The organism is Microbacterium sp. ARD31 (genome assembly GCF_031844425.1).
The window spans coordinates 111,089-166,247 of the sequence record NZ_JAUZVE010000006.1; the positions used below are offsets into that span (position 1 = coordinate 111,089).

Annotated in this window: 57 protein-coding genes, 1 tRNA gene and 3 pseudogenes (1 of these 61 only partly in view); 29 read left to right on the forward strand and 32 right to left on the reverse strand. The window is 70.3% G+C overall.

The features are described from left to right. Positions 1-211: 211 nt before the first annotated feature. Together Q9S36_RS17715 and Q9S36_RS17720 are read left to right on the forward strand one after the other, a co-directional pair. Positions 212-1,483, forward strand: a complete 1,272-nt coding sequence (locus Q9S36_RS17715; RefSeq protein ID WP_311286263.1) for an Nramp family divalent metal transporter — start codon at positions 212-214, stop codon at positions 1,481-1,483. Between the two features lie 10 nt (positions 1,484-1,493). Continuing rightward, positions 1,494-2,138: a metal-dependent transcriptional regulator gene (locus Q9S36_RS17720; protein WP_253035813.1), complete on the forward strand. Its 645-nt coding sequence runs from the start codon at positions 1,494-1,496 to the stop codon at positions 2,136-2,138. Positions 2,139-2,269: 131 nt separating this feature from the next. Here Q9S36_RS17720 and Q9S36_RS17725 read toward each other — a convergent pair whose 3' ends face one another. Next, positions 2,270-3,223 carry an SDR family NAD(P)-dependent oxidoreductase gene (locus tag Q9S36_RS17725; protein ID WP_253035812.1) on the reverse strand — a complete coding sequence of 318 codons (954 nt, stop codon included), beginning with the start codon at positions 3,221-3,223 and terminating at the stop codon, positions 2,270-2,272. 184 nt (positions 3,224-3,407) lie between these two features. On the opposite strand from Q9S36_RS17725, the gene Q9S36_RS17730 reads away from it, so the two are divergent. Continuing rightward, positions 3,408-3,554, forward strand: coding sequence for a hypothetical protein (locus Q9S36_RS17730; protein ID WP_311286264.1), 147 nt, complete (start codon positions 3,408-3,410; stop codon positions 3,552-3,554). 17 nt (positions 3,555-3,571) lie between these two features. Here Q9S36_RS17730 and pyrE read toward each other — a convergent pair whose 3' ends face one another. Continuing rightward, entirely contained in the window at positions 3,572-4,150 is a 579-nt protein-coding gene (gene pyrE, locus Q9S36_RS17735; protein WP_253035811.1) for an orotate phosphoribosyltransferase, read from the reverse strand. A gap of 52 nt (positions 4,151-4,202) precedes the next feature. On the opposite strand from pyrE, the gene Q9S36_RS17740 reads away from it, so the two are divergent. The 3 genes from Q9S36_RS17740 (at position 4,203) to Q9S36_RS17750 (ending at position 7,033) form a co-directional block, all read left to right on the forward strand. Next, positions 4,203-5,042, forward strand: coding sequence for an exodeoxyribonuclease III (locus Q9S36_RS17740; protein WP_311286265.1), 840 nt, complete (start codon positions 4,203-4,205; stop codon positions 5,040-5,042). A 63-nt stretch (positions 5,043-5,105) separates the two neighbouring features. Continuing rightward, positions 5,106-6,365, forward strand: a complete 1,260-nt coding sequence (locus tag Q9S36_RS17745) for a sensor histidine kinase (RefSeq protein WP_311286266.1) — start codon at positions 5,106-5,108, stop codon at positions 6,363-6,365. Further along, positions 6,362-7,033: a response regulator transcription factor gene (locus Q9S36_RS17750; protein WP_311286268.1), complete on the forward strand. Its 672-nt coding sequence runs from the start codon at positions 6,362-6,364 to the stop codon at positions 7,031-7,033. The genes Q9S36_RS17745 and Q9S36_RS17750 overlap by 4 nt, the downstream gene beginning before the upstream one ends. A 245-nt stretch (positions 7,034-7,278) precedes the next feature. Here Q9S36_RS17750 and Q9S36_RS17755 read toward each other — a convergent pair whose 3' ends face one another. The 3 genes from Q9S36_RS17755 to Q9S36_RS17765 all read right to left on the reverse strand — a co-directional run bounded on the left by Q9S36_RS17755 (position 7,279) and on the right by Q9S36_RS17765 (position 9,597). Further along, on the reverse strand, positions 7,279-7,686 hold the full coding sequence (locus Q9S36_RS17755) for a DUF5956 family protein (RefSeq protein WP_311286269.1): 408 nt from the start codon (positions 7,684-7,686) through the stop codon (positions 7,279-7,281). 20 nt (positions 7,687-7,706) lie between these two features. Then, positions 7,707-8,336, reverse strand: coding sequence for a hypothetical protein (locus Q9S36_RS17760; RefSeq protein WP_311286270.1), 630 nt, complete (start codon positions 8,334-8,336; stop codon positions 7,707-7,709). 691 nt (positions 8,337-9,027) lie between these two features. Further along, on the reverse strand, positions 9,028-9,597 hold the full coding sequence (locus Q9S36_RS17765) for an NADPH-dependent FMN reductase (protein ID WP_311286271.1): 570 nt from the start codon (positions 9,595-9,597) through the stop codon (positions 9,028-9,030). Between the two features lie 213 nt (positions 9,598-9,810). On the opposite strand from Q9S36_RS17765, the gene Q9S36_RS17770 reads away from it, so the two are divergent. Both Q9S36_RS17770 and Q9S36_RS17775 read left to right on the forward strand, forming a co-directional pair. Next, entirely contained in the window at positions 9,811-10,695 is an 885-nt protein-coding gene (locus Q9S36_RS17770; protein WP_311286272.1) for an ATP-binding cassette domain-containing protein, read from the forward strand. Further along, positions 10,692-11,777 (forward strand): ABC transporter permease, encoded by a 1,086-nt coding sequence (locus tag Q9S36_RS17775; protein ID WP_311286273.1) that lies wholly within the window; start codon positions 10,692-10,694, stop codon positions 11,775-11,777. The genes Q9S36_RS17770 and Q9S36_RS17775 overlap by 4 nt, the downstream gene beginning before the upstream one ends. Positions 11,778-11,819: 42 nt before the next feature. Here Q9S36_RS17775 and rraA read toward each other — a convergent pair whose 3' ends face one another. Then, on the reverse strand, positions 11,820-12,290 hold the full coding sequence (gene rraA, locus Q9S36_RS17780) for a ribonuclease E activity regulator RraA (protein ID WP_311286274.1): 471 nt from the start codon (positions 12,288-12,290) through the stop codon (positions 11,820-11,822). Positions 12,291-12,407: 117 nt separating this feature from the next. Between rraA and Q9S36_RS51625 the strand changes: the two are divergent. Continuing rightward, positions 12,408-12,626, forward strand: a pseudogene (locus tag Q9S36_RS51625) (nitroreductase family protein); the annotation flags it as partial. A 68-nt stretch (positions 12,627-12,694) separates the two neighbouring features. Here Q9S36_RS51625 and Q9S36_RS51630 read toward each other — a convergent pair. From Q9S36_RS51630 to Q9S36_RS17795, 3 genes are all read right to left on the reverse strand, one after another. Then, positions 12,695-12,823, reverse strand: a complete 129-nt coding sequence (locus Q9S36_RS51630; RefSeq protein ID WP_396653797.1) for a hypothetical protein — start codon at positions 12,821-12,823, stop codon at positions 12,695-12,697. A gap of 96 nt (positions 12,824-12,919) precedes the next feature. Further along, positions 12,920-14,338, reverse strand: a complete 1,419-nt coding sequence (locus tag Q9S36_RS17790) for a protein kinase domain-containing protein (RefSeq protein ID WP_311286275.1) — start codon at positions 14,336-14,338, stop codon at positions 12,920-12,922. Between the two features lie 94 nt (positions 14,339-14,432). After that, the gene (locus Q9S36_RS17795) at positions 14,433-14,663 is read right to left on the reverse strand and encodes a hypothetical protein (protein WP_311286276.1); all 231 of its coding nucleotides are present in this window, start codon (positions 14,661-14,663) and stop codon (positions 14,433-14,435) included. A 184-nt stretch (positions 14,664-14,847) separates the two neighbouring features. On the opposite strand from Q9S36_RS17795, the gene Q9S36_RS17800 reads away from it, so the two are divergent. The 5 genes and pseudogenes from Q9S36_RS17800 (at position 14,848) to Q9S36_RS17820 (ending at position 19,950) form a co-directional block, all read left to right on the forward strand. Next, positions 14,848-16,212, forward strand: coding sequence for a glucose-6-phosphate dehydrogenase (locus Q9S36_RS17800; protein WP_311286277.1), 1,365 nt, complete (start codon positions 14,848-14,850; stop codon positions 16,210-16,212). Positions 16,213-16,255: 43 nt separating this feature from the next. After that, positions 16,256-16,828, forward strand: a pseudogene (locus tag Q9S36_RS17805) (nitroreductase family protein). 200 nt (positions 16,829-17,028) lie between these two features. Beyond that, positions 17,029-18,147, forward strand: a complete 1,119-nt coding sequence (locus Q9S36_RS17810) for a type III polyketide synthase (protein WP_311286278.1) — start codon at positions 17,029-17,031, stop codon at positions 18,145-18,147. After that, on the forward strand, positions 18,144-18,836 hold the full coding sequence (locus Q9S36_RS17815; RefSeq protein WP_311286279.1) for a methyltransferase domain-containing protein: 693 nt from the start codon (positions 18,144-18,146) through the stop codon (positions 18,834-18,836). Before Q9S36_RS17810 ends, Q9S36_RS17815 begins: the two co-directional genes overlap by 4 nt. Next, positions 18,829-19,950, forward strand: a complete 1,122-nt coding sequence (locus tag Q9S36_RS17820; protein ID WP_311286280.1) for an NAD(P)/FAD-dependent oxidoreductase — start codon at positions 18,829-18,831, stop codon at positions 19,948-19,950. The genes Q9S36_RS17815 and Q9S36_RS17820 overlap by 8 nt, the downstream gene beginning before the upstream one ends. Before the next feature lie 276 nt (positions 19,951-20,226). On the opposite strand, the gene Q9S36_RS17825 is transcribed toward Q9S36_RS17820, so the two are convergent. Continuing rightward, entirely contained in the window at positions 20,227-21,057 is an 831-nt protein-coding gene (locus tag Q9S36_RS17825) for a UbiA family prenyltransferase (RefSeq protein WP_311286281.1), read from the reverse strand. Between the two features lie 261 nt (positions 21,058-21,318). Here Q9S36_RS17825 and Q9S36_RS17830 point away from each other — a divergent pair, with 261 nt between their 5' ends. Then, complete coding sequence (locus Q9S36_RS17830; RefSeq protein ID WP_311286464.1) at positions 21,319-22,722, forward strand: DUF222 domain-containing protein; 1,404 nt, start codon at positions 21,319-21,321, stop codon at positions 22,720-22,722. A 235-nt stretch (positions 22,723-22,957) separates the two neighbouring features. Here the strand turns inward: Q9S36_RS17830 and Q9S36_RS17835 are convergent, their stop codons facing one another. The 3 genes from Q9S36_RS17835 to Q9S36_RS17845 are packed head-to-tail and all read right to left on the reverse strand — an operon-like array spanning position 22,958 to position 26,740. Then, positions 22,958-23,491 (reverse strand): GNAT family N-acetyltransferase, encoded by a 534-nt coding sequence (locus tag Q9S36_RS17835; RefSeq protein WP_311286282.1) that lies wholly within the window; start codon positions 23,489-23,491, stop codon positions 22,958-22,960. Further along, complete coding sequence (locus Q9S36_RS17840) at positions 23,488-25,701, reverse strand: AAA family ATPase (protein ID WP_311286283.1); 2,214 nt, start codon at positions 25,699-25,701, stop codon at positions 23,488-23,490. Before Q9S36_RS17840 ends, Q9S36_RS17835 begins: the two co-directional genes overlap by 4 nt. A 52-nt stretch (positions 25,702-25,753) precedes the next feature. Next, positions 25,754-26,740 (reverse strand): helix-turn-helix domain-containing protein, encoded by a 987-nt coding sequence (locus Q9S36_RS17845; RefSeq protein WP_311286284.1) that lies wholly within the window; start codon positions 26,738-26,740, stop codon positions 25,754-25,756. Positions 26,741-26,833: 93 nt separating this feature from the next. Here Q9S36_RS17845 and Q9S36_RS17850 point away from each other — a divergent pair, with 93 nt between their 5' ends. Together Q9S36_RS17850 and Q9S36_RS17855 are read left to right on the forward strand one after the other, a co-directional pair. Beyond that, positions 26,834-26,965: a hypothetical protein gene (locus tag Q9S36_RS17850; protein ID WP_311286285.1), complete on the forward strand. Its 132-nt coding sequence runs from the start codon at positions 26,834-26,836 to the stop codon at positions 26,963-26,965. 26 nt (positions 26,966-26,991) lie between these two features. Beyond that, positions 26,992-27,372: a hypothetical protein gene (locus tag Q9S36_RS17855; protein ID WP_311286286.1), complete on the forward strand. Its 381-nt coding sequence runs from the start codon at positions 26,992-26,994 to the stop codon at positions 27,370-27,372. Between the two features lie 19 nt (positions 27,373-27,391). On the opposite strand, the gene Q9S36_RS17860 is transcribed toward Q9S36_RS17855, so the two are convergent. Beyond that, positions 27,392-28,486 (reverse strand): glycosyltransferase, encoded by a 1,095-nt coding sequence (locus Q9S36_RS17860; RefSeq protein WP_311286287.1) that lies wholly within the window; start codon positions 28,484-28,486, stop codon positions 27,392-27,394. Between the two features lies 1 nt (position 28,487). After that, a complete protein-coding gene (locus Q9S36_RS17865; RefSeq protein ID WP_311286288.1) occupies positions 28,488-29,687 on the reverse strand; it encodes a glycosyltransferase in 1,200 nt (399 codons plus the stop codon). Positions 29,688-29,868: 181 nt separating this feature from the next. Here Q9S36_RS17865 and Q9S36_RS17870 point away from each other — a divergent pair, with 181 nt between their 5' ends. Beyond that, a complete protein-coding gene (locus tag Q9S36_RS17870; protein ID WP_311286289.1) occupies positions 29,869-30,459 on the forward strand; it encodes a hypothetical protein in 591 nt (196 codons plus the stop codon). A gap of 41 nt (positions 30,460-30,500) precedes the next feature. Here Q9S36_RS17870 and Q9S36_RS17875 read toward each other — a convergent pair whose 3' ends face one another. The 5 genes from Q9S36_RS17875 to dnaK form a co-directional block, all read right to left on the reverse strand. Next, positions 30,501-30,968 carry a DUF559 domain-containing protein gene (locus tag Q9S36_RS17875; RefSeq protein WP_311286290.1) on the reverse strand — a complete coding sequence of 156 codons (468 nt, stop codon included), beginning with the start codon at positions 30,966-30,968 and terminating at the stop codon, positions 30,501-30,503. 561 nt (positions 30,969-31,529) lie between these two features. Next, positions 31,530-31,970 carry a heat shock protein transcriptional repressor HspR gene (locus Q9S36_RS17880; RefSeq protein ID WP_064002620.1) on the reverse strand — a complete coding sequence of 147 codons (441 nt, stop codon included), beginning with the start codon at positions 31,968-31,970 and terminating at the stop codon, positions 31,530-31,532. 10 nt (positions 31,971-31,980) lie between these two features. Then, positions 31,981-32,961 (reverse strand): DnaJ C-terminal domain-containing protein, encoded by a 981-nt coding sequence (locus tag Q9S36_RS17885; protein WP_253035692.1) that lies wholly within the window; start codon positions 32,959-32,961, stop codon positions 31,981-31,983. Positions 32,962-32,976: 15 nt separating this feature from the next. Further along, the gene (locus tag Q9S36_RS17890; RefSeq protein WP_311286291.1) at positions 32,977-33,576 is read right to left on the reverse strand and encodes a nucleotide exchange factor GrpE; all 600 of its coding nucleotides are present in this window, start codon (positions 33,574-33,576) and stop codon (positions 32,977-32,979) included. Positions 33,577-33,578: 2 nt separating this feature from the next. Beyond that, positions 33,579-35,438, reverse strand: a complete 1,860-nt coding sequence (gene dnaK / locus Q9S36_RS17895) for a molecular chaperone DnaK (RefSeq protein WP_311286292.1) — start codon at positions 35,436-35,438, stop codon at positions 33,579-33,581. 179 nt (positions 35,439-35,617) lie between these two features. On the opposite strand from dnaK, the gene Q9S36_RS17900 reads away from it, so the two are divergent. Together Q9S36_RS17900 and Q9S36_RS17905 are read left to right on the forward strand one after the other, a co-directional pair. Continuing rightward, complete coding sequence (locus tag Q9S36_RS17900; protein ID WP_311286295.1) at positions 35,618-36,169, forward strand: GNAT family protein; 552 nt, start codon at positions 35,618-35,620, stop codon at positions 36,167-36,169. Between the two features lie 45 nt (positions 36,170-36,214). Next, positions 36,215-37,591, forward strand: a complete 1,377-nt coding sequence (locus Q9S36_RS17905; RefSeq protein ID WP_311286296.1) for an MFS transporter — start codon at positions 36,215-36,217, stop codon at positions 37,589-37,591. Between the two features lie 24 nt (positions 37,592-37,615). Here the strand turns inward: Q9S36_RS17905 and Q9S36_RS17910 are convergent, their stop codons facing one another. Both Q9S36_RS17910 and Q9S36_RS17915 read right to left on the reverse strand, forming a co-directional pair. After that, positions 37,616-38,251, reverse strand: coding sequence for an NAD(P)-binding domain-containing protein (locus tag Q9S36_RS17910; RefSeq protein ID WP_311286297.1), 636 nt, complete (start codon positions 38,249-38,251; stop codon positions 37,616-37,618). A gap of 59 nt (positions 38,252-38,310) precedes the next feature. Next, a complete protein-coding gene (locus Q9S36_RS17915) occupies positions 38,311-38,616 on the reverse strand; it encodes a glycoside hydrolase family 95-like protein (protein WP_396653795.1) in 306 nt (101 codons plus the stop codon). Between the two features lie 20 nt (positions 38,617-38,636). On the opposite strand from Q9S36_RS17915, the gene Q9S36_RS17920 reads away from it, so the two are divergent. Beyond that, the gene (locus Q9S36_RS17920) at positions 38,637-38,774 is read left to right on the forward strand and encodes a hypothetical protein (protein ID WP_311286299.1); all 138 of its coding nucleotides are present in this window, start codon (positions 38,637-38,639) and stop codon (positions 38,772-38,774) included. Positions 38,775-38,780: 6 nt separating this feature from the next. Here Q9S36_RS17920 and dcd read toward each other — a convergent pair whose 3' ends face one another. Together dcd and Q9S36_RS17930 are read right to left on the reverse strand one after the other, a co-directional pair. Further along, complete coding sequence (gene dcd, locus Q9S36_RS17925; RefSeq protein ID WP_311286300.1) at positions 38,781-39,386, reverse strand: dCTP deaminase; 606 nt, start codon at positions 39,384-39,386, stop codon at positions 38,781-38,783. 28 nt (positions 39,387-39,414) lie between these two features. After that, positions 39,415-41,436: a beta-galactosidase gene (locus Q9S36_RS17930; protein ID WP_311286301.1), complete on the reverse strand. Its 2,022-nt coding sequence runs from the start codon at positions 41,434-41,436 to the stop codon at positions 39,415-39,417. Positions 41,437-41,497: 61 nt separating this feature from the next. Here Q9S36_RS17930 and Q9S36_RS17935 point away from each other — a divergent pair, with 61 nt between their 5' ends. Then, positions 41,498-42,106, forward strand: a complete 609-nt coding sequence (locus Q9S36_RS17935; RefSeq protein WP_311286302.1) for a TetR/AcrR family transcriptional regulator — start codon at positions 41,498-41,500, stop codon at positions 42,104-42,106. On the opposite strand, the gene Q9S36_RS17940 is transcribed toward Q9S36_RS17935, so the two are convergent. Continuing rightward, the gene (locus Q9S36_RS17940) at positions 42,087-43,124 is read right to left on the reverse strand and encodes a zinc-dependent alcohol dehydrogenase family protein (RefSeq protein ID WP_311286303.1); all 1,038 of its coding nucleotides are present in this window, start codon (positions 43,122-43,124) and stop codon (positions 42,087-42,089) included. The two genes, Q9S36_RS17935 and Q9S36_RS17940, sit on opposite strands and share 20 nt — an antisense overlap. A 53-nt stretch (positions 43,125-43,177) precedes the next feature. Beyond that, positions 43,178-44,050, reverse strand: a complete 873-nt coding sequence (locus tag Q9S36_RS17945; RefSeq protein ID WP_311286304.1) for a LysR family transcriptional regulator — start codon at positions 44,048-44,050, stop codon at positions 43,178-43,180. A gap of 69 nt (positions 44,051-44,119) precedes the next feature. On the opposite strand from Q9S36_RS17945, the gene Q9S36_RS17950 reads away from it, so the two are divergent. From Q9S36_RS17950 to Q9S36_RS17975, 6 genes and pseudogenes are all read left to right on the forward strand, one after another. Beyond that, the gene (locus Q9S36_RS17950) at positions 44,120-45,292 is read left to right on the forward strand and encodes an MFS transporter (RefSeq protein ID WP_311286305.1); all 1,173 of its coding nucleotides are present in this window, start codon (positions 44,120-44,122) and stop codon (positions 45,290-45,292) included. Positions 45,293-45,319: 27 nt separating this feature from the next. Next, the gene (locus tag Q9S36_RS17955) at positions 45,320-45,616 is read left to right on the forward strand and encodes a hypothetical protein (RefSeq protein ID WP_064002639.1); all 297 of its coding nucleotides are present in this window, start codon (positions 45,320-45,322) and stop codon (positions 45,614-45,616) included. A 73-nt stretch (positions 45,617-45,689) separates the two neighbouring features. After that, positions 45,690-45,763, forward strand: a tRNA-Gly gene (locus Q9S36_RS17960). A gap of 47 nt (positions 45,764-45,810) precedes the next feature. Further along, on the forward strand, positions 45,811-46,107 hold the full coding sequence (locus Q9S36_RS17965; RefSeq protein ID WP_311286306.1) for a YrhK family protein: 297 nt from the start codon (positions 45,811-45,813) through the stop codon (positions 46,105-46,107). 19 nt (positions 46,108-46,126) lie between these two features. Next, positions 46,127-47,362, forward strand: a complete 1,236-nt coding sequence (locus Q9S36_RS17970) for a DUF2254 domain-containing protein (protein WP_311286307.1) — start codon at positions 46,127-46,129, stop codon at positions 47,360-47,362. A gap of 31 nt (positions 47,363-47,393) precedes the next feature. Beyond that, positions 47,394-48,329 (forward strand): annotated as a pseudogene (locus Q9S36_RS17975) (potassium transporter TrkG). Here Q9S36_RS17975 and Q9S36_RS17980 read toward each other — a convergent pair. From Q9S36_RS17980 to Q9S36_RS17990, 3 genes are all read right to left on the reverse strand, one after another. Continuing rightward, on the reverse strand, positions 48,277-49,290 hold the full coding sequence (locus tag Q9S36_RS17980; protein WP_311286308.1) for an IS481 family transposase: 1,014 nt from the start codon (positions 49,288-49,290) through the stop codon (positions 48,277-48,279). The pseudogene Q9S36_RS17975 and the gene Q9S36_RS17980 overlap by 53 nt on opposite strands. A 62-nt stretch (positions 49,291-49,352) precedes the next feature. Beyond that, entirely contained in the window at positions 49,353-49,685 is a 333-nt protein-coding gene (locus tag Q9S36_RS17985) for a TfoX/Sxy family protein (protein WP_311286309.1), read from the reverse strand. Further along, on the reverse strand, positions 49,682-50,068 hold the full coding sequence (locus Q9S36_RS17990; RefSeq protein ID WP_311286310.1) for a hypothetical protein: 387 nt from the start codon (positions 50,066-50,068) through the stop codon (positions 49,682-49,684). Before Q9S36_RS17990 ends, Q9S36_RS17985 begins: the two co-directional genes overlap by 4 nt. Between Q9S36_RS17990 and Q9S36_RS17995 the strand changes: the two genes are divergently transcribed. Further along, positions 50,067-50,777 carry a winged helix-turn-helix transcriptional regulator gene (locus Q9S36_RS17995; RefSeq protein WP_311286311.1) on the forward strand — a complete coding sequence of 237 codons (711 nt, stop codon included), beginning with the start codon at positions 50,067-50,069 and terminating at the stop codon, positions 50,775-50,777. The two genes, Q9S36_RS17990 and Q9S36_RS17995, sit on opposite strands and share 2 nt — an antisense overlap. A gap of 501 nt (positions 50,778-51,278) precedes the next feature. On the opposite strand, the gene Q9S36_RS18000 is transcribed toward Q9S36_RS17995, so the two are convergent. From Q9S36_RS18000 to Q9S36_RS18010, 3 genes are all read right to left on the reverse strand, one after another. Further along, on the reverse strand, positions 51,279-53,069 hold the full coding sequence (locus Q9S36_RS18000) for an alpha/beta fold hydrolase (protein ID WP_311286312.1): 1,791 nt from the start codon (positions 53,067-53,069) through the stop codon (positions 51,279-51,281). Positions 53,070-53,792: 723 nt separating this feature from the next. After that, positions 53,793-54,710 (reverse strand): carbohydrate ABC transporter permease, encoded by a 918-nt coding sequence (locus Q9S36_RS18005; RefSeq protein ID WP_311286313.1) that lies wholly within the window; start codon positions 54,708-54,710, stop codon positions 53,793-53,795. Beyond that, positions 54,710-55,159: the end of a sugar ABC transporter permease gene (locus Q9S36_RS18010; RefSeq protein ID WP_311286314.1), read on the reverse strand. Its footprint extends 483 nt past the window's final position; only the last 450 of its 933 coding nucleotides appear in the window; the start codon falls outside the window, past its right edge; it ends in the stop codon at positions 54,710-54,712. The genes Q9S36_RS18005 and Q9S36_RS18010 overlap by 1 nt, the downstream gene beginning before the upstream one ends.

The following is a 55,159-nucleotide window of genomic DNA, read 5'->3' on the forward strand; positions in this document are numbered from 1 at the left end:
GCTAGCCGCGCGCGGCGCCGTGCGCCCCGTGCACCCGTTCGTCGCCGAATCACCAGCCGCGTGCCGAATCACCGTCGGAATGCGCGCATTCGAATGGTGACTCGGCAGCCGAGTGGTGATTCGGCCCAGGGGGGCGACACCGCACGCGCGCCGTGCCACGCGCGCAGCAGCACGAGCATCGCATCGCACCCGGTGCGCTAGATTTTTCGGCATGCCGAAAAATGGAGCGCCTGCAGGCACACGCACGCGTGCGGCCTGGCTGCTCGGCCCAGCACTGGTCGCCGGGGTCGCCTACCTCGACCCGGGCAACGTCGCGAGCAACATGACCGCGGGCGCCCGCTACGGCTACCTGCTCGTCTGGGTCGTCGTGCTCGGCAACGTCATGGCGTGGCTCATCCAGTACCTGTCGGCGAAGCTCGGCATCGTCACCGGGCAGAGCCTGCCCGAGGTCCTCGGCAGGCGCATCCGCAGCAACACGGCGCGCCGCGCCTACTGGCTGCAGGCCGAACTCGTCGCGATGGCCACCGACGTCGCCGAGATCATCGGCGGTGCCGTCGCGCTGTGGCTGCTGTTCGGCGTCCCCCTGCTGTGGGGCGGGCTCATCACCGGCGCGGTCTCGATCGCGCTGCTGCTGATCCAGTCCCGTCGCGGGGCGCGCAGCTTCGAGTTCGTCATCATCGGGCTCATGGCGATCATCGCCCTCGGCTTCACCTACGGCGTCTTCATCGGACCGCCCGAGTCCGCCGGCGTCGCCCGGGGCCTCCTCCCCCGGTTCGACGGCACCGACTCGGTGCTGCTGGCGGCATCCATCCTCGGGGCGACGATCATGCCGCACGCGATCTACGCGCACAGCTCGCTCGCCCGCGACCGCTTCCGTCCCGCCGAGGACCGCAAGAGGACGGATGCCGCAGCCGCCGACGCCGCGATCGACACCCGCCGCATCCTCCGCGCCACCCGGTGGGACGTGACGATCGCGCTCGCGATCGCCGGCACCGTGAACCTCTGCATCCTGCTGCTGGCGGCGGCGAACCTCGCCGGGGTCCCCGGCACCGACAGCCTCGAGGGCGCCTACGCGGCGCTGCAGGACGGCATCGGACCGGTCGTCGCGACGCTGTTCGCGGTCGGCCTGCTCGCGAGCGGACTGGCCAGCAGCGCGGTCGGCGCCTACGCCGGGGCGGAGATCATGCACGGGCTCCTGCGCGTCCGCATCCCGCTCCTCGCCCGCCGCCTCGTGACGCTCGTCCCCGCGCTCGCGATCCTCGCCCTCGGCGTCGACCCGACGTTCGCGCTGATCCTCAGCCAGGTGATCCTGAGCTTCGGCATCCCGTTCGCGCTCATCCCCCTCGTCGCGCTCACCGCGAAGCGCGACGTGCTCGGCGGCTACCGCAACCGAGTGTGGACGACGGCCGCGGGCATCCTGGCCTCGGTGTTCCTCGTGACGCTCAACGCCCTGCTGCTCTGGCTGACCCTCTTCGGCGGATAATCTGGGGTCCGTGCCCGCCTCCGTGTCCACGGTCGACGATTACCTGAAGACGATCTACCACCACACCGAGTGGCAGACCGATCCCGTCACCCCGTCGGTGCTCGCCGCCGAACTCGGACTCGCGCCGTCGTCGGTCACCGAGATGGTCAAGAAGCTCGCCGCGCAGGGCCTCGTGGCGCACCGCCCGTACGGACCGATCTCGCTGACGGATGCCGGGACCCGCCGCGCGACCGCGGTGATCCGCCGCCACCGCCTCATCGAGACGTGGCTCGTGCGCGAGTTCGGCTACGCATGGGACGAGGTGCACGACGAGGCCGAGGTGCTCGAGCACACGATCAGCGACCGCCTGCTGACGGGCATCGACGCGCGGCTCGGCCACCCGCGGTTCGACCCGCACGGCGACGCGATCCCGGGGCCCGACGGCAGTGTCGAGCGCGAGCCGTTCGTGCTGCTCGCCGAGGCGACGATCGGGCACACCGGCCGCGTGCTGCGCGTCTCGGACCGCGACCCCGCGCTCCTGCGCTCGCTCGAAGAGATCGGCATCGACGTCGGTCACACCCTGACGGCGACGGGGCGGGGCGCCGTGCAGATCGACGGCGGTCCGACGATCGAGTTGCCGCCGGCCGCAGCACAGGCGGTCTGGCTGACCGCCTGAGTCAGCGCGCTCTCGCCGGGAGCACCGCACGTCTGCACGACCGCCGGTGCTGCCGTCGTACCGCGCGCGGGTCCGGGTCCACTCCCGCCCCAAGCAGTCGTGCATCCGTCACCGCACCCGGCCGCGGAAGCTCAGCGCAGGCGCAGCCGCCGGCCCTTCAGGTACGGCCATTCGGTGCGTGTCGCGTGCTCGGCGTAGTGCCACATGCGGGCGCCGACGTCGGGGTCGATCGCGATCCGCGGCGCGCGCTCGAGCACCGGCGCCCCGGTGTACGTCCGCGCGGGACCCCAGTACTGGCCGCCCTCGGCGTCGGGGTCGACGAGCGCGCGCACCGGCGCCCACGCTCCTCGCTCCTTCGACTGCGCGACGGCGGCCTGCAGTCCGCCGAGCAGGCGCTTGCGTCGTGACGGCGCACTGACGCCGGGGATCCGTCGCGTCCGCCCGCCGAGCGAGTAGCCGGGATGCGCGACGAGGCTCTGGACGGGGACGGATGCCGCACGCAGCCGCCGGTCCGCTTCGAAACCGAGCGCCGCGGTGGCGACCTTCGACTGCACGTACGCCCGCCACGGCGTATAGTCGTCGACGAGTTCGGGGTCGATCGGGTCCCACGGGAAGAGCTTGGTCGCGATCGAGCCGAGCCAGACCATGCGGCCGCGGGCGGCGGCGAGCGCGGGCAGCACGGCACCGGCGAGCGCGTAGTGGCCGAGCGCGTTCGTGGCGATGACGAGCTCGTGCCCGTCGCGGGTCACCTCGCGCTCCTCCGGCGGGTGGACGATACCCGCGTTGAAGAGGGCGCCGTGCAGTCCGACGCGTCCGCGGACGGTTGCCGCGGCGGCGCGGACCGAGCCCAGATTGCTCGTGTCGAGCGCGAGGGTCTCGAGGTCGGCATCCGGCACGTGATCGAGGATCGCGGCCCGCGCGCGCGACAGCCGCGAGGGGTTCCGGGCCGTCATGACGACGTGGGCACCGGCCGCGGCGAGCTGCAGACAGCTGAAGAATCCGACACCCGTGTTCGAGCCGGTGACGAGGTAACGACGACCGCTCAGATCGGGGAGATCGTCCGGGTCCCAGTCATCGCGTGCCACATGCTCGACCCTACGCTCGGCACCTGTGCGCGGCATCCTCTTGCGCTCGGCGTTCCCACGGCGTGCCGAATCACCAGTCGCGTGCCGAGTCACCACTCGATTGCGCGCGTTTCGCTGGTGATTCGGCACCTCGGTGGTGATTCGGGTCGGACCCGGCCGGCGCGGCCCGTGCGAGAGTGGACGCATGAACGAGCTCGAGCAGAACCTGCTGTACAGCGTCGTCGGGCTGTCGCTGCTGACCTCGCTCGTGCTCATCGTCGTCCGCGGGTTCCGACGGCGCGGCGAGGACCGCCGCGGCCGCAAGCCGTGGGACGACATCGAACCCAAGTAGGGCTCGCGCCGGCGGGATCACTGCGGCTGCAGGCCCAGGTCGTCGAGGTCGATCGCGGCGAGCCAGGTGAGACCCGCGGCCTCAACCGCAGCCTGCGCTCCGGTCTTGCGGTCGACGATCACGGCCACCGCGACGGGCTCGGCGCCCTCGCGGCGCAGCGCCTCGACGGCCTTGAGCGCCGACTGACCGGTGGTCGAGGTGTCCTCGACGACGACGACGCGCTTGCCCGCGACATCCGCTCCTTCGACCTGACGACCGCGGCCGTGGTCCTTGGGCTCCTTGCGGACGACGAACGCGTCGAGCGGCGCGTCGGTGCGCGCGGATTCGTGCATGACGGCGTTCGCGATGGGGTCGGCGCCGAGGGTGAGCCCGCCGACCGCGACGATGCCGTCGACGTCGCGGATGAGGTCGAGCATGATGCGCCCGATGGCGGGCGCCGCGCGGTGGTCGAGCGTGAGCTTGCGCATGTCGACGTAGTAGGTCGCCTTCTTGCCGCTCGACAGGGTGAAGTCGCCGTGGAACACGGCCTCCTCCTGGATGAGCGAGATGAGGCTCTGGCGGTCGGCTTCGAGTGCGGGCGTGGAGGCGACGGTCACGGCTCCGAGTCTACGACCGGCGGCGTCGGACGCCCGATCTAGGCTGGGAACCATGCGGCTTGCCACCTGGAACGTCAACTCCATCCGCGCGCGCGTCGTGCGCACCGTCGAGTTCGCCGTGCGCGAGAACATCGACGTGCTCGCGATGCAGGAGATCAAGTGCAAGCCCGAGCAGTTCCCCTACGAGGCGTTCGAAGAGGCGGGCTACCACGTCGAGGCGCACGGCCTGAACCAGTGGAACGGCGTCGCGATCGCGAGTCGTGAGCCGATCACCGAGGTCGAGTACGCCTTCCCCGACATGCCGGGGTTCCTGAAGGGCCACGAGGGTCCGGATGCCCCGCAGGAGGCCCGCGCGCTCGGCGCGACGATCGACGGGGTCAAGGTGTGGAGCCTCTACGTCCCCAACGGCCGCGGTCTCGACGACCCGCACTTCGCGTACAAACTGCACTGGCTCGAGGCGCTCCGCGCCTACACGCAGTCGACGCTCGCCGCGCAGCCCAGCCTGCCGCTGGCCCTCGTCGGCGACTTCAACATCGCCCCGACCGACGCCGACAACGGCGACCCGACGGTCGTCGAGGGCGTGACGACGCACGTCTCGCCCGAGGAGCGCGCCGCCTTCCAGTCCCTGCTCGACGCCGGCCTCACCGACACGGTCCGCCCGCTCGTCCCGACCGGCTACACCTACTGGGACTACAAGCAGCTGCGCTTCCCCCGCAACGAGGGCCTGCGCATCGACTTCATCCTCGGTTCGGCGGCCTTCGCCGACGGTGTCGTCGGGGCATCCATCCACCGCGACGAGCGCAAGGGCGAGATCCCCAGCGACCACGTCCCGGTGGTCGTCGACCTCGACCTCGACGGCGAGGACGACGACGATCGTCCGATGATCTTCTGACGCCGAAGGCTCTCCCCCGCAGGACGGATGCCGCGCCGCATCCGCCCCTCTAGCGTGGAAGGCATGTCCGACTCGACGCTCCGCCGCGCCGTCACCCCCGCCGAACGGCGTCACGACGCCTGGCTCGCCGCCGGGATGCTGGTCGCCGGCCTGATCAGCACCGCCCTCGGCACGGTCTCGAACATCTACGGCGGCAACGGCCCGGCTCTGCACTGGGGGCTGCTCTACGCCGCGGCGGTCACGGTTCCCCTCGCCCTGCGACGTCGGTTCCCCGGCACGGTGCTGGTCGTCGTGTCCGCGGCCTTCTTCGTGGGCATGTCGGCGGGCATCCCCGAGGTGTACGTCGGCAACGTCTCGCTGTTCATCGCGATGTACACGGTGGGCGCCTGGGTCGCCGACCGGCGCCGCGCGGCGCTCGTGCGCATCCTGCTGATCGTCGCGATGTTCGTGTGGCTGCTCATCACGATGTTCCAGTCGGCGGCATCCGACGACGGACTCTCGCAGCAGGGGCCGTTCTCGCCCTTCGCGGCTTTCGCGCTGATCCAGTTCCTCGTCAACGTGGCCTTCTTCGGCGGCGCCTACCTGTTCGGCGAGCGCGCCTACACGGGTGCGATGGAGCGCGCGGCGCTCGAGCAGCGCACCGCCGAGCTCGAACGCGAGCGCGAACGGACGGCGGCACAGGCCGTCGCCCTCGACCGCGTGCGCATCGCGCGCGAGCTGCACGACGTCGTCGCCCACCACGTCTCGGCGATGGGGGTGCAGGCGGGTGCCGCGCGGACGGTGTTCGAGCAGAACCCGGATGCCGCGCGCACCGCGCTCACCGGCATCGAGTCCTCTGCGCGCGAGGCGCTGACCGAACTGCGCCAGCTGCTCGAGACGCTGCGGACGCCCGACACCGACGCATCCGACACCGACGCGCTCGGCGGGTCGACGCTGCGCCTCGACGCGCTGCCGGCGCTCGTCGCCCACGCGAACGAGAACGGCCTGCCGACGACGCTGTCGGTCGTCGGCGACGCGGTGCCGACCTCCGACCTCGTGCAGGTGAACCTTTACCGCATCGCGCAGGAGGCGCTGACGAACGCCCGCCGTCACGGCGGCCCCGGCGCGACCGCCGACGTGCGCCTGCGCTACGCCGACGACGCCGTCGAACTCGAGGTCTCGAACACCGGACGCGCGCCGATCTCCGGACGAGCGGGCCTCGGCCTGGTCGGGATGCGCGAGCGCGCCGTTTCTTCCGGAGGAACGCTCGAGGCGCGCGCCCGCGACCGGGGCGGCTTCCTCGTGCGGGCGCGCATGCCGCTGACGCAGGCGGTGCCGGCATGATCCGCGTGCTGCTGGTCGACGACCACGCCGTCATGCGCACCGGGTTCCGCATGATCCTCGAGGCCGCGGGCGACATCGAGGTCGTCGGCGAGGCAGGCGACGGCCGCGCCGCCGTCGCGGCCGCGCGGGAGCTACGGCCCGACGTGATCTGCATGGACGTGCAGATGCCCGACATGGACGGCCTCGAGGCGACGCGGCGGATCGTGGCGAATGCCGAGGTCGCGGCATCCGTCGTCATCGTGACGACCTTCGACCGCGACGACTACCTCTTCCAGGCGCTGTCGGCGGGGGCGAGCGGGTTCCTGCTCAAGAACGCCGGCCCCGAGGAGCTCACGAACGCCGTGCGCGTCGCGCACTCGGGTGATGCGCTGCTCGCGCCGTCGGTGACGCGTCGGGTGATCGAGCGGTTCGCGCAGGCGGAGTCGGCACCGGCGGCATCCCTCCCCCGGACGACGGATGCCGCGCCCGCCCTGCCGGTGGAGCTCACCGAACGCGAGGCCGAGGTGTTGCGCCTGCTCGCGCGTGCGATGAGCAACGGCGAGATCGCGCAGGAGCTCTACATCGGCGAGGCGACGGTCAAGACGCACGTGTCGAACGTGCTGCAGAAGCTCGGCGCCCGCGACCGCGTCGCTGCCGTGGTCTGGGCCTACCGGCACGGCCTGGCCTGATCACGGCCTTATCGTCCTCGCAAGTCCGCGCGCCGCATGGCCGCCTGGTGGCGTGAAATCCGTCCCATCCTTCACCTGGGGCCCGCTCATCCTCCGCGGATACTACGAGGGATGTGATTTCGTACGTTGGCCGGCCGTCCCTAACCGGGTCGCCAAGCGTGATCGGCCGATCCAAGCGTCAGGGACCGTCGCCCGCAGTCCCGTCGGCTGGCCCGCGCCGGGTGGCGGGGCCCACGACCCCGTGTTCAGTCGAGCGGCCCGAGCAACTCCTCCAGTGCGGTTCGAACGTCTGCCACCACCTCTCGTGCGTTCGAAGCACTCTGAGTGCGCACTCGGTCACCGTTGACGGCGTCCCAGAGGTCGGCTTCCGTCACGCCAGCGGGTAGGTGCAGCCGCCATTCGTCGGTTGCTGGCGGAGCGGGGATACCTGCCAACCAGAGGAACGCAGCGAGATCGCTCTGGACTTCTTTCGCCTCCTCGTCCACAGCTTCTCGAACGAGTTGCGGGCCACCGTCAACTCGCTCCCGGACGGAGATTACACGCCGTGGAATTCGCTGCACGTGGCGGGGACCGGCGACGTATGCAATGAGCGCACTTCGCCGATCCGGGCCGAGGACGACAACGTTTCCTCGACCCAGGGGTGCGATCGGCATGGCCGACCAACGGTCGTCACTCAATCGAACTCGCAATTCCCAGATCCTGTCGGACAGACGAACTTGACCCCCGCGAGACTCGGCATCGCCAAGACCGGACCCCCGTCCGGACGAACTCGCCCGGTCACGAGGTCATAGTACGTGCCCTTCTCGGTCAGTTTGTTCCCATAGACAATCGGCCCATTCCAAGCTTTCGAAGAAAGGCGAACCTGGCCATCTTGGTTGTCCGCGTAGTGCGCGCCGCATCCCCAGCCGTTACCCACGTGCTGGCAGTCCACCTTCAGGTTGGTGAATGTCAGACTCGGCCCGCTATCCTTGTAAAGCTGCACCTGCGCCTGGGATTGCCGACCGTTGAGGTTGGTGTGAATCACGATGTCGAACGAGCCCGACACTCCGTCGGAGTTGCCGTAGACCACGTTCCCCTTCGCTTTCGCTTTGTAATCCGAAGTGATGGACGTGCATCGTGAGTTGGGTTCGCACCAATAGTCGTTGCTAGGGGCCGACGCCGCCATCACAGCTGCATCTGATTTCCCTATCCCGCTCAACTCGACCGTACCGCTCGGGACGATTTCCTCGCTGACCACCGATGTATGGCCAGCGACCTCGTCCCCGAGCGCGATCCCGTCCTCGCTCACTTCGAAGTAGTTCAACGTGCCATCCATGCAAGTCCAGTTCTCGATAGATCTATCGAGAGCCTCTTCAACACAGACGTCCTCTGCAGAAGCACTGGCCACCGCAGGGCTAGTCAACGCGAAGACCGAGACGAAGACAAGAATGACGATTGGAACGCCGGCCGCCGCCCTCAGAATTCGGCGCGACACAACACCACTTCGCATGATGACCCCCAGTTCCTAGAGGTGGTTCATGCGACCTAGGAGGCGACCTTACTTGCCGCTGCGCGACAAATCTGTAGGACATTAGGAGGACAGCGGGTGAGGAGCGATGGCCAAAGCAATCCAGCGCGTTGATCGCTTTTGCGCCATGTACGGCGCCGCTGCGTCCCCCCGTCCACCGTCACCTGCGTGTGGGGGTCCGACCGGCTGCGATCTGGCGTGAGTCAGTCGGACCGGCCCGCTTGACGGCCGGGTACGCGATGCGTCGCTCGTTCGACCGAGAGCGAGCGGGCGGAACGACTAGCTGAAGCAGCGGTCTCCCGGCTGGCCGGGCCTTCGGAACGTCAGCGACCGGTCGCAGTCGACGAAGGAGGCCCCCGCTGCAGCCCATGGCCTCCTCGTCGGCCGTTGCTGGATCCTGCCGTTAGAACCGCTGAGACCCCCGCCGCCCCGCACGCGGAACGGCCCCGCCCGAGTCGGGGCGGGGCCGTTCCAGCCGTGACGCGGGTCAGACGCCCGCGGGGACCTTGGCGTAGCGGTCGATCAGGTCGCCGAACGCCTCGAGGTAGCCGGTCAGGAAGCCGGCGGTCTCGTCGCTGGTGACCTCGCCGTCCTCGCCGAACAGGCCGGGCGTGCTCTGCACGTAGCCTTCGGGCTGGCCGAGCGTGGGGGCGTTGAAGTGGCTGAGGATCGCCTTCAGGTGCTGCTGCGCGGCGGCGGTGGCGATGCCGCTGCCCGAGGTGCCGATGACGGCGGTGGGCTTGAGGTTGAACGCGTTCTGGCCGTAGGGGCGGGCGGCCCAGTCGAGCGCGTTCTTCAGCACGCCCGGGATCGAGCGGCTGTACTCGGGGGTCACGATGATGACGCCATCGACGTCCGCGATCGCCTGCTTGAAGTCGACGGCGACCTGCGGGAAGTCCGCGTCGTGGTCGACCGAGTAGAACGGCAGGTCCTTGATCGGGATCTCGACCAACGTGGTGCCCTCGGGTGCGAGGCGCTCGAGCGCCTTGGCGAGGCGGCGGTTGATCGACGTCGACGAGATGCTGCCGACGATGTAGCCGATGGTGCGGTTCGTCATGGGTCCTCCAAAAGAGTCGAAACGGATGCCGTTCGGCACCGTGGAGTCCAACGGGACCCCCGGCATCCCTATTCCTGTGAATGCAATAAGACGTCACGCTCCCCCTCGCGGCGGGGATCCCGGATCACCCGCCGGAGGGAGTCCCCCGGCTTCCGATCTTCCTAACGTGGGACACGTGCCACCGCCGGTGGCCCAGGATCACAGGAGGAACGGATGCTGCAGCTACGCGGGATCACCAAGAGCTACGGCTCGCGGCGGGTGCTCGACGACGTCGCGTTCGACGTCGCCCCCGGCCGCCTGACCGGGTTCGTCGGCGGCAACGGCGCCGGCAAGACCACCACGATGCGCATCATGCTCGGCGTGCTGGGCCGCGACAGCGGCGAGGTCACGCTGAACGGCGCGCCCGTCACGACCGCCGACCGCCGCCGCTTCGGGTACATGCCCGAGGAGCGCGGCCTGTACCCGAAGATGAAGGTGCTCGATCACATCGTCTACCTCGCCCGCCTGCACGGGTTCTCGAAGGCGGATGCCACGACCCGCGCGACCGCGCTGCTCCAGGAACTGGGGCTCGGGGAGCGCCTGGACGACAACGTCGAGACGCTCTCGCTCGGCAACCAGCAGCGCGCCCAGATCGCCGCGGCGCTCGTGCACGACCCCGAGGTGCTCATCCTCGACGAGCCGTTCTCGGGCCTCGACCCGCTCGCGGTCGACGTCGTGGCCGAGGTCCTGCAGACCCGCGCCGCGCAGGGCGTCTCGGTGCTCTTCTCGTCGCACCAGCTCGACGTCGTCGAGCGCCTGTGCGACGACCTCGTCATCATCGCCGGCGGCACGATCCGCGCGGCTGGCACCCGCGACGGCCTGCGCGCCGAGCACGCCTCGCGGCGCTTCGAACTCGTCTCGGCCACCGACGCCGGCTGGCTGCGCGACGAGCAGGGCGTCGAGGTCGTCGACTTCGACGGCGGATACGCGGTGTTCGAGGCCGACTCGGACGAGACCGTCCAGCGCGTCCTGCAGCGCGCCGTCACCCACGGCGCCGTCACGAGCTTCGCCCCCCGCCGCCCCACCCTCGCCCAGATCTTCACGGAGGTCATCCAGTGAACACGTCACCGTCCTTCGGCCAGAGCGTCTGGCTCGTCACCGAGCGGGAGATCGGCTCGAAGCTGCGCTCGAAGTCCTTCATCATCTCGACCGTCGTCATGTTCGTGATCGTGCTGGCCGCGGTCCTCTGGGCCGGCTTCACGGCGCAGAGCGACAACCGCACCCCGATCGCGGTGACCGCCGAGACGGCGTCCGTCATCGCCGACCCCGACGCCTTCGACGTGACGGATGCCGCGACCGCCGACGAGGCACGCGAACTCGTCCGCGACGGCGAGGTCGACGCCGCCGTCATCCCGGGCGGCGTAGAGCCCCTCGACTACACCGTGGTGTTCGACGAGCAGGTCTCCAACAGCCTGCTGCAGCAGCTGAGCATCGCGCCCGAGGTCGAGATCCTCGAACCCGCGAGCACCGACGGGTTCCTGCGCTACATCATCGCGATCGCGTTCGGCGGCGTCTTCTTCGCCGCGGCGCTCACCTTCGGCACGACCATCGCGACGAGCGTCGTCGAGGAGAAGCAGACCCGCGTGGTCGAGCTCCTCATCTCGGCGATCCCGACCCGCGCGCTCCTGGCCGGCAAGGTGCTCGGTAACACGGTGCTCGCGATGGGGCAGATCGTCGGTATCGCCGCGGTCGCGATCATCGGCCTGACGGTGACCGGTCAGGACTTCCTCATCGCGGGGCTCGGCGGTCCGATCGCGTGGTTCGCGGTGTTCTTCCTCTTCGGGTTCGTCCTGCTGGCCGCGCTGTTCGCCGCGGCGGGCGCGATGGTCTCGCGACAGGAGGACATCGGACCGACGATCACGCCGCTCACCTACATCGTGATGGCGCCGTACCTCCTCGTCATCTTCTTCAACGACAACCCCGTCGTGCTGACGATCATGTCGTACGTGCCGTTCTCGGCCCCGGTGGGGATGCCGGTGCGCATCTTCGTCGGCGAGGCGCAGTGGTGGGAGCCCCTGCTCGCGCTGGCCGTCATGCTCGCCGCGTGCATCGGGGCGATCCTCCTCGGCGCGAAGATCTACGAGAACTCGCTCCTGCGCATGGGAGCGCGCGTCAAGCTGCGCGAGGCTCTGCAGCGCTGAGCCCGGGCGCGGTCGCGGCCACTCTGGCCGTCGGCCGCGCTCTCAGGCGCGGGTGAGGAGGATGCCGTCGCGATCGGCCCAGAGGTGGGCGCCGGGGACGACGATCACTCCGCCGATCTCGACCGGCACGTCGACCTCGCCCGCGCCATCCTTCGCGCTCTTGCGCGGATTCGAGCCGAGCGCCTTGACCCCCAGAGGCAGGTCCGCGATCGCGTCGCGGTCGCGAATCGCGCCGACGATGATCACCCCTGCCCAGCCGTTCTCGACAGCGGATGCCGCGATCAGATCGCCCATCAGGGCCGACTCGAGCGACCCGCCGCCGTCGACGACGAGCACCGCGCCGTCTCCCGGGGTGCCGAGCACGGTTTTCACGAGCCCGTTGTCCCGGTGGCAGCGGATGGTCCGCACCGGACCGTCGAAGGCGGCATGACCGCCGAGGTCGAGGAACTGCACCGAGATCGAGTCGAGCTCGTCGCCGCGCTCGTCGTAGAGGTCTGCCGTCGCGATGGTCATATCTGCACGCTACGGCGGGGGCGCGGCATCCGCTCGGCATCCGGGGGACGAAGAACGGCTCGTCTTCACGTCTTCGAAAGGTGCGTGCGACATCCCCGGCGGGTCCGCGCTCGCCCGATGCTCAGACGATCTCCGGTTGAATGGAGGAACCCCCCAACCCCAGGAGACGCCTTACTCGACCGCGCCGCGACGGCCGACCGCCCCATCCTCGACGTGCTCACCGAACGCTGGAGCACCCGCCTGTTCGATGCGACGACACCCATCGACGAGGACGCGCTGGCATCGGCGCTCGAGGCGGCCCGCTGGTCGCCGTCGGCCTCCAACACGCAGCCGTGGCGCTTCATCGTCGCCCGCCGCGGCACCGACGCGCACGCCGAGATTGTCGAGTCGCTCATCGGCTTCGATCAGGCCTGGGCAGCGGACGCCGCCGCCTCGTCGTCTTCGTCGCGGTCACCGAGCTCGACGGCAAGCCGCTCCGCTGGGCGTCGTACGACGTCGGCCAGGCGGCCGCGCACTTCACCGTGCAGGCACACGCGAACGGGCTCTACACCCACCAGATGGGCGGCTTCAACGCCGACCGAATCGCGGCATCCGCTGAACCGCTCCGTCCGCACCCGCGGCGGGGCGGTTCAGCCACGTCCGGGGCCGCCCTTGCCGGGCTTGCCCTTGCCGGGTTTGTCCTTGTCGGGTTTGTCGGGCTTGTCCTTCTTGTCGGGTTTGCCGCCGCCCTTCTCGTCGGCGGGGGCGTTATCGGTGCCCGAGTGATCGACCGTCGAGACCGTGGGCGTCGGGGTGGCGGTCGGCGTCATCTCCGCCGTCCGGGCGGGCGTCGGCTCTGTCTGCGCGGGGTCGGTCGTCCCGGACTCCTGTCCACCGAGGAGCGACGCCGCCCAGATGCTGGCTCCGGCGAGCAGGGCCACGACCGCGACGGCGAGCCCGATGACGAGCGGACGGCGGGACCGGCGACGTGAGTCCGCCTCGGTGGATGCCGGGGCCGGCGCCGACCCGAAGGCCACCGTCGCCGCCGTCGGATAGCGGCGCGTCGGGGCGTCGCCGGCCGCGCGGGCGGCCGCCGGCTCGAGCACGGTCGGGGCGTCGTCGTCGCGAGGCTCCGCGTGCGTCGCCGCGTCGTCGGGGGTCGTCGCCGCGATCGGGATGCCGGCGGCCACCGCCGCGCGCACCGGCGGTATCGGGGGCGCACCGTCGACCGGCGCGGTGCGCAGCCGCTCGGCGGCCTCGACGACCTCGAGCGCGGTCGGGCGCTCCTCGGGGCGGGTGGCGGTCATGCGCGACAGCAGCGACGTCCAGGCGGGGCCGAGCGCTCCGGGGATCGTCGGCGGCGTGGTGAGGCGGGCGAGGGCAGCACCGACCCCGTCGGTGTGCGGGTACGCGCGCTCACCGGTGAGGGCTTCGAGCAGCACCAGGCCTAGCGCGTACACGTCGGCGGGCGGAGCCGGGTCGCCGCCCTGCACCTGCTCGGGGGCGAGATAGGCGGCCGTCCCGATGATCGTGCCGGGCGTCGTCAGCCGGGCGCTGTCGAGGAGCAGGGCGATGCCGAAGTCGGCGAGCTTCGCGCGGGGCCGCCCCCCCGGCAGGTGCGGCGGGGCGAGCAGCACGTTCGACGGCTTCATGTCGCGGTGCACGACCCCCGACGCGTGCACGACGTGGAGGGCTTCGCCGAGCTCCGCGGCGAGCGCGGCGACCTCGGCCGGGGGCAGCGGCCCCTCGGCGATCCGGGAGCTGAGGGTCGGCCCGTCGACGAACTCCATCACAAGGTATTCGGGCGATCCGGTCAGGTGCGCGTCGAAGAGGGTCACGAGCGACGGGTGGTTGAGCGAGGCGAGGAGGGTCACCTCGCTCCGGGCACGCTCGGGCGCTCCGGCGACCCCCTCGACGCCGGGGCGCAGCACCTTGACGGCGACCGTCCGCCCGAGCGCGGTGTCGTCGGCGCGGAAGACGCGCGCCATCCCGCCCTGACCGACCTGCGCGACGAGGCGGTAACGCTCCGCCAGCGTGTCGCCGACAAGGGGCTCGGCTGCGTCCGTCATCGTCTCCTCCTCCGCCCAGTCGGCGGCATCCTCCCCGACGCTACCCCCGGCATCCCCTCACGGCAGGCTCTTGACGACGACGGCCTGCGTTCACTCAGTCGCGGGAGGCCGGCGGGCCCGCGAAGGACGCCTGCTCGCGGTCCTTGCTGCGCACGACGTACGCGATGATGCCCAACAGCAGGAGGGCGGGGACGGCGGTGACTGCGGCGATGCCGAGCGCTGCCATCACCCCTCCGGAGACGGCCACCGAGGATGTCAGCGCCGCGGAGACACCCACGACGAGCGCGATCGCCAGCATGAACCGGTCACGGTGCTTCTTCGTCACAGTTCAGCCTCCTCCGGGGTACGAGACGGGACGGCAGACGATCTTCTCGTGGAGCGGGTTGCTGAGCAGGTCTTAGGACTCGATCGGGGCCGGCATCGTCGTCATTGTCGCCCTCGCGCACAGTCGGGGCAAGAGACGGCCCCCGACTCCGGTTCGCGCGCAGCGCGGGGCTAGGGTGACGCGCATGACGGCCGACACGACCCTGCTCATCCTCGGCGCCTCCGGCGACCTCACCTCGCGCCTGCTCCTGCCCGCGCTCGGGCAGCTGCTCGCGCGCGAGCCCGACCGCAACGTGCGCCTGGCGGGCGCCGGCGTCGACGAGTGGACCGACGACGCCTGGCGCGAGACGGTCCGGAAGGCGTTCACGACGACCGATGCGGAGTCCGCCTTCGACCGGCTCTCCGACACGACCTACACGCAGGCCGACATCACCGACCCGGGTCAGCTGCAGACGCTGCTGGATGCTGCCGAGGGCCGCCGCGCGCTCTACTTCGCCGTGCCTCCCGCCGTCGCCGCGAAGGCGTGCGAGGCCCTGCGGTCGGTCACGATCCCCGACGGCACGATCCTCGCGCTCGAGAAGCCCTTCGGGTCGGATGCCGCCAGCGCCGAACGCCTCAACGCGACCCTCGCCGACCTCGTCCCCGAGAGCCAGGTCTTCCGCGTCGATCACTTCCTCGGCCGCTCGACGGTCCTCAACCTGCTCGGGGTGCGCTTCGCGAACCGGCTCATCGAACCGGCGTGGTCGGCCGACCACATCGCGTCGATCCTCGTGCAGTTCGACGAGCCGCTGGGTCTCGAAGGCCGTGCGGGCTACTACGACAAGGCCGGCGCGCTGACCGACATGATCCAGAGCCACCTGCTGCAGGTGATGGCGTTCGTGACGATGGAGCCCCCGGCCTCCCTCGACGAGCGCGACCTCCGCGACGCGACGGGCGCAGCGCTCCGCGCGACGGCCGTCTGGGGCGACGACCCCGCCGCCTCGTCACGACGGGCGCGGTACACGGCGGGCACCGTGGACGGGCGCGACTTCCCTTCGTACGTCGACGAGCCGGGCGTCGACCCGGCGCGCGGCACCGAGACCCTCGCGGAGATGACCGTCGAGGTGCGCAACGCCCGCTGGCAGGGCGTGCCGATCACGCTGCGCTCGGGCAAGGGCCTGGGTCACGCCGATGCGAAGGTCGAGGTGCGCTTCCACCCGGTGCGGCACCTGCCGCGCGGCTTCACGGGCGACCCCGGCCCCACCGTCCTCAGCTTCTCGCTGGGGCCCGACTCGATCTCGCTCGGACTGAACGTCAACGGAGAGGCCGACCCGCTCGAGCTCGAGCGCGCGACCCTCGAGGCCCACCTGGGCGAGGGGTCGCTGAAGGCGTACGCCGAGGTCCTCTCGGGCATCCTCGACGGCGACGCCATGCTCTCGGTGCGCGGGGACGCCGCCGTCGACTGCTGGCACATCGTGCAGCCGGTCATCGACGCGTGGCGGGACGGCCGCGTGCCGATGGACGAGTACGCCGCGGGCACGGCGGGCCCGGCCGACTGGCCGACGTCCTGACGCATCGACCCCGCACCCAGGGAGGCGGTGATGGAATGGACGGATGCCGAACCGCACCGCCACGACAGACGCCCCCCTCCTCGACGTGCTCAGCGAGCGCTGGAGCACCCGCATCTTCGATGCGTCCGCAGCGATCGACGAGCAGGCCCTGCGGTCCGCCCTCGAGGCGGCGCGCTGGTAGCCGTCGGCGTCGAACACGCAGCCGTGGCGGTTCATCGTCGCGCGGCGGGGGTCGGCATCCCACGCCGCCGTCGTCGACAGCCTGATGGGGTTCAACCGCTCGTGGGCGGCCGACGCGGCCGCGCTCGTCGTGTTCGTCGCGACGACCGAGCAGGACGGCAAGGCCCTGCGCTGGGCCGCGTACGACGTCGGCCAGGCCGCGGCGCACTTCACCGTGCAGGCGCACGCGAACGACCTCGGGACGCACCAGATGGGCGGCTTCCACGCCGACCGGATCGCCGAATCGTTCGGCCTCACCGACACGCAGCGCGCCCTGACCGTCATGGCCGTCGGACCGGTGGGCGACTTCGACGCGGCATCCGAGGAACTGCAGGCGCGCGAGAACGCCCCGCGGGAGCGGCGTCCGGTCGCCGACTCGCTGCTCGTCGACGACTGATCCGGCGCGGCGAAGGCCGATTCGGCCCGCATTCCGTCGGTGTGTTGGTTGAGTGATCCCGCTGGACGACGACGAGGCCGCCTCACGGGAGCGGGCGTGGAGGTGTGGGTCGGCAGCAGGTGACCCCTCGCGGATTCACACACGACCGGGTCATGGTCAACCCGCAGCCTCGACCGATCGCGCGCCGGTTACGGTGAGGCATGACCACCCGCATCCTGTCCATCGGCACCGCCGTGCCCGAGGCCCGTCTCCGACAGGACCAGGTGCGCGATCTGTTCGCAGGGCAGCCGGGTGCCGACCGGCTCACGCGGCGGCTCATCGGCGCCGCGTTCGACGCCTCGGCGATCGAGACCCGGCACACCGTGCTCGACGACCTGGCCGCCGCGGCCGCGGCCTCCGCACCCGCCGGTGACGAGCGGATGCCGACGGTCACCGACACCGGTTCGTTGCTCGCCCCCTCCACCGGCGCCCGCAACGACGCCTACATCCGGCTCGCACCCCCGCTGTTCGCCGAGGCGGCGCGGAAGGCCCTCGCCGCGGCATCCGTCACCGCGGCCGAGGTGACCCACGTCGTCACGGTCTCGTGCACGGGCATGTTCGCGCCCGGTCCCGACTACCGCCTCGTACGCGACCTCGAGCTGCCGACGACGGTCGCCCGCGCGCACCTCGGGTTCATGGGATGCGCGGCGGCGGTGCCGGCGCTGCGCACGGCGGCGCAGACGTGCGCGGCCGACCCCGACGCCGTCGTCCTCGTCGTCTGCGCCGAACTGTGCTCGTTGCACGTGCGGACGCCGGCCGACCACGACGAGATCGTCGCGGCATCGGTGTTCGCCGACGGTGCGGCGGCGGCCATCGTGAGCGCCGACCCGTCGCGCGCGACGGGGGCGTCGTTCGAGCTCGACCGCTTCGCGACGGTGCTCACCGACGAGGGCGAGAAGGACATGGCATGGACGATCGGCGACACCGGCTTCGAGATGGTGCTGTCGGCCGAGGTACCGCGCATCATCGGGCGCGAGATCCGCGGCGCGGTCGAGACGTTCCTCGGTGACGACGGCGTCGACACGTGGGCGGTGCATCCCGGCGGGCGCAGCGTGCTCGACCGGGTCGAGGCCGGGCTCGAGCTGCCCGCCGACGCCCTGGCCGTGTCGCGCGACGTGCTGCGCGACTACGGCAACATGTCGAGCGCGACGATCCTCTTCATCCTCGGCGCGCTCCTGGCCGCAGGACTCGACGACGGCGATCGGGTGGCGACGCTCGCCTTCGGGCCCGGGCTCACCCTCGAAGCCGCGCGGCTGACGTACCGGGCGGGGGCCGCGTGAACCTCGCCGTGCGCGACACCGCCCTTCGCGAGCTGATGGACGATCCGGATTGCGACCCGGCGATGCTGGCCGAGACTCTGCGGCGGTTCGACCTCGTGAATCGCGCGATCGGCGGGTGGGGTCGGGTCTGGCGGCGCGGCATCCGTCCCCGGCTGCAGCGGCTGGGTCGTCCGGCGCGGGTGCTCGACGTGGGCAGCGGCGGCGGCGACGTGCTCGCGCGCCTCGCGGCCTGGGCCGAGCGCGACGGGCTCGACGTGCAGTGGCTCGGGATCGACCCCGACCCGCGGGCGCTCGAGGTGGCGCGGCAGCGCGAGAGCGCGCGGGTGTCGTTCGCCGCGACGGATGCCGCCGGTCTCCGCGCGGCCGGCGAGCGGTTCGACCTGGTGCTGTCGAACCACGTGTTGCACCATCTGGGCGATGCGGAGCTCGCTGCCTTCGCCGCCGATACGCGCGCGCTCGCGACCGGGACGGTGCTGCACGCCGACATCGAGCGCGGCGCACTGGCGTATGCGCTCTACGGCGTAGGCATCACGGCGCTGGAGCGGGGAACGTTCCTGCGAACCGACGGACTGCGCTCGATCCGGCGGAGCTATCGCGCCGACGAGCTCGCCGCGGCGCTCGGGGCACCGTGGCGCATCGCGTCGCCCGCGCCGTTCCGGCTGCTCGCGGTGGCGGACGGCGATGGCTGAGGTCCTTGTCGTCGGGGCCGGCCCCGTCGGCACGCTGCTGGCGGCCGAGCTGACGCGGTTCGGCGTCGAGGTCGCGATCGTCGAGCGGCGCGAGGCGGCGGGCGGCGGTTCGCGCGCCATCGGGGTGCACGCTCCCGTCCTCGCGGCGCTGGAGGCCGGCGGGGCGACCGAGCGTTTGTTGAGCAGCGCCGTGCGGGTGCGCCGAGGCGAAGCGCGCAGCGACGGACGGGCGATCGGGGTGGTCGACTTCGGGCGCTTGGATGTGCGGCATCCGTACGTCGCGACCCTGCCCCAGGCCGAGACCGAACGCGCGCTGCGGGGCGACGGACCCGAGCCCGAGCGGGGCGCGACGGTGACGCGGGTCGTGCCCGACGGCGCGCGGGTGCGGGTCGAGACCGACCGCGGAGACCGGGCCGCGCCGATCGTGGTGGTCGCGGGCGGGGTCGGTTCGCGCGACCTCGTCTACCGTCCGGGAGCGTTGCGGCGGACGGCATACGCCGATCGGTATCTGATGACGGATGCCGCTGTGCCACCCCGCGCCGACGCCGAGACCGCCGTGGTGCACCTAGCGCCTGGCGGAGTGCTCGAGTCGTTCCCGCTACCCGGCGGGCGGCGTCGCTTCGTCGCGTGGGACGCCGGTGGGAGCGCCGCGTCGCGGGCGGATCGGCTGGGGCGCGCGATGCGCGAGCGGGGCGAGGCGGAGGCTGCCGAGGCGGTGACCGAGGCGACGGAGTTCGGGGTGCGGCGGGTGCTCGCGCCCGCGATGCGTCGGGACCGCGTGTTCGTGATCGGCGACGCGGCGCACGAGGTCAGTCCGATCGGCGGCCAGGGTATGAACCTGGGACTGCTGGATGCCGCGACACTCGCTCCCCTGCTCGCGGCGTGGATCCGGTCGGGGGCAGCCCCTGAGGCCGACCTCGCGGAGTGGGAGCGTGACCGCGTGCGCTCCGCGCGGGTCGCCGGCCGCCTCGCCGCGGTCAACATGGCGCTCGGCCGACCCGTCTCGGGCGCGGTGCACGCGCTGCGCTCGCGGGTGCTGGGTTCGGTGCTCGCCGCGACCGGCGCGCTCGTCCCGCACGCCTACGCGATGGGCCTCGACCGCGCGAGCCGCTGAGGCGCCTGGTGCGGTTCCAGGGACGCATCCTGTCGCCCGCGCCGCCGCTTCGCGACACATCGCGTCCCCGGAGCGTCGGGTCGGGGCGCGGGCCGACGGCACCCGCCGCTCCAGGGACGCATGTCGTCGGGTGAGCGGCCCCCGCGCGACATGTTGGGTCCCCCGAGCGTCGGGGCGGGGCGCGGGCCGACGGCGCCCGCCGCTCCAGGGACGCATCCCGTCGCCCGATCGACCTCCTGGCGACACGTCGCGTCCCTGGAACCGCCCGCCCCGGGGTCAGGACAGGCTCGAGCCCACCACGAGCTGCACGGCGAGGACCAGCGCGGCGGCCATCACGAGCCGGAATCCCGTGCGGTCGGGGCCGCGGCGCCGCATCCGCAACAGCACCGCACCCGCGATGATCGCGACGACGACGGCGAACGGGATCATCGCGGCCGCCGGTGCCCCCTCGGCGAGGCTGCCCACGAGCACCGCGACCGCGGCGAGGACGATACCGGCGACGGCGAGGACGACGGATGCCGCGGCTCCGAGCCGATGCGGCAGTCCGCGCACCCCGGTGCGGCTGTCATCGTCCAGGTCCGGGAGGACGTTCGTCAGGTGTACGGCGGCGCCGAGCACCGCTCCCGCGAAGGTCGCCCAGAGCGCGGCGGGCTGCGGGTCGGGTGCCGAGAAGGTGGCGAGTGACGGGAAGATGCCGAAGCTCACGAGGAACGGCGCGAGCGACGCGGGGGTCGCCTTGAGCCCGGCGTTGTAGCTCCACGCCGAGACGAGCGCGATGACGTGGGCGAGCAGCATCCCCCAGCCGAGGACGGCGGAGAGCACGATCGCGACACCCAGCGAGACGAACGCCGCGATCCACGCGGTGCGCACGCGGGTGTCGCCGCGGACGAGCGGCTTGTCGGACCGGCCCACCGTGGCGTCGCGGAACAGGTCGATCGCGTCGTTCGACAGGCCGACCGACACCTGCCCCGCGAACACCGCGACGACGAGGGCGACGAGGCGCCACGGCTCGAGCCCGGCGGCGAGGCCGAGGGCCAGCGAGAGCGCGGTCACCACGAGCGACGGCCCGGGGTGGGTGGCGCCCCACAGGGCCCGCGCGGTACGCATGCTCGATCCTTTCACGCCGAGTCTGTGCGGCGGACCTCCGGCAGTGGAGCGCGAGGCGCGGGCTCGGAGGATGATCGTCCCCCACGGTCGGGCGGATGCCACAACCAACCGCACGAGCTGCGGGGCACGGCGATTGACTTCGGTCGCGGAGGACGCGCCGCCGCGAGGATGAGAGGACTCTCATTCCTTGGGTGTGCACAACGTGTGTTCTGGGCCGGTTTCGCTCGGGTGGATGTCGGTGGCCAGTGGCAGAGTGCAGGTATGACGGATGCGGCGGAAACCCCCGGTGGCGAGGACTATCTCGCTGCTCTGGCAGGGGTCGTCGCCGGCGTCGATTCCGCGGCTCGACGGATCGCCGCCGCGCAGATCGACGAGCTTCGGATGCTCGCTGCGGCGGGCCGTCTGGCCGAAGCGCAGACCGCGCAGCGCAACGCGCGGGTCCAGGTGCACGACATGGCGTTGCGATCGATCGCGGCCGAGGTCGGCGGAGTCATGCGGGTCACCGATCGGACCGTGCAACGCCGGATCGGCGAAGCACGGACCCTGATCGAAGGGTTTCCCGCGACGGTCGAGGCGTGGGAGCAAGGCCGCATTGTGCGGGGCCACGCGATCGCGATTCTCGAGACCGGGACGAGCCTGCCGCCGGAGATGTGGACCGAGTTCGAACAGGTCGCGATCACCCGGTGTGAACGGGACACCCCGAACCGGGTGCGAGGCGAGCTCGAGATCCTTGCGCACCGGATGCACCCCCGCTCATTCGCGGAACGGCACGAGGAAGCTGCCGCTAGGCGCTGCGTGCGGATCGTGCCGGGACGAGACGGGATGAGCGACGTGATCGCAACCGTCCCGACGGTGATCGCCGAAGGGATTCACGACCGGCTCACGCAGCAGGCGCGGGCGATTATCGACACCCGCGACGAACGCGTCGCTGCGCGCGGCTGTGCGGGTGTCGCGTTCGGGGACGCCGCCACGACGCGCAGCGACAGCGACAGCGGCGATGCCGCCGCCATCGTCGCCACTGACAACCGCTCCACCGATCAGGTCCGCGCGGACGTGTTCGCCGACCTGCTTCTTGCGGGGACCCCGGCCCTCGACGACACCCGAGACACCACCGCAGGCCCGCTGGGCGCGATCCGCGCACGCGTGCAGATCCTCGTCCCCGCCGCGACACTCACCGGCGAGGACGACGGACCGAGCGACCTCGCCGGCCGCTCCCCCATCGATCCCGCGACCGCCCGGACGCTGGCCGGCGGCACCCGCATCTGGGAACGGCTCTTCCACGACCCCACCACCGGGGTCACAGTGTCGACCGACTCGTACCGAGTCCCCTCCGGGATGCGACGTTTCCTGCAAGCCCGTGACCAGCACTGCCGGTTCCCCGGATGCCGCGTCGCCGCCATCCGTTGCGAAGTCGATCACACCCACGACCACGCCCTCGGCGGACGAACCGAACTGTCGAACCTCGCCCACCTGTGCCAGAGGCATCACTCCATGAAGCAGTTCACCGCGTGGAGGGTCCGACAACTCAAGGGTGGAGTCCTCGAATGGACCTCACCCCTCGGCAGGACCTACCGCGAAGACGCACCCACCCCGGCCGTCGCCTTCACCCCTGCCGCGCCACCTCCACCCGCGCCGCGGGCTCCAGCGGGACCCGCACCCTTCTGAAACAAGAGGGCGCCCTGCGCGCCGCGCTGCACGCATCCCCCAGAAGGGTCGGACGCAGGCCTGGCCGCTCGCCCCCACCTGAAGTGCGTCGAGCGCAGACGACGCACCGCGCACGGGGTGCGCGTCGGAGCGCCCTCACCCGTTACCCGCCGCTCTGAGCCCTCAGCCCGCCACCGCCTCAGCCCTTCACCGCCTCAGCCCGCCACCGCCACAGCCCGCCGCGCGCGCCACCGCCTCAGCCCTCGAGGATCCGCTGGAACAGCAGATGGTCCTGCCAGCGCCCCGCGATCTTCAGGTACCCCGGGGCGACGCCGATCTCGGTGAAGCCGCACCGCCGCAGCACCGCCTGCGACGCCGCGTTGTGCAGCAACGTGCCGGCCTGCACCCGATGCAGGCCCCACTCCTCGGCCGCGGCGCGCACCACGGCATCCACCGCCGCGGTCATGACGCCCCGCCCGGCGAACCCGCCGTCGATCCAGTACCCGAGGTTGGCGCTCTGGAACGCGCCGCGGACGATGCCCGACAGGTTGACCCGACCGACGATGCGCTCCCCCGCCACCAGCACGAAGGGCGCAGCGACCCCGGCATCGCGGTCCCGCAGCACCGCCTCGAGCTCGGCCCGCTGACCCGCCTCGGTGAAGAACGACTCCGCGCGCACCGGCTCCCACGGCGCGAGGCGCTCGCGGTTGCGGCGATAGGCGTCGGCGAGGGCTGCGGCATCCGTCACCGTCGGCTCCCGCAACCGCACGCCCGCACCGAGCGAGGTCATTCGTCGAGCAGCTCCGCCTCGATCACGTCATCCTCGCCCGGTTCGGCCGGCGTCGGGTCGCTGCTCGTGAGCACGAGCTGCGACCCGTCAACCGCGACGTCCACGCGCACCACGTCACCGTCGTGCACACCGCCCGACAGCAGCGCCATCGCAAGCCGGTCCTGGATCTCCGACTGGATCAGCCGCCGCAGCGGCCGCGCACCGAACAGCGGGTCGTACCCGCGTTCGGCGAGCCAGGCGCGGGCGTCCGGCGTCACCGCGAGCGTCAGTCGACGATCGCGCAGGCGGCGCTGCAACGCATCCACGGCGAGCTCGACGATCTGCGCGAGATCGGACTCGCTCAGCGGCGAGAACATCACGACATCGTCGAGTCGGTTCAGGAACTCGGGGCGGAACACCTGCCGCACCATCGTCATCACCTGCTCGCGCTTCGTCTCGTCCGTCAGCGTCGGATCGATGAGCACCGGCGACCCGATGTTGCTCGTCAGCACGAGGATCGTGTTGGTGAAGTCCACCGTCCGCCCCTGGCCGTCGGTCAACCGTCCGTCGTCGAGCACCTGCAGCAGCACGTCGAACACCTCGGGGTGCGCTTTCTCGACCTCGTCGAGCAGCACCACGGAGTACGGCCGGCGCCGCACCGCCTCGGTGAGTTGACCGCCCTGCTCGTACCCGACGTACCCGGGAGGGGCACCGACGAGCCGCGCGACGGCGTGCTTCTCGCCGTACTCGCTCATGTCGATGCGCACCATCGCCCGCTCGTCGTCGAACAGGAACTCCGCAAGCGCCTTCGCGAGCTCGGTCTTGCCCACACCGGTCGGCCCGAGGAACAGGAACGAGCCGGTCGGCCGGTTCGGGTCGCTGATCCCGGCGCGGGAGCGACGCACGGCATCCGACACCGTCTTCACGGCCGCCTTCTGCCCGATCAGCCGCTTGCCGAGCTCGGACTCCAGGTGCACCAGTCGAGCGCTCTCGCTCTGCAGCAGTTTTCCGACCGGGATGCCGGTCCACGCCGCGATGACCTCCGCGATGTCCTCTTCGGTCACCCGGTCGCCCACCATCCGCTCGGCTCCGTCACCGACGGCGCCCTCGGCCATCTCCGCCTCGGCGAGCTTGCGCTCGAGGGCCGGGATCTCGGCGTAGAGCAGCCGCGACGCCCTTTCGAGATCGCCCTCGCGCTGCGCCCGCTCCGCCTCGACACGCAGCGCGTCGAGCCGCGTCTTGTAGTCGCCGACGGCGTTCAGCGACGCCCGCTCACGCTCCCAGCGCGCCTGCAGGTCGTCGAGCTCCTGCTGCACCTTCACGAGCTGGTCGCGGAGCGCCGCGAGGCGCTCCTTCGAGGCGTCGTCCTTCTCCTTCTTCAGCGCGAGCTCCTCGAGCTTCAGCCGGTCGGCGTGCCGGCGCAGCTCGTCGATCTCCAGCGGCGCCGAGTCGATCTCCATGCGCAGCCGCGACGCGGCCTCGTCGATGAGGTCGATCGCCTTGTCGGGCAGCTGCCGCGCCGGGATGTAGCGGTTCGACAGCGCCGCGGCGGCCACCAGCGCACCGTCCGAGATCGCGACCTTGTGGTGCGCCTCGTACCGCTCCTTGAGCCCGCGGAGGATCGCGATCGTGTCCTCGACGCTCGGCTCGCCGACGTACACCTGCTGGAAGCGGCGCTCCAACGCGGCATCCTTCTCGATGAACTCGCGGTACTCGTCGAGCGTCGTCGCCCCGATCAGGCGCAGCTCGCCGCGGGCGAGCATGGGCTTGAGCATGTTGGATGCCGCGACCGACCCCTCGCCTCCGCCGGCACCCATCAGCGTGTGCAGCTCGTCGATGAAGGTGATGACCCGGCCCTCGGACTCGGTGATCTCCTTCAAGACGCTCTTCAGCCGCTCCTCGAACTGGCCGCGGTACATCGCGCCGGCGACCAGTGCCGAGATGTCGAGCGCGATGAGCTCCTTGCCCTTCAGGGACTCGGCGACGTCGCCCGCGACGATGCGCTGCGCGAGCCCCTCGACGACGGCGGTCTTGCCGACGCCGGGCTCACCGATGAGCACGGGGTTGTTCTTCGTGCGGCGCGTGAGCACCTGGCTGACCCGTCGGATCTCGCCGTCGCGACCGATGACGGGGTCGAGTTTGCCCTGCCGGGCGCGGTCGGTGAGGTTGACGCCGAACTGCTCGAGGGCGCTGCCCTGATCGTCCTGTCCGGGGGCGGCTTGTGCGTTCATCATCTGCTCCTGAAGGGTCGGTCCAAACTTGAGCCTGAGTGACTCAAGTTTATCACGACGCCATCTCGCCGGCTCCGACGAGATCGTCCGCGCAGGCGAACCGCGCGCGGTACGCCGTCGGCGTCGTGCCGAGCACCCGCGAGAAGTTCTGCCGCAGCACCGCCGCCGAGCCGAACCCGCACTCGTAGGCGATCGCGTCGAGCCCCAGGTCGGTCTGCTCGAGCAGCCGCTGAGCGTGCAGGATCCGCTGGCGCCCCAGCCACGCCGCCGGCGTCGTGCCGTAGTCGGCCTTGAAGCGGCGCGCGAAGGTGCGGGGCGACATGTGCGCCTTGGCCGCCAGCTGATCGACCGACAGGTCCCGGCGCAGGTTCTCCAGCATCCAGTCCGTCACCGGCGTGAGCGACAGCGACGTCGACACCGGCAGGGGCGTCGCGATGAACTGCGCCTGCCCGCCGTCGCGCTGCGGCGGCACGACCATCCGCCGCGCGATCGTGTTCGCCGCCTCGGCGCCGAGTTCGATCCGCAGCAGGTGCAGGCACGCGTCGAGCCCGGCCGCCGTCCCCGCGCTCGTGATGATGCGGTCCGACTGGACGTAGAGCACGTTCGGGTCGACCTCGATGTCGGGGTACATGCGCGCCATCGTCTCGGCGTATCGCCAGTGCGTCGTCGCGCGGCGCCCCGAGAGCACGCCGGATGCCGCGACCGCGAACGCCCCGCTGCACACCGTCAGCACCCACGCGCCGCGGTCCACAGCACGCCGGATGACATCGAGCACGCGCTCGTCGACGTTGCCCCAGGCCTCGCGCGGGATCGGGGTGATGACGACGACGTCCGCCTCGTCGGCGAAGGCCAGGTCCTCACCGACGTTGATGGAGAATGCGAGGTTGCTCGGCACGGCCCCGGGTGCGGGGGTCACGATCCGGAAGTCGAAGTTCGGGATTCCCTCGTCGCTGCGGTCGAGCCCGAAGGCTTCGCACGCGAGTCCGAACTCGAACGGAGCGAACCCGGACTGGACGATGCAGGCGACGGTACGGATCATGGGCGACCTCCGGTCACGCGTTGGCAGGATTCCTGCGGGCAGTGGCTTCACGGCCACTCGTGGCAGGATGCCGCCAAGCATAGCGTTCCTGCCATGACCGCCGCACTCCTCCTCATCCTGTTGTCCCTCGTCGTCGTCGCTGCCGTCGTCGGCACGATCCGCCTCGTCGCCACCGACGGCTACCGCCGGCAGCCGACCTGCCCGCGCGCTCCCCGCCTCCCCTAGACTCGGGGCCTCGCGAGAGGATCCCCATGAGCACCCCCCTGCCGCCGGCGCAGCCGCCGTACCCGCAGCAGCCCTACCGCACCGCACCGGCGACACCCGGTCGCGGGCCGGCCGTCGCCGCCGTCATCGTCGGCGCCGTGCCGATCCTGCTCGGCGGACTGTGGCCCGCGATCTCCATCCAGCTCTACACGTCGTCGAACTACACGTTCGCCGGAGTCGTCAACGCCGCGTTCGCACTGTTCACCTGCCTCATCGCGGTCGTCGCGCTCGTCCTCGGCATCCTCGCTGCACGACGACACGTCGCAGGCCGCCTCCTGGGCGGCATCGCGATCGGCCTCGGGGCGGCGCAGCTCATCGGCACCGTGCTCAGCTTCGCGTCATCCAGCATCGCGTCCGCGCTGTACTGACCCCGGCGGCCCCGTCTGATCAGCGCCTGACGAGGTCGCGCGCCGCCGACAGCAGGATCTCCGCCGACCGCTTCCAGTCGAACGCGCCGATATGGGCGGTGCCCGCGGCGATGAGCCGCTCGCGCACGCCGGGGTCGTCGAGCGAGCGCACGGCGCTCACGACGGCTTCGGGGTCGAGCGGGTCGACGTACAGCGCGCCGTCGCCGGCGACCTCGCGGAAGATCTCCATGTCGGTCACGACGGCGGGCACCCCGAGCTCCAGCGCCTCGGCCACCGGCAGCCCGTACCCCTCGTCGAGGCTCGTCGTGACGAGGGCGGCGTCATCGGCGAGGAGCGCCGCGTAGGCGGCATCCGTCACCCCGTCGTGGAACACGACCGAGGCTCCGCCGGCGAGGGCGGTCAGCTCGGCGCGACGTTCCGGGGTGATGCGCGAGAGCAGGTGCAGCGTGTGGTCGGGCAGCTGCCGCATCGCCGTCACCAGCGTCTCGACGTTCTTATAGGGCATGAACGAGCCCATGTAGACGAGGTTGCGCACCGGCCCCGCGCTGATCGCCGTTCCCTCTGGCAGGAGCGCGGCGAGGCGCTGCGGGGCGTTCGGGATCACGACGACGGGTCGCTTCGTCAGCCGCACGCGGGCGAATTGGCGCGCGCTCGTCTCGCTCACGGTCGCGACGAGGTCGGCCGCGTTGAGCGTCCAGCGCTGCGGCCAGTACGACAGGTGGAACAGCCGCCACCCCACGCGCACGTACCAGGGCAGCGCTCGCGGCGGCGTGCGGTGCCGGTAGTAGATCGTGTCGTGCAGCGTGAGGATCAGGCGGAACCGTCGCCCCCCCGAGCCGATCGTCTGCATCGGCGAGAACACCACGTCGGGTCGGTGACGGTTCAGCAGCAGCGACGCGAACGGCTCCTTGGCCGACGTGGGCGAGTGGATCGTGAGGGTGATCGCACCCTTCGGCAGGAACGCCCGCTGCCGTTCGTCGTGGATGAGGAAGGTGACCTCGGTGCGGTGGGCGGATGCGGCATCCGCCACCGCCTGCGCGAGCTCGGCCGAGTAGCGACTGATGCCGTCGTGGAAGTCCGTGCGGATGTAGCGCGCGTCGAAGAACAGACGCATGTCAGACGTCGAGCGGTTCGCCGCGGTAGAGCTTCTCGAACGTGTCGAGGGTGCGCTCGATGTCGTGGATGACGACGCCGTCGAGCGACGCGTGCTGCATGCGCGAGTATTCGGCCTGGTCGGCGGTGAGCACGGTGCGGATCTTCTCGGCGAGCTCGTCGACGTTCCCGGGCTCGAAGAGGTAGCCGTTTTCGCCGTCGTGGACGAGGTGCGGCAGCGCGACGGCGTTCGCGGCGATGACGGGCAGGCCCGAGGCCATGGCCTCCATCGTGGCGATGGACTGCAGCTCGGCGACCGAGGCGATGACGAAGACGTCCGCCCGCGTGTAGGCCGCCCGCAGCTCCTCCTCCGAGACCCGGCCGCGGAACGTGACCCGGTCTTCGAGGCCGAGGCGCTGGGTGACCTGTCCGAGGTTCTTGCGCTGGTCGCCGCCCCCGACGATCTCGAACTCGATGTCGAGGTCGGGCAGCTTCGCGATCGCCTCGAGAGTGACCTCGACGTGCTTCTCGGTCGTGAGGCGTCCGACGAACAGGACGCGCCGGCGCTTCTCACGCGGCGCGAGGTCCGGTGTGTAGTTGCTCTGGCGGATGCCGCAGCTGATCGGGACGACGCCCTGGATGTCGATCGTGTTCTCGAGAAACTCCGCCGCCCTGCGGGTGGGGGTCGTCACGGCGCGCGACATCTTGAAGGTGCGCTCCGCATCGGCCCACGCGATCTTGAGGAAGATGTCGTAGAGGAACTTCGGCAGCAGCGTGAAGTCGAGGATGTTGTCGGCCATGATGTGGTTCGTCGCCACGACCGGGATGCCGCGCTGGTTCGCGATGCGTGTCAGCGCACGACCGATGACGATGTGCGACTGACTGTGCACGACGTCGACGTCCACCGTGTCGAGGATCTGCCGCGCGTAGTGCTTACCCCTCCACGGCAGCACGAAACGCAGCCAGTCGTGGGGCCGATACCGCCAGCCGGGCAGGCGGTGGACGGTGAGCTTCTGCCCCTCGATCTCCTCGGTGAACACGCCGTGATTGCGGTGCCCGACGCTCGGCGTCGCGACGTGCACATGGTGGCCGCGCTCGGCGAGCCCGGCGGCCAGGCGTTCGGTGAAGCGTGCGCCGCCGTTCACGTCGGGCGCGAACGTGTCGGCCGCGATCACGATGGTGAGGGGTCCGCGTTCAGAAGCGGGATGGTCCGGGGGCGTCACGGTCACGGGGTACGGGCCAATCTGTGCGTCGATGGCGGGAGTGGTCGGTCCCACCGGTGGGGCGCAGGGATGCGGGGGCGCCGGGCCTCGATTCTAGCCGGGGGCCGGGAACTCCTCCGCTGGGAGCCCGGCGCGCCCCGCGTTCAGAAGCGCTCGATGAGCCTCACCTACGCTTGTCGGCATGACGCGAATCTCTGCCCAGGCGGACCCCGCGCGATGGGTCTCGATCACGGGATCCTTCGGGTTCCGTGGACGACGCGCCCGCAAGAAGGCGATCGGGATGCTGCTCGCCCAGGCGAACGCCGCGTTCGGCCGCGAGCAGCCCGGTAGCAAGGTGGCGGCGTGGGCGATGAGCCAGGCGATCCCCGCCCTCATGCGCCGCGCCGACGGGCGGCTGCTCGCGTGGGTGTGGAGGGACGATCCCGAGCTGCTCGTCGCGATGGCCCAGGTGCAGGAGCTCACGCCCCAGCTGCGCACGATGCGGGCGAGCATGCCGATCGAGTACGACGACACCGTCACGTTCACCGGCTCACCCCTGGGTGTCGGCGAGAAGCTCGAGATGCCGCTGCCGCCGAACCCGCGTCAGACCCCGTTCGCGTCGTACACGTGGGACACCGGCACCCACCTCGTGACACTCACCGCGGTCATCTCCGACCGCGAGCGGTTCGGCGCCGTCATCCCCGCCGTCGACGCCCTCGCCCGCTCGCTGCGACTGGTCGACGACCTGACCGTCGGCGAGGGCCCCGGCACCCTCCGCATCGACCCCGCCTGACCCCCGGCATCCGCGCCCCGTCGCCGAGACGTCGCAGATGGTCACTTTCGCCGGCGCGCAGCGACCATCTGCGACGCCTCGGGGCGCCATCCCCGCTCGAGGAGGGCGGCGCGGGTGCGCTCGAGTGCCCACCGGCGGGCGGCGCCGCGATGCGAACGGTTCACCCGGATGACCCGCCACCCCGCCGCGACGAGGTCGTCCAACCGATCCACGTCGCGCGCGTACTGACGGTCGTCGAGGCGATGCTGCTGCCCGTCGTATTCGAGCAGCACCTTCGTCGGCGCGTGGACCAGATCGCCGTAGGCGAGAAACCGACCGTGCGCATCCCGGATCTCGGCATTCACCTCGAACGGCGGAAGCCCGGCCTCCCGCGCGTCCAGACGAAGGAGCGTCTCCGCGACGGAATCGGTTTGCGGCTCTGTGAGCTCGAGCGCACGTCGCAATCGCCGCACGCCGCGCGACCCGTCCCGCTCGGCGACCGCGGCCTCCAGCGCATCGACGGTGAGCACAGGGTGGTGGCGACGGAGCAGCGCATCCGCCGCGACGACGAGCTCACGATCGCTGAGAAGGGATGCCGCCTGGGAACGGTGCCCGCGCACTCCCGCACCGCGAGCCCGAACGATCGGTGGGATCGCGGTCACATCGAGGGTGGACCGGAGTCGATCGGGAGCCCACCCTCCCGCGAGGACGAGCGCCGTCGCGTGCGAGAAATGCTCCCCGGCCCGCAGCTTGGGCAGATAGCCGAGGGCGAGCGCCTTGACGTCGTGAGCCTCTTCACGGGAACGGACACCGTAGAACGGCGCCGCAAGGGACGGATGCCGTAACCGACGGCGCGTGACGCCGGCGTCGAGAGCCTGCGCGACGAGGAAGCGGTCGGGGAGACCCGGGGGAAGGACACTCGGCATCCGCCAACGATCCCGCCGCGATCACCGTCACCCACCCGCCCGTCGCCCCCTTGTGGACATCCGCCCGCCCGTCGGACCCCCTGGAGAAGCCTCGAGACGTCGCAGATGGTCGCTTCAGACGCCGTCGGGCGACCATCTGCGACCCCTCGGCGACCGCCGGAAGCGTCAGTCGTCGGAGGGGGACGGATGCGGGCGCCACAGCACGACGTCGGTCGCGCGGCGCACGCGCGTTCCCTGACGGAGCGTGACGACCGAGCCGGTCGCGCCGGCGGCGAACACGCGGGCACCGCGGCGGGCGGCGACCTCGTCGCGCAGGCGCGCCTGCAGTCCCGAGACCTCGCGGCGTAGCATCCGCACCTCGTTCTCGAGCTCGATGATGCGCGAGATCGCCGGCAGGCTCACGCCGTCGGCCGACATCTGAGCCACCTCGCGCAACTGCGCGACGTGCCGCAGGGAGTACCGGCGCGACCCGCCACGGGTGCGCGCCGGTACCACGAGTCCCAGCCGGTCGTACTGGCGGAGGGTCTGCGGGTGCATGCCGGCGAGCTCGGCCGCGACCGCGATCGCCAGGATCGGGGCCTCTTCGTCGACCTGCTCGTTCGCCATGCCTCTCACCTCACTCGCGCGCCTTGGCCATCAGATCGGCGCGGGGGTTCTCCTTGGGTTCCAGCTCGTGGAAGCGTTCCAGCGCCTCGCGCGCCGGTCCGTCCAGGTGCGTCGGGACCGCGACCTGCACCTCGGCGAGCAGGTCGCCGGTGCCCTTCGCGGTCTGCACGCCCCGCCCCTTGACGCGCAGCACGCGCCCCGACGGGGTGCCGGGGGCCACGCGCAGCTTGACGACGTCGCCGCCGAGCGTGGGCACCTCGATCGTGGCGCCGAGGGCCGCTTCGGTGAACGTCACGGGGACGTGGATGCGGAGATTCAGCCCTTCGCGCGTGAAGACGGGATGCGGGCGCACGCCCACCGTCAGCACGATGTCGCCCGCCTCACCGCCGTCCGGGGAGGGCCGGCCGCGCCCGCGCAGCTTGATCTTCTGGCCGTCCGAGACCCCCGCGGGGATCTTGACCTTGATCGGCCTGCCGTCCTCGCCCTGCAGGGTGATCGTGTCGCCCTTCACGGCCGTGGTGAAGTCGAGGGTCGTGCGGGCGGTGACGTCGGCACCGCGCTGCGGACCGCCGAAGCCGCGGAACCCGCCGCTCGGCTGCCCGAAGCGGCCCGAGCCGAAGCGGCCCCCGCCCTGCTGCCCGAACATCGCGAACAGGTCGTCGAAGTCGGCCTGCTGGCTGCCTCCTCCGGTCGAGAACCTGCTGAACACGTCCTCGAACCCGCCGCCGCTCGCGCCGGGCTGGAAGCGCGCTCCCGAGCCCATGGCGCGCAGCTGGTCGTACTCGGCGCGCTGCTCCTTGTCGCTGAGCACCGAGTACGCCTCGCTGATCTCCTTGAACTTCGCCTCGGCCGCGGCATCCCCCGCGTTCGAGTCGGGGTGGTAGGTGCGCGCCAGCTTGCGGTACGTCTTCTTCAACTCGGCATCCGAGACGTCCTTCGACACACCGAGGACCTTGTAGAAGTCCTTGTCGAACCAGTCCTGACTGGCCATTGCCCCTCCCTTCCCTTACTCGGCCGGGACGGCGACGACGACCTTGGCGGGACGCAGCTCGAGGTCGCCCAGGCGGTAGCCCACCTCGACCACTTCGAGGATCGTCGCCTCGGTGGTGCCGGGAGTGGGCGCCTGGAAGATCGCCTCGTGCTGCTGCGGGTCGAAGGCCTCACCGGCTTCGCCGTAGCGCTCGACGCCCAGGCGGGCGACGACCGTGCGGATCTTGTCGGCGATCGCGGCGAGGGGCGTGCCCTCCTCGAGGTCGCCGTGCTTCTCGGCACGGTCGAGGTCGTCGAGGACCGGCAGCATCCCCTTCGCGACGGAACCCTTGGCGCGCGCGATCTCCACCTCGCGCTGCTCCTCGGTGCGGCGTCGGTAGTTGGCGTATTCGGCCTGGACGCGCTTGAGGTCGAGGACGAGGTCGTGCTCCTCGGCGGGAGCATCGGCCACCGCGGCCTCGTCGGACTGGGCGGCGCCGAGGATGTCGTCGACCGTCAGCTCTTCGGGCTGCGTGTCGGGACCGTCGGCGGCGCCCTCCGGGGCCGCCTGGTCGGCAGCCCCGGAGTCCACGACCTCGTCGCCGTCGTTGGGCCCCTCGAAGTCCTTGTCCGCCATGCTTACTTCTTCTCGTCCTCGTCGTCGACGACCTCGGCGTCGACGACATCCTCATCGGATGCCGTCTGCTCACCGGCCGGCGCGTCGGTCGGGGCCTGTGCGGCCTCGGCCTGGCTGGCGGCGTAGATCGCCTCGCCGATCTTCGTCTGCGACGAGTTCAGCTTGTCGTAGGCGTCCTTGACGGTGTCGTCGTTGTCGCCCGCGAGCGCCGTCTTGAGGGCGTCGACGTCGGCCTGGACCTCGGTCTTGACGTCCTCGGGCAGCTTGTCGGCGTTCTCGTTCAGGAGCTTCTCGATCGAGTACGAGAGGGTCTCGGCCTGGTTGCGGACCTCGGCGGCCTCACGGCGCTTCTTGTCCTCGGCCGCGTGCTCCTCGGCCTCGCGCACCATGCGCTCGATGTCCTCCTTCGGCAGCGACGAGCCGCCGGTGATCGTCATCGACTGCTCCTTGCCCGTGCCCTTGTCCTTGGCGGACACGTGCACGATGCCGTTCGCGTCGATGTCGAAGGTGACCTCGATCTGCGGGATGCCGCGGGGTGCCGGCGCGATGCCGGTGAGCTCGAACGTGCCGAGCGGCTTGTTGTCGCGGGTGAAGTCGCGCTCGCCCTGGAAGACCTGGATGGCGACCGACGGCTGGTTGTCGTCGGCGGTCGTGAAGGTCTCGCTGCGCTTGGTCGGGATGGCCGTGTTGCGCTCGATGAGCTTGGTCATGATGCCGCCCTTGGTCTCGATGCCGAGGCTCAGCGGGGTGACGTCGATGAGCAGCACGTCCTTGCGCTCACCCTTGAGGACACCGGCCTGCAGGGCGGCGCCGACGGCGACGACCTCGTCCGGGTTGACGCCCTTGTTGGGCTCCTTGCCGGCTTCCTTCTTCACGAGCTCGCTCACGGCGGGCATACGCGTCGACCCACCGACGAGCACGACGTGGTCGATGTCGGCGACCTTGATGCCGGCCTCGCGGATGACGTCCTCGAACGGCTTCTTGGTGCGGTCGAGCAGGTCCTTCGTGAGGTCCTCGAACTTCGCGCGGCTCAGGGTCTCGGACAGCGACACGGGGCCCGAGTCGGTCAGCGAGAGGTAGGGCAGGTTGATCGAGGTCGACTGCGAGCTGGAGAGCTCCTTCTTCGCCTGCTCCGCGGCCTCCTTGAGACGCTGCAGGGCGATCTTGTCGCTCGAGACGTCGACGCCGCTGGTGTCCTTGAACTGCTTGATCAGGTAATCGACGATGCGCTGGTCCCAGTCGTCGCCGCCGAGGCGGTTGTCACCGGCGGTGGCGCGCACCTGGATCGTGGAGAAGTCGTCGTCCTTGCCCACCTCGAGCAGGGAGACGTCGAAGGTTCCACCACCGAGGTCGAAGACGAGGATGAGCTCGTCCTCCTTGCCCTTGTCGAGACCGTAGGCGAGCGCGGCGGCGGTCGGCTCGTTGATGATGCGGAGCACGTTGAGGCCCGCGATCTCACCGGCCTCCTTCGTGGCCTGGCGCTCGGCGTCGTTGAAGTAGGCCGGGACGGTGATGACGGCATCCGTCACCGTGTCACCGAGGTACTGCTCGGCGTCGCGCTTGAGCTTCTGCAGGATGCGGGCCGAGATCTCCTGCGGCGTGTAGTTCTTGCCGTCGATCGCCTGGGTCTTCCAGTCGGTGCCCATGTGGCGCTTGACGGAGGTGAGGGTGCGGTCGACGTTCGTGACGGCCTGGCGCTTGGCGGTCTCGCCGACGAGCACCTCGCCGTCCTTCGTGAATGCGACGACCGACGGGGTCGTCCGAAGACCCTCGGCGTTGGCGATGACCTTCGGCTCGCCACCTTCGAGGACGGCGACGACCGAGTTGGTCGTTCCGAGGTCGATTCCCACTGCACGTGCCATGTGATTCTCCTTCGTGTGGCGTTGCGTAGATCTGAAGTCTCTCCGCGGCCCTGGCCACAACCTGAGCCGCGATGACTCAAGGCTACTCCGTCCTGCCCCGAGCGTCAAACCAACTTGAGCCGACTCATATCAAGTTTGCAGACTCGATCGCCCCGTCTTCGCCGTCGTAGCGTGGACGGATGCCGATCCGCTTCACCCCCCTCGACCCGACCGATGCCGACCGCGACGCGCTCATCGCGTTCATGAGCTCGCAGTCGTTCCCGTTCCACGTGCGGACGCATCCCACGGCGGCGCAGATCTCGCAGGCGATCGACGACGGCGCGTACGCGGACGAGGATCACGCGTCCTTCTGGATCGACTCCGACGAGCACGGTCGCCTGGGTTTCTTCCGCCTCGAGGACCTCAGCGACGACGCTCCCCTGTTCGATCTGCGCCTCGACACCGCCCACCGCGGTCGCGGGCTCGCCGCCGCAGTACTCCGCGCCGCGACCGACCACGTGTTCACCACCATGCCCGAGGTCAACAGGTTCGAAGGGCAGACGCGGGAGGACAACGTGGCGATGCGCCGCGTGTTCGTCCGCTGCGGCTGGGTGCAGGAGGCGTACTACCGCGAGGGTTGGCCCGTCGACGACGGTCGACTGCTGGCATCCGTCGCGTACAGCATCCTGCGTCGCGACTGGCGCGACGGCACCGTCACGCCGGTGGTCTGGGACGCCCCCGCAGCCCGGTGAGTCCACGTCACCGGGAAGTACCGAACGCGCGGTAGTGTGCGCCTCATGACGCGTTCCACCGGCGGGGCGCCCGAGATCCCCGCCACCCAAGCCCCTTCCCGACCCGGCGTGTTGGCGTGGGCCCTGTGGGACTGGGGATCGGCCGCCTTCAACGCCGTCGTCACGACCTTCGTCTTCAGCACCTTCCTCGCGAGCTCCCTGTTCGTGGATCCCGCGATCGTCTCGGCCGCCGACGGCGACGCGACGGATCCGGCTCTCGTCCGCGCGCTCGCCGGCAACGCGAGCGTCGTGGCCACCGCGCTCATGATCGCGGGCATCCTCATCGCCGTCCTGGCCCCGGTGCTGGGGCAGCGGTCCGACGGCTCGGGACGCCGCAAGCTCTGGCTCGGGATCAACACCTTCGTGGTCGTGCTCGCCATGGCGGCGATGGTCTTCGTCGAGGGCGCACCGGGCTACCTCATCCTCGGTGCGACCCTGCTGGCCGTCGGCAACGTCTTCTTCGAGTTCGCCGGCGTCAACTACAACGCGATGCTGGTGCAGGTCTCGAGCCGCGACAACATGGGCCGGGTCTCCGGCTTCGGCTGGGGCATGGGGTACGTCGGCGGCATCGTCCTCCTCGTCATCCTCCTGGTGGGCTTCATCGGCCTGGTCGACAGCCCCGGTCCCCTGGGTATCACCACCGACGGCGGGCTCCACATCCGCCTCGCCGTCCTCGCCTCGGCCGTCTGGTTCGGCATCTTCGCGATCCCCGTCCTGGTGCGCGTGCCTGAGATCCCGGCCCGTGAGCGCGCGAACCGCGTGGGCTTCTTCGGGTCGTACCGGGTCCTGTGGGCGACCCTCACGAAGCTGTGGCGTCGCGATCGCCAGGTCCTGGCGTTCCTCCTCGCCAGCGCCGTCTTCCGCGACGGGCTCGCCGGCGTCTTCACCTTTGGCGCGATCATCGCCGCGCAGGTGTTCGGCTTCACGTCGTCAGGCGTCCTGTACTTCGCCGTCGCCGCGAACGTCGTCGCCGGGATCTCGACGATTGTCGCGGGCCGATTCGACGACCGGTTCGGGTCGAAGAACGTGATCGTCGCCTCGCTCGTCGCGCTCATCGCGACGGGCACCGCCGTGCTCTTCATCGGGACGGCGCAGGTCGGCTTTTGGATCGCCGGGCTGATCCTGTGCGCCTTCGTCGGACCGATCCAGTCCGCATCGCGCACCTTCCTCGCGCGCGTCACCCCCGAGGGACGCGAGGGCGAGATCTTCGGCCTCTACGCGACGACGGGGCGCGCGGTGTCGTTCCTCGCGCCCGGTCTGTTCGCGCTCTTCGTCAGCCTCTCCGGCGACACCCGCCTCGGCATCCTCGGCATCGTCCTCGTCCTCGCGGCCGGCCTTCTGCTGATGATCCCGGTCAAGGCCCGCCAGACCGAGATCTCCTGACACCTCGCGAGCGGATGCCGGGGCTCAGCGCTCGGCGCGGGCGAGGTTCTCGCGCAGCTCGTCGGCGTTCTGCCGGATGACGTAGGCCGGCTGGTCGCGCTCGACGCGCCAGCTCTCGTCGAGGCCGCCGACGTTGACGGTGTCGAAGCCGAAGTCGTCGTAGAGCTTGGCGATGAAGGTCACGCCGTCCTGCGAGTCGCTCGCGGTCGCGAGGGCGCGGCGGTTCGGTGATCCCGCGGGGGCGCCGTCGGTGGTGATGTCGGCGGCGGGGATGTGGTTGAAGCCCTTGACGACGGTCGACTGCGGCAGGCGGTCCTGCAGCATCCGCGAGGTCGTGGTCTTCTTCTCGTCGAGCTCGGCGATGTGCCCGTCGCGCTCCCAGTAGTAGTTGTTGGTGTCGACGACGATCTTGCCGGCGAGCTCCGCGACGGGCAGGTCGTCGATGGCCTTGAGCGGCACGGTGACGACGACCCACTCGCCGAAGGTCGCGGCATCCGCTGCGGTCATGGCCTGCGCGTTCTCGCCGAGCTCGGCGACGAGGTCCGCGAGGGTCTCGGGGCCCCGCGAATTGGCGATCGCGACCTGGTGACCCTGAGCGACCAGCACGCGAGCGATGGCCGAGCCGATGTGTCCTGCACCGATGATTCCTACGTGTGTCATGTCTCGAGGGAACGCCGCGAGACCGTGGGCATTCCCGAACGAGGGCTAAGGGATGCCGATCACTCCCCGATGAGCACGCTCCACGCCGAGCCGATCACGGCCTCCATCCGGTGGTCTCCGTGCCGGAACGCGTGCGTTCCCTCGGCGGTGGCCACGCGGGCCCGCGCCCGCGCCGAGGTGACGGCACCCGCGGCATCCCACGCGAGGTCGACCTCGATGCCGGGGCGGGCGACGAGCCCCCGCACCGCGCCGGCGCCGAGCGCCCCCGGCAACGCCGGGAGCAGGTCGATCGTGTCGCCGTGCGACTGCAGCAGGCACTCGGCGAGACCCGCCGTGTAGCCGAGGCCGGTTCCCGCACCGCGGATTCCCCCATGGAGAGCCCGGCTTGTTCGGGCACCACGAGCGGCACGGACACCACGGTCACGGCTGCGGCGAGCGCGCCGGCTTCGCGCAGCATCCGGCGGTCGCCGAGGCGTACGAGCGCGGCTTCAGCCGTGGCTACGCGCAGGCGCAGCAGGACTGAGCGCGGTCAGTTCCCCTTCGCACCGGCGTCGGTCGTCCCGACGTCGGTGCGGTGGAAGTTCTGGAACGAACGGGATGCCGTCGGCCCCCGTTGCCCCTGGTACCGGTTCTTGTACGAGCCGGTGCCGTAGGGGTTCTCGGCCGGCGAACTCAGGCGGAAGAAGCAGAACTGCCCGATCTTCATCCCCGGCCACAGTTTGATCGGCAGGGTCGCGACGTTGGCCAGTTCGAGCGTCACGTGACCCGAGAAACCGGGGTCGATGAACCCCGCCGTCGAGTGGGTGATGAGCCCGAGGCGCCCGAGCGAGCTCTTGCCCTCGAGGCGTGCGGCGACGTCGTCGGGCAGCGCGATCTGCTCGAACGTCGCGCCGAGGGCGAACTCGCCCGGGTGCAGGATGAAGGGCTCGTCGGGCGCGACCTCGATCAGCCGGGTCAGCTCGGGCTGATCCTCGGCCGGGTCGATGAACGGGTACTTGTGGTTGTCGAAGAGCCGGAAGTACCGGTCGAGCCGCACGTCGACGCTCGAGGGCTGGACCATCGCCGGGTCCCACGGGTCGAGGCCGATGCGGCCGCCGTCGATCTCGAGTCGGATGTCGCGGTCGCTGAGCAGCACGCGGCCAGCCTACTGGCCGCCCGGCGCGTCACCGCGCGACGCGGACGACCACCACACCCCGCGGGGGCACCAGGACACCGGATGCCGCGCCCGCGCCGACGAGCACGTCGCCGAACATCGGCGCCACGACCTCGTCGTCGGTGCGGTTCGAGATAAAGACGTACCGCGCCTCCGCGTCGCCGCGCTCGATGACGTCGAGCCGGCCGTCGGCCGACCGCGGATCGCCGGCGAGCGCGTCGAGTCCGAGCCCCGCGAGCACCGCGCGCACCCCGTCGCGGCCGATGTCGGCCGAGATGTAGGTCGCCGACCCACCCGCGCGCAGCCGCCGACGGGTCACCGCGGGCGCACCCGCCAGGTCGCCCTCGGCGTAGGTGTCGAGCACCTCGACGTCGTCGCCGATGTGCACGATCCGCTCGGTCCAGGCACTCGCCGCGGCACCCGAGGCGAGGGCGACGCGCTCGCCGGGCAGCAGCGGCACGAACTCCTCGACCATCACGCCGAGCGGCTCGCGCAGTGCGCCGGGGTATCCCCCGAGCCAGACGCGGTCGTTCTGGTCGACGATGCCCGAGAAGTACGTCGTGACGAGGTGGCCACCGGCATCCGCAAACGACGTCAGACGGGAACGCAGCTCATCGGGGACGACGTGCAGCATCGGGGCGATGAGCACCTCGTACCCGTCGAACGACGCGCCGATCGGGAGGACGTCGGCGCGCACCCCGAGGTCGAGCAGCGCGCGGTACCAGGCGAGCGCCTCGGCGTCGTACGCGAGCGCGTCGGTCGGGTGGGCGTCGCGCCCGCTGACCCACCACGACTCGTAGTCGAAGACGATCGCGACGCGCGCGGTCTCACGCCGCGAGCCGTGCACGGGCGCGAGGTCGCGCAGCGCCCCGCCGAGGGCCACGACGTCGCGGAACACCCGGCTGTGCTCGCCCGCGTGCGGCACCATGCCGGAGTGGTACCGCTCACCGCCGGCGCGGGACTGCCGCCACTGGAAGTAGCAGACCGCGTCGGCGCCGTGCCCGACGTGGGTCAGCGCATCGCGCACCAGCTCGCCGGACCGCTTCGGCGGGTTGACCTCGCGCCAGTTCACGGCGCTCGTCGCGTGCTCCATGAGGAACCACGGCAGACCGCCGGCGATGTTCCCGGTGAGGTTCGCCCAGAACGACAGGTCGTCGCGGCCGCGCTCCCCCGGTCGCAGGTAATGGTCGTTCGAGACGAAGTCGACGTCGCCCACCCACGACGGGTAGTCGATGTCGCGGACGTTCTGCGCGACCATGAAGTTCGTCGTCCGCGGGATGCCGGGTGTCACCTCGGCGAGCACCGCGGCCTCGGCCCGCAGGTGGTCGCGCACGGCATCCGACGAGAACCGCTCGAAGTCGAGCTGCTGTCCGGGGTTGCGGATCGTGGGCGCGGAGCGCGGCGGCAGGATCTCGTCCCACTCCTCGTAGTGCTGCGACCAGAAGGCCGTGCCCCACGCGTCGTTGAGCGCCTCGATCGTGCCGTAGCGCGCTTCGAGCCAGACGCGGAACGCGCGGGCGGCATCATCGGAGTAGTCGTAGAGGTTGTGGCATCCGAGCTCGTTCGAGATGTGCCACGCGACGACCGCGGGGTGATCGCCGTAGCGCTCGGCGAGCGCGCGCACCAGACGCAGGGCGTACTCGCGGAAGATCGGCGACGTGGGCCGCCAGTGCTGGCGGGCGCCGGGCCAGAGGATCGTCCCGTCGACGGTCTGCGGCAGGATCTCGGGATGCCGGCGCGCCATCCACGACGGCGGTGACGCCGTCGCAGTTGCGAGGTCGACGTCGATGCCGTTCGCGTGCAGCAGGTCGATGATCTCGTCGAGCCACGCGAAGTCGTACTCGCCGGGGCGCGGTTCGAGCAGGCCCCACGAGAAGATCCCGAGCGACACGATGTTGACGCCCGCCTCGCGCATGAGCCGCACGTCGTCGTCCCACACCTCGCGCGGCCACTGTTCCGGGTTGTAGTCGGCGCCGTAGCGCATCGTCCCGGGCTGCTGCGAGCCGTCCTTCACCCAGCGGTAGTTCTGCACGCGACCACGCTAGTCCCAAAAACGTGCATCTGCACGGTTTCAGTCGATCTACACTGCCGTCATGACCGAAGCGCCTGCCCGGGGCCCCTACGCGAAGTCCGCCGCGCGGCGCAGCGAGATCATCGCGAGCGCGACGGCCGTCTTCGGCACGTACGGCTACCGCGGCGGGTCGCTGCGCCAGATCGCGAAGCAGCTCGACCTCAGCCTCACGACGGTCATGCACCACTTCCCGACGAAGGTGTCGCTGCTGGCCGCGGTCCTGTCGCAGGAGGATGCCGCCGACACCGACTTCTCGCAGCGCGCCGCGCGCGACGGCTTCATCCCGACGGTCCTCGCGATCGTTGAGCGCAACCTCGGTCGGCGCGAACTCGTGCGGATGTTCACGGTCGTGCAGGCGGAGGCCACACACGCCGACCACGAGGCCCACGCGTGGTTGCGCGCACGGTACGCCGATGTCATCCCCGAGTACGCCTCGGCGATCGAGTACGACCGATCGCTCGGCAGACTGACGACGACGACGGATGCCGTCATGCTCGCCGACCTTGTCATCGGGATGTGGGAGGGAATCCAGGTGCGCTGGCTCGCCGACGGCACCGATCCCGTCGCCGCGATGCGGGTCGCACTCGATGCGCTGCTCCTGCCGGCGCCGGTCAGCGCCGCGGGTCGATGATCGTCATCCCCGCGGGCGCCGCGGTGTCCATGGCAGGCAGCAGCTGGGCGGCCTCGTCGAGCGACACCGTCCGCTCGATGAGGTCCTGCGGGCGGAGCGTGCCGCGGGCGATGAGCTGCAGCATCCCGGGATAATCCTCGGCGGCCATGCCGTGGCTGCCGAGCAGGTCGAGCTCCCACGCGATGGCCCGGGCCATCGGCACCGCGGAGAGACCGGATGCCGAGGGCAGCAGCCCGACCTGCACGTGCCGGCCGCGGCGGCGCAGGCTGAGGACGGCGTCGGCGCAGGTCTGCTCGCTGCCGACCGCGTCGACCGACACGTGCGCGCCGCCGCCGGTGACCTCGTGGACCGCGGCGGGGATGTCGGCGCCGTCGGCGCGGACGACGTGCTCCGCGCCCAGGCGGCGCGCGACCTCGAGTGCGGCCGCCGAGCGGTCGACCGCGACGACGCGCGCGCCGAGCGCTGTCGCGATCATGACGGCGCTGAGACCGACCCCGCCGGCGCCGACGACGACGACCCACTCCCCCGCACGCAGGCGGGCACGCGCGGTGAGAGCGCGGTAGGCGGTGGCGAAGCGGCATCCGAGGGCCGCGGCGGATTCGAGCGAGATCCCCTCGGGCACGGCGACGAGGTTGCGATCGGCCGCGTGGATCGCGACCCGCTCGGCGAACGACCCCCAGTGGGTGAAGCCCGGCTGCTGCTGGTTCGGGCACACCTGGGCGTCGCCGGCCAGGCACCACTCGCACCGCCCGCATCCGCACACGAACGGCACCGTGACGCGGTCGCCGACGTTCCAGCGCTCGACACCGCGCCCCACCGCCGCCACGACGCCGGCGAGCTCGTGGCCCGGGACGTGCGGCAGGGCGATGTCGTCGTGCCCGACCCACGCGTGCCAGTCACTGCGGCACAGCCCCGTGGCGTGCACCTCGATGACCGCGCCGCCGTCGGGGGCGACCGGGTCGGGCACCTCGGTGACGGTGAGGGGACCGGCGATCCGGTCCATGATCATCGCGCGCACTGCAGCCTCCGTCGCATCCGTCCGTCTCGATTCTGCCGCCGCGGCCGGGCGGGTCAGCCGCGGGCGACGTCGATGAGCACCTGCAGCACGTCGTCGACGGCGGGCGGTCGGGTGCCGGGGTGGAAGACGGCGCCCATGTCGCGCACCGCACGGGGATCGTCGATGGGCCGCTGCACGCAGCCATCGAGCGGATGCGGCACTTCAGGTCCGACGGCGATGCCGAGGCCCGCCGCGACGAGGCCGTGGAGGGTGCGCAGGTCGTCGCCCTCGAAGGCGATGCGCAGCTCGGCGTCTTCGGCGGCGACCAGCTGCTCAAGGGTGCGGCGCAGGCCGTAGCCCGGTTTGAGGGTCACGTGGGTCTCGGCGACGACGTCGGCGAGCGTGACCCGGCGGGCGGTCGCGAGGCGGTGCCCGGCGGGCACGACGGCGACGAGCGGCTCGTCGTACAGGTGGACGGATGCCTCGCCCGCCGCGGCTGCCCCCGAGACGATCGCGAGGTCGGTGCGCCCCGAGGCGAGCTCCGCGAGGCATGCGTCGCGCGCGCCCTGCCAGAGCCGGATCTGGATGTCGGGGCGCTCCTCGCGCAGGCGCCGGACGAGGCGGGGCACCAGATTCTCGCCGAGCGAGTTCTGGAAGGCGAGCGAGACGGTCGCGCGCGCCTCGTCGAGCGAGTCGATGGCGTCCTGCGCGGCGCGGAGGGCGACGCGGACGCCAGGCAGCATCCGCTTCGCCGCGGGGGTGAGACGGATGCCGCGGCCCTCGGGGGCGACGAGTGCGACGCCGAGCTCAGCCTCGAGGTGACGGAGCGCGCGGCTGACGCTCGGCTGCGGGACGCCGAGCGCCTGCGCCGCACGGGTGACGTGCTCGTCGCGGCCGAGCGCGTCGAGCAGGGGCAGGTGCGGCAGCAGCGCGGCGAGGCGACTCATGCGCCGATGGTATCGCTCGTCGAGAACCGGTATTGGATCCGGATGAGAAGTATGCCTACCGTGGGGTGGGTGACGACTCTCGACATCCCCACCGTGACCGCCGCTCCCCGTCGGCTCGGTGCGGCGATGTGGACGACGGGGATCGCGACCTTCGGCGTGCTGTACGCCCCGCAAGGGCTGCTGACCGGCATCGCCGAGACCTACGGCCTGACCGCCGCCGACGCCTCGTGGGTCGTGTCGTCGGCCACGCTCGGCCTCGCCCTCGCGATCCTGCCGTGGGCGCTGGCCGCCGACCGCTTCGGACGCCGACGGATGCTGCAGGTCGCAGCGGCGGCCGCCGCGGTCATCGCGGTCGCGTCGCCCCTGCTGCCCGGGTTCGCCGGGCTGCTCGCGGGGCGGTTCCTGCTCGGGGCGGCGCTCGGCGGCATCCCGGCCCTGGCGGTCGCCTACCTGCACGAGGCGGCCGGTCCGCATCGCACCGGCGTCGCCGCGGGCGCCTACGTGGCGGCGACGAGCGTGGGCGGGTTGGCGGGCCGGCTGGTCGCGGCGCCGGTGGGCGAGCTCGTCGGGTGGCGGCTGTCGCTCGAGCTGATGGGGGTGCTGGCGGCGGCGCTCACGGTGCTGTTCGCCGTGCTGCTGCCGGCGACCGCGACGCACCGGGTCGTGCCGTTGCGCAGCAGTCTGCGGACGCTCAGGCGCCAGGCGGTCAACGTGCGGGCCCTGCCGCTGTACGCGATCGGGGCGATGGTGGTGGGCGCGATGGTCGCCGTGTTCAACGCGATCGGGTTCCGCCTCGAGGCAGCGCCGTACTTCCTGAGCGCGACGGCGGTGTCGCTGGTGTTCCTGACGTACCTGTCGGGCACCGTGACCTCGCGCCTGTCGGGCGCGCTCGTCCACCGATGGGGAACGCGGATGCCGCTGGTCGCCGGCGGCGCCCTGATGACCGTCGGCGCCGCCGTGACGATCGCATCGGGCGTGGCGGTGATCGTCGCCGGCATCCTGCTCATCACGGCGGGGATGTTCCTCGCGCACGCGACCGCCAACGCAGCGACGGCGCGGGCGGGCGGGTCGGGGCGGCAGCACGCGGTCGCGCTGTACAGCGTCGCGTACTACGTGGGCTCGAGCGTCATCGGCACGGTGGGCGCCGCCGCGTGGATGGCGGGCGGGTGGCTCGCCCTGGCGGGCCTCGTCGCGGGGCTCGGCGTGCTCGTCGTGGTGTGCTCGCTCGCCGTGCGTGACTGATGTCGCACCCGCCGATAGGGTGCGGGCATGGACAGCTACGGACAGTACGCAGGGCTCGGCGCCGGTTTCGTGATCCTCATGATCGTGCTCTACCTGGGTTTCATCGCCCTCATGATCTGGGTGGGCTACCTCATCCAGCGGACGGCGGTGAAGAACGGGATGCTGCGCGCGATGCAGGAGAGCGGCATGGTCTTCGCGCCGCGCCCTGGGCCGCCCTACCCCGGCGGCGGATACCCGGGCGGCCAGCCGCCGCACCCCGGGCAGCCGCCGCACCCCGGACAGCCGCCGCAGGGCCCGGGACAGCCGCCCGCCGCCACGGACTGACCGGCACTTCCGGTCTGCGTTCGGTCGAACGGCTCCCGGTCTTGCTAGGCTTGCCGGGTGCCTCCGGGCGCACGGGGCTGTAGTTCAATGGCAGAACTTCTGCTTCCCAAGCAGACAGCGCGGGTTCGATTCCCGTCAGCCCCTCCATACTGACTCGGTCGTCTTCAGGCGTTCCCCTGTGATTGCATGGCACGATGCCTTCCCCGCAGTCGAACGACGGCCGCACGCTCGAGCTCCCCGTGGGTCGGGACGAGATCGTCGTGCGGCACGTGTACGAAGTCGTCAGCATCGTGAACGACGTCATGGTGGCGCTCTGGTTCGTCGTCGGCAGCATCCTCTTCTTCTCCGAGGACACCACGACGGCGGGAACCTGGCTCTTCCTGCTCGGCAGTATTCAACTGCTGATCCGCCTCGCGATCCGACTGACCCGTCACGTGCACGTGCGTCGCTTCGGCCGCGACGGAGTGCACGACAGCGCCGCGGACTACTGAAAGGCGGTTGACTGTGATCATGACGACGTCGTCCTCCCGCCCTCTGGCGATGCTCCGGCGGATCACGCGTGCCGTGGGGGCCCGAGCCGTGACCTTCACGCTCGTCGCGATTCTCTTCGCCCTCGCCGCAGGTGTGATCGGGTCCGTCATCCCGTTCGAGCTGCGCGTCGAGCTCGGGCAGAACTCCGTCGACTCGCTGCTGCAGATCATCGCGACGGCGATGCTGACGGCGACCACGTTCTCGATCACGGCGATGGTGACGGCGTACTCGTCGGCCACGACGATCGCCACACCCCGGTCGACGAAGCTCCTCATCGCCGACCCGACGTCGCAGAACGCGCTGTCGACCTTCGTGGGCGCGTTCGTCTTCGCGCTCGTCGGCATCATCGCCCTGTCGACGGGGTACTACACGGAGCAGGGACGCACGATCCTCTTCTTTGGCACCCTCGTCATCATCGCGATGATCGTGGTCACACTCCTGCGCTGGATCGACCATCTCGCCCGGTTCGGACGCATGGCCGACGTCATCGACCGGGTCGAGGATGCCGCGACGCGCACGCTCGTCGCCTTCGCGAAGCATCCGACCTACGGCGCCCGTGAGCTCAGGGGAGTGCCCGCTGACGCCACCGCCGTCACCGCGCTCGAGGGCGAGTACGTCCTCAACGTGGACGTCGCGGCCCTCGACGCCCTGGCCGAGAAGCACCGCTGCGAGATCTACGTCACCGCGATCCCCGGCACAATCGCCGATCGACGGCATCCGCTCGTGCACGTCCGAGGGAGCGTCACCGACGACGTGGACCGCGGTGTTCGGGGCGCGTTCATCCTGGGGCGCCACCGGGATTACGAGCAGGACCCGCGCCTCGGCGTTATCGCCCTAGCCGAGATCGGCAGCCGCGCCCTGTCACCGTCGACGAACGACCCGGGCACCGCCATCGAGGTCATCGCCGCCCTGCAACGCGTGTTCACGGCGGCGCTCCGGTCACGCGAGCCGTCTGGTGACGTCGAGTACCCCCACGTGTGGATCGCTCGGCCGAGCATCCACGAACTGGTGACGGATGCCTTCCGCCCCCTCGCCCGCGACGGTGCCGGGTTCGTCGAAGTGCACATCCGCCTGCAGAAGTGCCTGCAGGCGCTCCGCGACACGGCGCCCGATGAAGCCGCCGCCTTCCGCCGGGCGACCGAGGACGCCGTGGACCGAGCCGCGGCGGTGCTCAGCCGATCCGATCGACGCGCGGCGCGGGCCGCGCTGTCGTAGCGATAGGCCCGCGGTGTGAGATCGTAACGACGTGAGCGCACGTCGAGGACCGACCCGGCTCGACGGCGTCCCCGCGCGCAGACTCCCTCGGCAGCCGCGGCTCACCCCGGGCCGGGTCATCGCCCTGGCCTTCGGGGGCGCGCTCACCCTCGGCACGCTTCTCCTCAGTCTCCCCATCGCCGTCCACGGCAGATCCGCGACGTTCATCGAAGCCCTGTTCACCGCGACCAGCGCCCTCTGCGTCACCGGGCACATCGTGGTGGACACCCCGGTGTTCTGGTCGCCGTTCGGTCAGGTCGTCATCCTCGTCCTCATCCAGATCGGCGGGTTCGGCGTGATGTCGCTCGCGACGCTGCTCGGCCTGCTCGTCGCGCGCCGACTCGGACTGCGCACGCGCCTGACCGCGGTGAGCGAGACGCACACGGTCGCCGTCGGCGACGTCCGCAGGGTCCTGACCGGCGTCGCCCTCATCACATTGACCACCCAGACCGTCGTGGCGACCGCGCTCGCGGTGCGATTCTGGCTGGGCTAAGGCGAAGACGGAGCGCACGCGGTCTGGCTGGGCGTGTTCCACGCTGTCTCGAGCTTCAACAACGCCGGCTTCGCCCTCTTCAGCGACAACCTGATGTCCTTCGCATCCGACCCCTGGATCTGCCTCCCCATCTGCGTGGCCATCATCCTGGGCGGTCTCGGATTCCCCGTCATCATGGAGCTGCGTCGCCGCATCCTCTTCCCACGTCGATGGACCCTCAACACGATGACGGTGGTCGTCGGCTCCGCTGTCCTGCTGGTGTTCGGCGCCGTCTCGCTCACCGCGCTCGAGTGGGACAACCCAGGAACCCTCGGCCCGCTCTCGCCCGGCGGTCGCCTCCTCGCGGGCTTCACGATGTCGGTCATGCCGCGCACTGCCGGCTTCAACTCGATCGACGTCTCGCAGATGCACAGATGTACTGACCGGACACGTTGATCAATCGTGAGAAGGGCGGCTGGTTGCCGCACGCGGTGTGGGGCCTGTGGTGGTTGTACTGATGCAGCCAAGCACCCAGGGCGTCGCGTCGTTCTTGCTCGCTGGTGTAGCAGCGGGCGTAGGCCCACCCGTCGGCCAAGGTGCGATGGAAGCGCTCCACCTTCCCGTTGGTCTGCGGCCGGTACGGACGTGTCCGCTTCGGAGTGATCGACAGGGCTTCGCAGGTGTCGCTCCACAGGTGCGACCGGTACGCGCCGCCGTTGTCCGACAGGACACGTTCGATGGTGACGCCGCGGTCCGCGTACCACTCCACGGCGCGGTGCAGGACGGCAACTGCTGTGGCGGCGGTTTCGTCGTCGTGGACCTCGGTGTATGCGACGCGGGAGTAGTCGTCGATGACGGTGTGCACGAACGCGTACCCGGGCTTCGGGTTGTGCCACTTGCTCTTTGGTTTCCCAGGGGTCGCCGCGCGGTTCCGTTCTCCCTGCGGCCGGCCGACAAAGCGCCACCCGCCGCCGTCGGGGATGTTCCCGAGCTTCTTCACGTCCACGTGCACCAAGGACCCGGGGTGGGGGTGCTCGTACCGGCGGATCGGCTCACCGGTGGCCCGGTCGACGTGCGACAGCCGGTTGAGGCGGGCCGTCGTGAGGATGCGGTGGACTGTCGACGGGGCGATGCCGAGCCGGGCGGCGAGCTGAACTGGCCCTTCCCGCAACCGCATTCGCAGGCTGACGCAGCGCTTTGTCACCGACTTCGACGTCTTCTTGGGCGACGTCCTCGGGCGCGACGAACGATCCTGCATCGGCTCGCCGGCGAGGTAGCGGTCGACCCACCGCTTCACGGTCGGCCAGGAGACCTGGAACCGGGCGGCGATCTCGCTGATAGGCCACCCGTCCTCGACGACGAGGCGAGCGACTTTCAGGCGATAGCGCGGGGTCAGTGCGGCGTTGGGGTGGCTCAAAACTCCTCCTGACATGGGTCGGTGGCCGGCTGCGTCAGCGACCGGCCACCGTGGGCGACGTTCTACTTGGTGCCCTGCGCTGCGTGGAAGGACAGCGCGGGCGCGAGCCAGCTGTCGAGTCCGGTCCCTTCGAGCGCGGCCGGCTCGACGCTGATCCAGCCGTCACCCATGGGTCGGTCTGTCCCCATGAGCGCGGGGCGGGCGCCCGGGCGGGCGAGCAGTTCCGCGGCCGTGCTGGGGTCGATGCGCAGCAGGAGCGCCCCTTCGCGGCGCGCGGCGACGACCATGCGGCCCTCCACCATGAAGGACACGCCCCCGAACATCGGTACCTCGCGGGGGCTACTGTCCCGCAGTGCGTGGCGAACGCGTTCAACGAGGCTCCGCTGGGCCGTCATCGGCCGCCCTTCTCGATGTACTCGGGGCCGTTGTAGTCCAGGTTCAGGGACGTGATGAGGTCGCCGTCGAGGGTGAAGAACTCGGCAAAGGTCATGGGGCCGCCGGGCATGGTCGCCGTGTACAGCACGGCCGAGCCGGTGGGGCCGGTCACGTCGTGGATGATCTCGATCTGCTTGACCGTCGCGATGAAGCCTGAGACGCCTCGCAGGAAGCCCTCAGCGGCATCGGGGCGGTGGCCGGCGAGGGGCCCGGTGAAGTCGAGATGGTCGCCGAGCAGGGGCCGCAGGGCGGCCCCGTCCCCGTAGTTGTCGGAGCCGGACTCGAGGATCCGGTAGTAGTCCTTGAGGACCTGCGGGGCAGTGGAGGACAGGGTGGCGGGCATGGCTCTCCTTGGTGTGAGAATGATGCTTGAAACTTTCAAGCAGGAACTTGAGAAAGTCAAGGAGTGTTGGGTGAAGTCCTACGGACAGCTGTGCTCGATCGCCCGCGCCCTAGACGTGGTCGGCGACCGCTGGACTCTTCTGATCGTGCGCGAGCTCCTGATCCAGGGGCCGTCGCGGTTCGGGGAAGTGCAACGCGGCCTGCCCGGCATCGCGACAAACCTGCTCACCCAGCGCTTGCGCGACCTCGAGGCGAATGGGGTCGTCACCCGCGAGTCATCCCCCGGAGCGACGGGCGTCCCGACATACCGGCTCACCGACCGTGGCACGGCCCTGGACGGAGTGTTGCGTGAGCTCTTGAAGTGGGGCGCGCCCACGGTTCCAGACGCGCCGCGCGACGCGATCTTCCAGATGCACTGGCTCAGCCAGCCAGCGCGCTTCCTGCTCCAGGACCACCGGCCGACCGAGCCGGCCGTCGTCATCCGCTTCGGCACCCTCGATGACGGCTTCGACCTCACCGCAGCGAGGGGAGTCGTGGCAGTCCAGCCCTGCAAGCTCGACGCGAGCCCCAGCGCCAGCGTCACGGGTCCAGGACCTGTCCTGGTCGCGCTGCTGCAGGGAGCCATGCCCCTAGCTCTTGCCGTCGCAAATGGTGTTCGCGTCGAGGGAGACGCCAGTGCACTTGACCGAGTCCTGCCACCCACGCGCTGATCAATCAACGTCCCCGGTCAGTACACCTAGCCGCTCAAGACTCCTGTCAAGGTCAGACGCAGCAAGATTGGCCAAGAAGAGACTGAGCGAAGTGCCCTGTGGGATGCCACAAGTTCGTTTAGTTGATGGCGACGGCTTAGCTCCGACCGTCAAGGACGGCTCGGGGCCTCCCAGAACCGTTCAATGACGTACTGCTCAAGCGGCGTTCGGTTGACTCCGATGCGGTCCAGGGTGCTCAACAAGAAGTCGTGATCGACAGTGTCAAAGAACTTCCGGAAGTCTTTCTGACCCCCCGACGCACCAACGCTGTCCTCTGTGTGAGCATGACCCACGCTGCCGACCGCACAGGCCGCTGCGTCGAATTGCGAATCCACGGCTATCGAAAGAAGTTCGCGCGGAAGAGCAGCCTGAAACCGAGACCGAGGTTCTCCGGCGCGACGCATCACTGCGCTAGGCCGTTGCGTGGGTCGGCCCGCCTCCGCGGGCCGACCCACACTGACCTCAGTATGCGATCACGAGCGAGTTCGTGACACTGATGACCGTGACGACCGCGGCATTGAGGAACCCGGCGATGTACGGGTTGTTCGTCTCCCGGTAGATCTTTCGGCTGATGACCGCAGCGACAGCCAGGATGACGATGACCGGGAACAACCAGATGCTGAAGATGCCGCCGAAGCCGTCGATCGTCTCACCGGTGATGAAGAACGTCGCGTACTGCGCTACGACGAGCACGATCGGTCCGAGCGAGTTGAACAGCGCCAGCAGGGCCGTGTTCATCCATTCCCGTCCCCGGAGCGTGAATCGGTTGAACGAGTTGATCGCCACCGAGTTCGCCACGAAGTACAGGAGGAACAGCGGCAGGACGATCAGGGAGTACCCGATCATCTCGGGGTTGAAAGCCTTCACGGCGAGCACCCAGAACCGGAAGTCGGTCTTGAAGAAGTAGTCCAGCACGAAGACGATGCCGAACGCGGCGACGGTCGTCGTCAGCGCGAGCGCCACTCCGAGCCCGAAGCGTCGCCAGCCCGGAAAGACGCCTACGGCCCGGAGGTCCTGACCGCTGCGTCGCCCGAACAGCAGGTATGAGACGACCATGATCGCCAGGCCGGCGACACCGTTGATCGCAGCCCAGATGCCGATGAACCACGGGACACCGGGGGCGATGAGGTTCACCGAACCGAAGGCGATCGCGCCGGCCCACTCCGCCTGGCTGAGGAGCACGTAGCTGAGAATTGAGAAAACCGTCGTGACGACCAGCCCTCCCCAGAACCAGACCAGCCCGCGGCGCGTGGTCGCCACTGCCGCGATCGGCTCGGAGACGCGCAGTCCCGCGAAGGCCCGGGTCGCCAGCAGCGCACGCGTGAACGCGACGAGGAAGATGCCGAAGCCGATGAGACCGAAGGTCGTGAGGACTTCCTTGAACTGCCAGTTCTGGTCGCCCGCCGGCAGCGAGTTGGGTGCGCCGAGGGACTCGTCGAAGAAGTCGACCAGGTGCCCCACCGCCGTGCTCGAGATCGTCGACCACGGGTGCGTCTGCGGCAGCGACCAGATGACGCGCATCGCCTCGGTCCCGTCGACGGCCTGGGTGTAAACCTGGCCTGCCTCGCGCACATCTGTCGCCTCGGCCGGGTCCTGCCCGAAGTGCAGGAACGACTGCGCGTTGGGGGTGGAGAGGTACTCGCGCGGCGGGGTCAGTGCGTTGCCTTCGGCGTCGTAGCTGCGGAAGAAGAACTCGTCGTACTGCGCCTGGATGACGCCGGTGTCGCGGCTGCCGTAGATGTTCGTGAACGCGCCCGCGTCGTCGACGTAGACGGGGTCGTTGTCCACGAGCAGAACCGAGGCGATGAGGGGCGTCTCGGCTTCATTGTCGAGGGCGACCGAGAAGTTCGCCGCACGCGCCCCATTCGAGTGACCGGTCACGCCGATCCGGCTCGGGTCGACGTAGGGCAGGTCCGCGATGAGCTTCACGGCGTCGTACATGCCGGTGCCACCGACGGCCTCCTGGCCGGCGGGAAGTGGGTCGGAGTTGCCGTGCCCGTACATGTCGATCGACAGCACGACGTACCCGCGCCGGGCGAGCTCGACGTAATTGGCGTCCTGCATCTCCCGGTTGTTCCACCAGCCGTGGCTGACCACAATCGCCGGGCGCGGATTCTCGGCCGAGACGGAGGCCGGCTTGAACAACAGGGCGCTCATCTCGCGGCCCGATGCAGCCTCCCAGCGCATGTCCTCGACGGCGACGCTACCGCCGACGGTCTGCACGAGCGAGGCACCAATGCTGGATACCAGCATCAGAACCAAAGAGATAACCAGCCAAAAGCCGTTACGCCGGAAAGTTTGTCGCCTCATCGAGGAGTGCTCCTTCACACGCGGACCCGCCATCGGATCCTTCCTGAGCAGCGGGCTCATTCCCGCTGCGCGACCGCCAATCTACGGTGGCAAATGCTGCCATCGAGCGAAATGCACACCTGTGCAGCGCCCCGTCCCCGCCACAGAAGCGTGATGAACCCTCGCCGCAAGCCGAGAGGGTATCCCGGGGCTTCGGACTCCAGCTTCAGAGCGATGTTGGCATCACGGAGATGCCTACGGCTCTTTGGTTTACAGTCCGTCTAGTGCCAGGAAGATTGAGAATCAACGACTTACCTAAAGGTCGAACCTCACCACGCGGTCAGTGCCAGGAAGATGAGAAGGGTGCCTGAAGGTGCCAACCTTGCGTGGGAAGTCACATCCACGAAACTTATGCCTGACCAGACGGCTTTTTGACGTCACAATCTTCGGCAGCGCCACCCGCTTCGGGATACATTTCGTGCCACCTACGTGCCATTAGGTGCTCGCTACTTACTTTGACCGCCCCGAGAACGATTCGTCTCGAAACGGCTGATTAGCACCGACGCCGTCTGACCGCGACACCGCCTACGAGGTCCTGGAATGCGGCGACGCGTCGTCTCAGCGAATCATGGCGCCAACGGGTCGGCGCCCGATGCAGCTCGCACCGGGCGCCATCCGCGTTCTTGACTACTTGATCGACCCGCGCATGACGCCGGAGATGACCCAACGCTGGGAGAAGATGTACACGATCAACAGGGGCGCCATCGCCATCAGGTAGGAGGCGAAGGCGACGGTGTAGTCGGTGTTGTACTGCCCCTGGAAGACGTACTGTGCGAGCGACAGCGTCCGGTCCGACGGCGAGGTCAACACGACGAGCGGCATGATGAAGTCGTTCCACGCCCATACGCAGGTGAGGATGCCGACCGTAGCGTTCATCGGCATGAGCAGCGGGAACACAATCTGCCGGAACACGCGCCACGTCGATGCGCCGTCCATCCTTGCCGCTTCTTCGAGCTCGATCGGGATCGAGCGGATGAAGGCGGTGTAGATGAAGATGTTCAGGCTCAGGCCGTAGATCGTGTACAGCAGGATCATGCCTGCGGGGTTGTCCAGCCCGAGGACCGATGTCTGCTTCACCAGGGGGAGCATGATGATCGGGAACGGGATGAACAGGGCGGCGAGCAGGTAGAAGAAGACGCCCTTGAAAAACGGCCGGTGCAGGTTTCTGGCCAGGGCGTACGCGACGAGCGAGCTGGTCAGGAGCGTGAACACGACCGATCCGACCGTGATGATCGCGGTGTTCATCAGCGCCTGAGGGAACGCGGTCCGCTCCCAGGCGACGGCGAAGTTCTCCCAGTTGATCGGCCACGGCAGCTCGAACCCTGTGCCTGCTGCGAGCTGCGCCGGTGTCTTCAGTGCGACGGCGATCGCAAGGTACAGCGGGATCAACACCGTGAGGGAGCAGACGGCGATGAGCGCGGTCGCCCACCAGTTCGTGCGACGTGTATCGGACGGGTCGCCGCCGGAGAAGCGACGCTTCCGGGGGAGGACGACGGCGGTGGTGGCCTCGTTGGCCTCGATGGGTGTGGTGACGGAGCTGGACATCAGAAGTCGGCCTCTCTGCGCTGAAGGACCCGGAACTGGAGGAGGGAGACGATCGTGATGACGATGAAGAAGATCACCGCGTTGGCTGTCTGGTAGGCGAACTCGCCGCCGGAGAAGCCTCCGCGGAAGATCAGCATCGTGACCGACTCGGTGGAGGTACCCGGCCCGCCGTTGGTGAGAGCGATGATCGGGTCGAACACTTGCAGGAAGCCCTTCAGGCTCAGCACCACGTTGATCGTGAAGAACGCGCTGATGAGCGGGAAGGTGATGGAGCGGAACTGGCGAGCGGGGGTCGCCCCGTCGATGGATGCCGCTTCGTAGATGTCGGCGGGGATGGTCTGGAGCCCGGCGAGGTAGATGATGATCGAGAACGCGCAGGCCTGCCAGACCGCCAGCACGACGACCGCCGTCCACGCCCAGTCGGGGTTGGTGAGGATGTTGTCTCGGAA

Coding starts and splice junctions, on each gene's coding strand:
- Q9S36_RS17715 (WP_311286263.1), top strand. CDS start 212: ATGCCGAAAAATGGAGCGCCTGCAGGCACACGCACGCGTGCGGCCTGG.
- Q9S36_RS17730 (WP_311286264.1), top strand. CDS start 3,408: ATGAACGAGCTCGAGCAGAACCTGCTGTACAGCGTCGTCGGGCTGTCG.
- Q9S36_RS17740 (WP_311286265.1), top strand. CDS start 4,203: ATGCGGCTTGCCACCTGGAACGTCAACTCCATCCGCGCGCGCGTCGTG.
- Q9S36_RS17745 (WP_311286266.1), top strand. CDS start 5,106: ATGTCCGACTCGACGCTCCGCCGCGCCGTCACCCCCGCCGAACGGCGT.
- Q9S36_RS17750 (WP_311286268.1), top strand. CDS start 6,362: ATGATCCGCGTGCTGCTGGTCGACGACCACGCCGTCATGCGCACCGGG.
- Q9S36_RS17755 (WP_311286269.1), bottom strand. CDS start 7,686: ATGCCGATCGCACCCCTGGGTCGAGGAAACGTTGTCGTCCTCGGCCCG.
- Q9S36_RS17765 (WP_311286271.1), bottom strand. CDS start 9,597: ATGACGAACCGCACCATCGGCTACATCGTCGGCAGCATCTCGTCGACG.
- Q9S36_RS17770 (WP_311286272.1), top strand. CDS start 9,811: ATGCTGCAGCTACGCGGGATCACCAAGAGCTACGGCTCGCGGCGGGTG.
- rraA (WP_311286274.1), bottom strand. CDS start 12,290: ATGACCATCGCGACGGCAGACCTCTACGACGAGCGCGGCGACGAGCTC.
- Q9S36_RS17790 (WP_311286275.1), bottom strand. CDS start 14,338: ATGACGGACGCAGCCGAGCCCCTTGTCGGCGACACGCTGGCGGAGCGT.
- Q9S36_RS17800 (WP_311286277.1), top strand. CDS start 14,848: ATGACGGCCGACACGACCCTGCTCATCCTCGGCGCCTCCGGCGACCTC.
- Q9S36_RS17810 (WP_311286278.1), top strand. CDS start 17,029: ATGACCACCCGCATCCTGTCCATCGGCACCGCCGTGCCCGAGGCCCGT.
- Q9S36_RS17820 (WP_311286280.1), top strand. CDS start 18,829: ATGGCTGAGGTCCTTGTCGTCGGGGCCGGCCCCGTCGGCACGCTGCTG.
- Q9S36_RS17825 (WP_311286281.1), bottom strand. CDS start 21,057: ATGCGTACCGCGCGGGCCCTGTGGGGCGCCACCCACCCCGGGCCGTCG.
- Q9S36_RS17830 (WP_311286464.1), top strand. CDS start 21,319: ATGACGGATGCGGCGGAAACCCCCGGTGGCGAGGACTATCTCGCTGCT.
- Q9S36_RS17835 (WP_311286282.1), bottom strand. CDS start 23,491: ATGACCTCGCTCGGTGCGGGCGTGCGGTTGCGGGAGCCGACGGTGACG.
- Q9S36_RS17840 (WP_311286283.1), bottom strand. CDS start 25,701: ATGAACGCACAAGCCGCCCCCGGACAGGACGATCAGGGCAGCGCCCTC.
- Q9S36_RS17845 (WP_311286284.1), bottom strand. CDS start 26,740: ATGATCCGTACCGTCGCCTGCATCGTCCAGTCCGGGTTCGCTCCGTTC.
- Q9S36_RS17850 (WP_311286285.1), top strand. CDS start 26,834: ATGACCGCCGCACTCCTCCTCATCCTGTTGTCCCTCGTCGTCGTCGCT.
- Q9S36_RS17855 (WP_311286286.1), top strand. CDS start 26,992: ATGAGCACCCCCCTGCCGCCGGCGCAGCCGCCGTACCCGCAGCAGCCC.
- Q9S36_RS17860 (WP_311286287.1), bottom strand. CDS start 28,486: ATGCGTCTGTTCTTCGACGCGCGCTACATCCGCACGGACTTCCACGAC.
- Q9S36_RS17870 (WP_311286289.1), top strand. CDS start 29,869: ATGACGCGAATCTCTGCCCAGGCGGACCCCGCGCGATGGGTCTCGATC.
- Q9S36_RS17880 (WP_064002620.1), bottom strand. CDS start 31,970: ATGGCGAACGAGCAGGTCGACGAAGAGGCCCCGATCCTGGCGATCGCG.
- Q9S36_RS17885 (WP_253035692.1), bottom strand. CDS start 32,961: ATGGCCAGTCAGGACTGGTTCGACAAGGACTTCTACAAGGTCCTCGGT.
- Q9S36_RS17890 (WP_311286291.1), bottom strand. CDS start 33,576: ATGGCGGACAAGGACTTCGAGGGGCCCAACGACGGCGACGAGGTCGTG.
- dnaK (WP_311286292.1), bottom strand. CDS start 35,438: ATGGCACGTGCAGTGGGAATCGACCTCGGAACGACCAACTCGGTCGTC.
- Q9S36_RS17900 (WP_311286295.1), top strand. CDS start 35,618: ATGCCGATCCGCTTCACCCCCCTCGACCCGACCGATGCCGACCGCGAC.
- Q9S36_RS17905 (WP_311286296.1), top strand. CDS start 36,215: ATGACGCGTTCCACCGGCGGGGCGCCCGAGATCCCCGCCACCCAAGCC.
- Q9S36_RS17910 (WP_311286297.1), bottom strand. CDS start 38,251: ATGACACACGTAGGAATCATCGGTGCAGGACACATCGGCTCGGCCATC.
- Q9S36_RS17935 (WP_311286302.1), top strand. CDS start 41,498: ATGACCGAAGCGCCTGCCCGGGGCCCCTACGCGAAGTCCGCCGCGCGG.
- Q9S36_RS17945 (WP_311286304.1), bottom strand. CDS start 44,050: ATGAGTCGCCTCGCCGCGCTGCTGCCGCACCTGCCCCTGCTCGACGCG.
- Q9S36_RS17955 (WP_064002639.1), top strand. CDS start 45,320: ATGGACAGCTACGGACAGTACGCAGGGCTCGGCGCCGGTTTCGTGATC.
- Q9S36_RS17965 (WP_311286306.1), top strand. CDS start 45,811: ATGCCTTCCCCGCAGTCGAACGACGGCCGCACGCTCGAGCTCCCCGTG.
- Q9S36_RS17970 (WP_311286307.1), top strand. CDS start 46,127: ATGACGACGTCGTCCTCCCGCCCTCTGGCGATGCTCCGGCGGATCACG.
- Q9S36_RS17985 (WP_311286309.1), bottom strand. CDS start 49,685: ATGACGGCCCAGCGGAGCCTCGTTGAACGCGTTCGCCACGCACTGCGG.
- Q9S36_RS17995 (WP_311286311.1), top strand. CDS start 50,067: ATGGCTCTCCTTGGTGTGAGAATGATGCTTGAAACTTTCAAGCAGGAA.
- Q9S36_RS17990 (WP_311286310.1), bottom strand. CDS start 50,068: ATGCCCGCCACCCTGTCCTCCACTGCCCCGCAGGTCCTCAAGGACTAC.
- Q9S36_RS18000 (WP_311286312.1), bottom strand. CDS start 53,069: ATGCTGGTATCCAGCATTGGTGCCTCGCTCGTGCAGACCGTCGGCGGT.
- Q9S36_RS18005 (WP_311286313.1), bottom strand. CDS start 54,710: ATGTCCAGCTCCGTCACCACACCCATCGAGGCCAACGAGGCCACCACC.